Raw genomic sequence first — 44451 nt, forward strand, 5'->3', positions numbered from 1 at the left:
CCCTGCAATTCGGGACATTGATTCCCACCGTTGGCTTTGAGACGTTGGGTGTATCTCAGCCGCTAAATATTATCCAACGCATGTCCCGTATTCCCAATGAAGCAAGAAGCCGATTGTTGAAAACTGCTTCCGGTTTTGGGGGGGCTAATGCAGCGATGATCATAGAAAAAACAACAGCTGCGCGCACGGGGTAGCCGTTGTGTCTTCGTGTGAAAAGGGAAGTATCGACGGTTTATTTGAATGCGTTCATCCTGAGGTAGCTACAAGGCCTGTGTGGGTATATCCTATAATCAGAATAATGGGCGAAACAGATTATTGGACTTTCGGATAATGTTCTCCGTTCTAGGACAATGGTGGTATTTATATTTTAACTGAATAGAACAAGTATAAATCCAATCAATGCAGGGATCCCTTGTTTGAAAAATATACTTTTATCAGCTGTGATCGCCCCAAAAGCGGCAGCGACGATAATACAGCCAAGAAAAAATAACGCGATATTATGTTGCCATATATTCTCTGATATGAATAAGGACCAAATAAGACCCGCGGCGAGAAAACCGTTGTAGAGTCCCTGATTAGCTGCTAATCCTTTTGTTTCTTGAAATAAATGAGGAGGCAAAGACTTGAATGTTTTCTGTCCCTTAGTCTCCCACGCAAACATTTCAATCCATAAAATGTATAGATGTTCAATTGCTACGATAGCAATACTAATTTTTGCGATAATTCCGAGCGTTCCTTCCATTAGTACATTGATTATTACAACAAATTTAAAAAAACAATTTATAAACGCGATATCCTCAAATGAAAGCTTGTCTGTTGCACCGCTAAGCAAATTTTTCTATGTTTGAAGGAAGAATCACTGCGGCATGCTAGAAAAAATTAACATACAGAAAACCTGTATTATTGAAGGACATCAGATTGTGGTCGATGATAAACTGGTTTGGTCAGGCGCAGAGGTGCTGCCGTTCTCTGATTTTGCGAAAGAAGCTTTTCTTCAGTTGAAAATTGACTATCCGAAGTTCTATAAGATGGATGCGCTGAGCAAGTTGGCTTTTTTGGCTGCAGAATATATTTTACAAGGAGAAGATACTGATGAGCTTGCACTTGTCTTAGCAAACAAATCCGCTAGTTTAGATACCGATATAAAGCACCAGAAGAGCATACAAGATGCGGATCATTTTTATCCTCGACCAGCCACCTTTGTTTATACGCTCGCGAATATCTGTGCAGGCGAAATAGGGATCCGTCACGGCTTACAGACAGAAAATGCTTTTTTTGTGGCGGAGGAGTTTCCAAAGGAAACCATTTATAGCTATGTCGATTATCTCTTAAAGTCCGGTAAGGCTAAACGGGTCTTATGTGGTTGGGTGGAATACTTTCAAGAGGAGTATCGGGCATTATTGTACATTTTTTAGGCTTAAAACAAAGCATTTTCAGTAAGTTTGAATTTATTTTGTAGCGCAATGACAGCATTAAACGAAGAGCTAAAACGAAAAATTATTGACGTACTCAATCTAGAAGATATTACGCCGACGGATATAAAGGATGACGAGGCTTTATTTGACGAAGGGTTAGGATTAGACTCTATCGATGCATTGGAACTGATCGTATTGATGGACAAAGACTACGGCATCAAACTGACGGATCCGAAACTCGGTAAATCTATTTTTCAATCTATTGAAACGATGGTCGCCTATATCTCGGAAAATAGAACGAAGTAAATGAGCAGCGGGAGCATTGCGGTTACCGGTATAGGCCTTATTTCTTCGATTGGCAGTACAGTTGAAGAGAACCTGCAGGCTATCGTAGCAGGCAAGCACGGCCTTTCACGGGTAGTAAACTTCCCCACACGGTTAAGGGAACATATTTGGGTAGGCGAGATAAAGCGTAGTAACGACCAATTGTCGGACAATTTGGATTTACTGCGGCCTCATGCCTTTACGAGAACCGGCCTTTTAGGAGCTTTTGCTGCCCGTCAGGCTTTGAAATCAGCAAATATCAACGATGTTAACCAGCTGCGCACGGGATTCATATCTTCGACCAGTGTGGGTGGTATGGATTATACGGAGCGATATGGCTCGACCTATCTTACATCGTCCGAATGGCATCGTTATATCCCTTCGCATCCAGCGGGCGATTCCTCGCATAAAATAGCGAAATATCTGGGAATTAAAGGTTTTGTGACCACCGTAAGCACGGCCTGTTCTTCGGCTGCAAATGCCATCATGATGGGCGCCCGTCTGATTCACGCTGGTCGTCTGGATCGGGTGATCGTAGGTGGAGCGGATGCATTAAGCAAGTTTACCATTAATGGGTTTCACAGCCTGTTGATTTTATCGGATGAACCTTGCCAACCTTTTGACAAGCAGCGTAAGGGGCTGAACCTTGGAGAGGGCGCAGCGTACCTTGTATTAGAATCTCAAAAATCGGTAAAGCAGGGCAGTAAAAACGTATTGGCCTACCTAACGGGGTATGGTAACGCTAATGATGCGTTTCATCAAACAGCATCCTCCGACGACGGTGAAGGCGCTTTTTTGGCGATGAAGAAGGCATTAGCCGTTGCGCAGTTACGACCACAAGAAATTGATTACGTCAATGTGCATGGAACGGCTACACCGAACAACGATTTGTCGGAAGGGCGGGCCATGCAACGTATTTTTAAAAACGAGATTCCGTCTTTTAGCTCAACGAAGCCTTTTACAGGTCATACCTTGGCTGCGGCGGGTGCCATCGAAGCTGTGTATAGCATTTTGGCATTGCAACAGAATCTGGTATTTCCGAACCTTCATTTCAATACTCCGATGGAAGAATTCGATATGATACCGCAGACAACGATACAATACCGATCGGCGTCTCATGTGCTCTCTAACTCTTTTGGGTTTGGGGGTAATTGTTCATCTCTTATTTTTTCAAAAGCTTGAAGAGACGCGTATTCATAAACGGGATTGGCACAGTGACGACGCAGGGGGTGTGGCGACCGGATTTTTTTTCAGAAGCACGGGAAATCGACCAGGCTATTACCACTGCTGATCAACCGTCGTATAAAGGGTTGGCTTCGCCAGCGGCGATCCGTCGTATGTCGAGAGGAATGAAGATGGGTATGTATGCCGCGCAACAAGCGTTAGGGGAGACCGCTGTGACAGTACCGGATGCCATTATTACCGGAACTGGGCTGGGGTGCTCCGAAGATTCGGATAAATTCCTCCGTAGTATGTGGGAAAACGACGAACAATTTCTCACACCAACATCTTTTATCCAATCTACGCACAATACCGTCGCTGCCCAGATCGCGCTCCAGCTGTCCTGCAAAGGATACAACGTAACACACGTAAACGGAGCAAGTTCGTTTGAATCGGCTTTGTTGGATACGCTATTGTTGTTAACATCTGGAGAGCATAAAAATGTGTTGCTGGGAGGAATAGATGAGATCGCCGAACAAACCTATGCTTTTCTGCAAGCTGCAGGATATATCAAAGCGAGTGGTCTGCGGGAAACGGTTAAAAACAGCCTGTCCCCGGGGGTTAATTATGCAGAAGGGGCGCAGTTCTTTTCCATGGGCGTTGATCAAACAGAGACCTCGTATGGGGAAGTCGTGGATGTTGCTTTACAAAATGAGCTGGATATACCGGAGGCAGGATCCTTCTTACAGGATTTTCTGACAACAAACGATATCCAACCAACGGCTATCGATGCGGTAATCCTCGGTTACAATGGTGATGAAAACGATGACTTGTTTTACAATGCGTTGCAACAGGAGCTTCCCTTGACAACACCGCTATATTATAAACATCTCAGTGGACAGTTTGATAGCTGTTCGGCTTTTGGATTGGCCGCCGCTGCTTTCATATTAAAATATCAAACCATTCCACCCGTTCTGTATTGGAACGAAAAAAATCCAGCTAAAACAACGTGGAAAAATATCCTGATCTATAATCACTATCGGGGTAAAGATCATACCCTTGTTCTTGTCCGGACATGTTAAAGCATAAGATACTATACCCCTTGTTTCTGGTGGCGGGATTTATCACGATGCTCATCGGCATCTTTGGATATTCTTTTGCCTGGTTCCTGACCGTTTTACTGTTGTCGATCGGTTTGACTGCTTGGGGATCCTTTGATATCCGTCTAGGATATTTTACACCTACTTTTTTCCGGAAGAAATACACCGCAGAAGGACGGGTCGCGTTGACTTTCGATGATGGCCCTTCTCCCTATACGGTCGAAATACTCCAATTATTGAAAGCATATCAGTTTAAAGCGACCTTTTTCTGTATCGGAAAGGAGTTGTCGGTGTATCCGCATATTGCCAGGATGATTATCAACGAAGGGCATACCATCGGTAATCATACCTACAGTCATCCTAAAAATTTTGGTTTTTTAAAAGAAAGAGAAGTTGTTACAGAGTTGGAGCAATGTAATGTTATTATACAACAAATCGTAGGCAAAAAGCCACAATTTTTCCGTCCGCCGTTTGGGGTAACTAATCCATCCGTAGCCAAAGCCGTCCAATACACGGCACAGCAGGTCATCGGGTGGAACAATCGCTCGTTAGATACGGTGATAGGAGATGATGATAAAATCTATCGTCGGGTGCGCCAAAAGTTGAAAACTGGGGATATTATCCTTTTTCATGATACCTCACAACGTACGGTCGATACCCTAAAACGGTTGCTACCTTATTTAGAGAAAAAGGGATATATATCGGTTTCTGTAGATGATTTGTTAAATTTGCAGGCATATGAAGATTAAACTGCTTTATCTTTTAGTGTTTTTGATGCCTCTTTGTGGACAGGCACAAACGCGAGAAATGACGGCGAACGAACGGGCCAGCTTCCAACAATCGCTGCAACAGCTTTTAGAGGTCAAGACCGTATCGGCAGATTTCGTGCAATTCAAGCACCTTAGTTTTATGAAAAAGCCGGTGGAGTCGTCTGGAAAGCTGTATGTAAAACATCCCGATAAATTGAGCTGGGCATATACGGCACCTTTTCAGTATAAGATGGTGTTCAAAGACAATAAAATCTACATCGATGATCAGGGGAAGAAGCAGACGATTCATATCGGAAACAGCAAGAACTTTGAAAAAATAAGTACGTTGGTTTCTTCCAGCCTGCGGGGGGGTATATACGATGAGAAGGAATTTTCGGTTTCCTACCTCAAGCAGGGCAACGCTGACATGGTGCGTTTAACACCCAAATTAGCAGGCGCGAAAAAGTATATTAAAGAGATTGTACTGTTATTTTCGCCGAAAGATAAACACGTCGAGGAGGTGAGACTTGTCGAACCCTCCAACGACTATACACGTTTTGTGATAAAGAATAGAAAAGTAAATACAACGATTGATGAATCGATTTTTAACCTGTAGTTTTTTCCTGCTGTTGTTCTCTGTTTCTTGTGGCACATACCGCTATCCAAATGCCTCGGGAATCCGCGAATCCGTAACGCAGGAATTGAATAATTATTATATCGATACCGCGCAGACATTTGTGTATCGGGCGAAACTGCATGTCTTTAAAAAAGATATGAATGGGAACTTGATCGTCAAAACCTTGACACGGAACGAACATCGCGTAGCATTGGTGAGTGACTTTGGTCAAACCTTGTTTGATGTAAGTCTATCGCCGGATCGATATGAACTACATTACGCGATGCACGATTTAAATAAACGCACGGTAGTGAGGGAAATCGTCGATATCTTCCGTACGATGACAACACAACGCCATTCCACATCGGCCGTTATGTTTGCGAATCAACAACATTATTACCCCGTGTATGTGGTCGATAACTGCTATTATGTACTAAAAGAGCGTAGGGTAGAGCGGATCCAGCAGGCCAGGGGTACGAAAGAGCATTTAGCGATTATTTATCGCGAATGGAATCCAGAAGATATTCCCACAAGCATTGCGATAGAACATAAAAAGTTTCCCATAACAATAAATCTGACATTGGACCCAGATCAATCTACCTTATAGAACGAGTAATATGACCTTGTTGCCGGATTTTTATCATGTAGAGCATATACGATCTTTATCGAACAATGTATATGTAGCGGAGGTGCGTCTGAACCCGGCCCATCCGATATTTGACGGTCATTTCCCGGAGAATCCAGTTGCTCCCGGGGTGTGTATGATGCAGATCGTGAAGGAACTCACAGAAACGGTCGAGCAAAAAATACTTTTCTTAGTGCGTGCTTCCAATGTGAAATTCACCGCGTTAATCAATCCCGAAAAAAACGCTCTTTTGCAATTTGAATTTGAAATCTCCTACGATAAGGAGGGGCAAGTAAAAGTCAAGAATACCACGACCTTTGGAGAAACCATGGCACTCAAATTGACGCATACGTATAGGGTCCTATAGGAAAATGTAGAAATGGTTGAGCACGAAACGATAACGAGAGAAATGGAACGCCTGAGAATAGTCGTTGTTATACCGACGTATAATAATGAGAAGACGCTGAAACGTGTGGTGGATGGCGTGCTTCAATACACCTCTCATGTTATCGTAGTCAACGATGGATCTACGGATACGACATCCGCGATCTTAAGCCAATATCCACAGATAGAAGTTCTTACTTTCAAGCGTAATCAGGGAAAAGGTTTCGCAGTGCGAAAGGGAATAAAGCAGGCTAGAGACCGCCATTTTCAATACGCGATCACTATTGATTCCGACGGTCAGCACTATCCATCGGATATTCCAGTGTTTGTGAAGGCAATTGCGGAAGCAACCCGTCCGATATTGTTGATCGGTAGCCGTAATATGAGCCACGATTCCGTACCGCGCAAGAGCAGTTTTGGAAACAAATTCTCCAATTTTTGGTTTTGGTTTGAGACCGGCATTAAGCTGACCGATACGCAATCGGGGTTTCGGGCATATCCCTTAGCAGCGATATCCCAACGATTCTATACCCGCAAATTTGAATTCGAGATTGAAATCATCGTTCGGGCAGCTTGGCGAGGCGTTGACGTGCAGAATGTGCCCGTTCAAGTGCTATATGACCCCAATGAACGTGTTTCCCATTTTCGCCCCTTTAAAGACTTTACCCGTATCAGCATCTTGAACACCGTATTGGTCTTTTTAACGTTTTTTTATATCCTGCCGCGTAACTTTTTTCGGAGTTTCAAAAAAAAAAGATGGTCTGACTTTGTTAAAGAAAATATATTGGGCAGTACCGATTCCCCAATAAAGAAGGCACTGTCTATCGGTTTAGGCGTTTTTATGGGTATTGCGCCTTTTTGGGGGTTTCAGACAGCGATCACGATTACGTTAGCCGTTTTCCTGCGCTTAAATAAAGTACTCGCTTTCGTTTTTTCCAATATTAGCTTCGCTCCACTGATTCCATTGGTGATATACGCTTCATTAATAGTGGGGGGCCTCGTATATCCATCTTCTACGACTTTTCAGCTCGATGGTGTGTCCTTAGAAATTATTAAATCCCACCTTTGGCAATATATTATAGGCAGTTTTATACTTGCTAGTGCAATGGCAATGTTGATTGGTTCTTTTAGCTATTTTTTTATCAAACTATATCGGCATAAACCCGTTTCCGCTCACTAATGGAGAAGATTTTTTATCATATCTATCTTTGCACTCAGCGTAACCAGCTTCTCGCTGCTATTGTGGCATTACTGTTTCTGGCGAGCTGTGGGTTCTTAGCTTCCAAGCTTCGTTTTGAAGAAGATATTACCCAGATCATTCCGAAAAATGAACGAACAGATGAATTCTCTAGAGCACTAAAACAGATTCAGTTTGCCGATAAAATAACGGTTTTAATTGAAAGGGGCGAAACCGCTGAATCCAGTGTGTTGACGGCGGTTGCGGGTGCATTTGTAGACTCCATGGAAACAGATAGTTCCTATATCCGTGGGATCACGGGGAGAATTGAGCAGGAAGAGATGGAAGGTATCTATGATTTTGTGTATCAAAATCTACCGCTGTTTTTAGATGAAAGGGATTATCGCACGATAGCAGAACGATTACAACCGGATTCTATCGCAGAACGTGTATCGGAAAATTACCGTACATTGGTTTCGCCCGCGGGTCTTGTCATGCGAAACTTTATTCAGAAAGACCCGTTAGGATTGGCTTTGTTGGGGTTGCAAAAAATGCAACAGCATACGGTGGGCGAAAATTTTATGCTATACGATGGATTTATAGCGACTAAAGACACCAGCCAATTGCTGCTTTTTCTAGACCCGACATTCGAGGGAGCAGATACCGAACATAATACCGCTCTGGTAGAACATCTGGATCGTTTGCGGGACACATTACAGCAACGGTTTGAACAGAAAGCCGCCATTTCTTATTACGGAACAGCTTTTATTGCGGTGGCGAATGCCAAACAGATAAAGACGGACATTGCAACGACGGTGTTGATCTCCATGTCCGTATTGATGCTCCTGCTTATCCTATTCTATCGAAAAATATATATTCCGCTGCTTGTTTTTATACCCACTGTTTTCGCAGCCTTGTTTGGTATGGCCTGTCTTTATCTTTACAAACCTGTTATTTCAGCCATATCGCTCAGCGTAGCTGCCGTGCTGATTGGAATTACCATTGACTATGCCTTACATATCCTGACCCACTATAAAAAATCAGGTAATATCCGTACGCTTTACCGTGAACTGACGCGTCCACTATTGATGAGTGGGGCCACCAATGCCGTCGTATTTCTATGCCTGTTATTTGTACATTCAGAAGCATTGATAGATTTGGGCATCTTTGCGTCGATATGTATTTTTTCGTCGGCTGTTTTTACATTGCTCATCGTCCCCCACCTTTATCGTCCGAAACCAGAACTTCGGCATCATTCGGTACTGGACAAATTGGCTGCATTCCCTTTTGAGCGAAGTAAGGTGCTGATTGCCGTTTGTTTGGTGTTGATCGTGTTGAGTTGCTTCACGAGCGGATGGGTAGGTTATAATAATAACCTGGCTGATTTAAATTTCGTGCCGAAGACGTTGCAGCAGATGGAGCATAAATTGGATAAACTGACCAATACGTCGTCTAAATCTGTATACTTAGTTTCTACAGGAGAAACCTTTGAAGACGCGGCGCAAAAGACCGATCGTTTGATGTCGAATCTGAACGCGGCAAAAACCAAAACAGAAATTGTGGATTATAATGGTTTGATGATACCGCTGTCAACCACTTTACAGCAAGAGAAGATTAACAAATGGAATCAGTTTTGGGAAAGGCAGCATACGGATAATCTCATCTCGCGTTTACAAAAAGAAGGAGAAAGATATGGTTTTGAAGCGGAAACGCATGCCGATTTTTATGCGTTATTGAAGGAACGACCGAAAGCGTTAGGATGGCGTGATTTTCAATTGCAACGCGCGTTAGGGGTATCGGATTTTGTTGCCGAGCGGAATGGTTTTTTTACGATTTCTACCTTAGTGAAACTGAACGATGCAAAACGGGAACCGTTTCTTCGCGTTATGGAGAAAAATGCAGATGTTTTGGTTGTTGATCGCCAAAACATGAACGAAACCTTTCTAGGGCAATTGCGCGATGATTTCAACCGTTTGGTAAGCTATTCTTTCTTTGCGGTACTTTTTATACTTTGGGTGTTTTTTCGCCGTTTCGAGCTGGTTTTGTTAAGTGCGATTCCCATTGGCCTCACCGGATTGGTCACCGCAGGGCTCATGGGGTTGTTCGGGTTGGAATTTAATATATTTAGTGCGATCGTGTGTACGTTGGTTTTTGGACATGGCGTAGATTTCAGCATATTTATGACGGCCGCTTTGCAGAAACAATACAGTACAGGAAAAGATACACTGCAAACCTATCGCACATCGATCTTGTTGGCTGTACTAACAACGATACTGGCGATCGGCGCCTTGGTGTTTGCTAAACACCCCGCCCTGTTGTCCATTGCGTCCGTTTCCTTGATAGGGGTGTTCGCCGCCGTCATTATTACCTTCGTATTCTACCCCATCTTGTTTCATTTCTTTATTTCCAATCGGGCGAAACAGGGTAAGTCACCCTTTACGATAACGATTCTTTTGTTGTCGATAGTATTTTTTACGTATTACGGAGTCGGATGTTTGGTCATTTCTTTTTTTGGACGGGTGGTTCTGGCGATTCTACCACTGTCAAAGGAAAAGAAGGATATTCTTTTTAGAAAGGCGATGTCTGTATTCATGAAATCTGTACTATACCTTCATCCACAGACAAAACATAAAATCATCAATTTATCGAGAGAAACATTTGAAAAGCCAGCCGTGATTATTGCCAATCATAGTTCCTTTCTCGATACCCTATCGCTCGGTATGCTTGTTCCGAAGGGTATCTTTCTGGTCAACGACTGGGTCTGGAATTCTCCTGTCTTTGGGCGGGCGGTAAAAGCACTGGGATTTTATCCTGTGAGTCAGGGATTGGAAAACGGTGTAGCTGTACTTCGGGAGAAAGTGGCACAAGGTTATTCGTTGATCGTGTTTCCCGAAGGTACCCGTTCCTACGATAATGTCGTGAAGCGTTTTCATAAAGGCGCTTTTTATCTTGCGGAGCAATTGCAGCTGGACATCTTGCCTATCTATCTTCTGGGGAATGGTGATGTGTTACCCAAAGGCGATGTGCTTATTTTTGGAGGTGCCATGACACCGGTTATCGGAGAACGCATTCGTTTGGAGGACCCCGCTTTTGGTGAGGGGTATCTGGAGCGTACCAAGCGGGTGATGTGGCACTTTCGAAAAACGTATAGCCGATGTCGGCGAGAAGAGGAAGACATGCTGTATTTTCGAGCGAAAATACAGCTTGCCTATTATTATAAAGATGAAGATATCCTGGCGGATGTCAAGAAAAACCTAACGCAAGGTCTCCGCTATTACCACGAGCTGAATCTATACCTCGACGAGAAGGTTCACGTGGCACACCTTTCGGACACCTACGGCGAATTTGACTATCTTTTGTCTTTACAAAGTGGGAGCCGGAAGGTGGTGGGCATCATCAACAATGCCGAGAAGCGTGCGGTAGCAGAAAGTATTTACTGGAAAAAACAGCGCCAAGTACGCTTTGTTTCAGCGTTGGATGTTTCTTGTCCGATATTGGTTATCCATCCTTCCGTTGAATTCAGTTGCGTACCGCGTTCATTTTTGGAGGGCTTTCAAGAAATCTATATCTTTGAGAGAGCGCAGCCATTACTGACTTTAGGATGGAAGGAAGAGGAGTTGTCTGCTCCCCTAATTTGCTATACCAGATGACCGGAGGAACATATAAACAATACGACGTTGTTATTGTAGGCAGTGGGCTGGGTGGCTTGGTGTCAGCGGTTATACTGGCAAGGGAGGGGTTACGGGTCTGTGTATTGGAAAAAAACAATCAGTTTGGTGGAAATTTGCAAACGTTTTCCCGTGATAAGAAAGTGTTCGATACAGGCGTGCACTATGTCGGAGGCTTAGCGGAAGGGCAGAATTTACACCGTTATTTTTCCTATCTGGGAATTATGCCTCATCTTCGGTTGGAACGCATGCCTACGGTTTTCGACCAGATTTGTTTTGGCGATGAAGACGTCTGTTATCCTATCGCGCAGGGCTACGATGCTTTTGTGGATTGCTTATCTGCGTCTTTCCCGGCAGAGCGCTCGACATTGATACAATATGTTGCTGATTTGCAATATACTTGTAGCGCGTTCCCTTTATATGATGCGGAAGAGGGAGAGGGTTACGCATCGGAGGTTATAAATCTAAGTGTTAAGGCATATTTTACGAGACTGACGACGAATGAAAGGTTACGTGCCGTATTGGTAGGGAATAATTTTCTATATGCGGGCGAAGACGATAAAACCCCTTTCTACGTTCATGCACTTGCCGTAAATTCCTATATCCAAAGCGCATACAAATGTATTCTGGGCGGTAGTCAAATCAGTAAATTACTGATTCGTGAACTGCGGAAATTAAATGGAGAGGCGTATAAACGCGAAGAAGTTGTGAAACTGGAAATTGAGAATGGACGGATTTGCCGTGCAATAACACACAGCGGAAACCAAGTTCACGGGGATCTGTTTATTATGAATGTTGACCCGAAAAGAGCATTGCAACTGGTCGGAAAAGAACATTTTCGAAAAGCTTTTTATGATCGCATTCAAGCCTTGCCTGTTACGACGTCTTCGTTTAGTTTGCATGGTGTTTTGCAACCCGGGCAGGTTCGATATCAAGCGCATAACGTTTATTATCAGCAGAATACAGAAGCTGTTTGGTGTGCGACGACCTATAAAAAAGAAGATTGGGCAAATATGTTTATGTTGTCTATGACGGAAGATCCACAGCAGCCCGGTTATGCAGATACCTTTACCGTGCTAACCTATATGCATTTTGATGAGGTGGAGGCCTGGGCAGATACGATGAATACGATAGTTCAACCGGAGGACAGAGGATGGACATACGAGGCGTTTAAAGAAGATAAAACGGAACAGTTATTGAACAAAGTGAAGCGTCATTTTCCCGAATTGGTGGAGGCTGTCCATCGGACATATGTATCGACTCCTTTATCCTATCGGGATTATATTGGAATGTATCGGGGGAATTTGTACGGACATGCGAAGGATGCTAGTGATCCGTTGAAGACATTTATCGCGCCGAAAACGAAGATAGAAAATCTATATCTGACGGGGCATGGCGTATATATGCATGGTATTTTGGGTGTGACGGTGGGGGCAATAGCGACTTGTTCCGAAATATTGGGAAAATCGTATTTATTGAGGAAGATTCATAATGAAACAACAGATAATCATGGATAGGCAGTCGTCCCAGGAAATTAAGGCTTATCAGGAGGAACTCTTACGAAGGCAATTGATTTATCTGCAGGCGTACTCACCCTATTATAAACGATTGTTTGAGACCTATCATATTGACATCGATGCGATTCGTACCCTAACGGATTTGGAACGTATTCCGACGACGAGTAAAGACGATATTCAAGCGCATAATGAAGATTTCTTTTGTGTTGGGCGGGAAAAGATTGTCGATTATTGTTCTACCTCGGGAACCTTAGGTAAGCCTGTAACATTCGGGCTTACAGAAGAAGATTTGGAACGTCTAGCCTATAACGAGATGCGTTCGTTTCAAACGATTGGTGTACAGCCAGGTGACCTCGTGCAATTGATGACGACGATGGATAGACGATTTATGGCTGGTTTGGCCTATTTTCTTGGTTTGCGGAAGCTTGGCGCTGGTACCTTACGGGTTGGCTCCGGGATTCCACCATTACAATGGGATGTCATCTTGCAACATAAACCTCGATTTTTGATCGCTGTGCCTTCTTTTTTATTGAAGATGATCGAATATGCTGAACAGCACGGTATTGATTACCGTAACACCAGTATAGAAGCTGTTTTGTGTATAGGCGAGTCCTTGCGGAATGCTTCGCTCAACGATTCCTTACTGACCCAGCGTATACGGGAAAAGTGGCCGTTAAAATTGTATTCTACCTACGCCTCAACAGAAATGGGAGCTGCTTTTACAGAATGTGATGCTTTTCAAGGCGGACATGTGCATGAAGATCTGATTATTACCGAGGTGTTGGACGAGGAAGGACAGCCCGTGCCTGATGGCGAAAGTGGCGAACTTGTCATCACGACCTTGGGCGTACATGGCGTACCGTTATTACGATTTAAAACGGGTGACATTGTCCGTAAACATACTGCTCCTTGTAGTTGCGGACGCAATACCTATCGCATCGGCCCTGTTGAGGGGAGAAAGCAGCAGATGGTGAAGTACAAGGGCACGACGTTATATCCGCCAGCGATGCACGACCTGCTTGCAGGTTTTCCGGAAATCGAACACCACATCATAGAAATATCCCATAATGTTATCGGAACGGATGAAATTGTCATTTATGTTAGTTCAGAAGATACCTCGGAAAAATTGCTACAGCAAATAAAAGATCATTTTCGGGCAAAATTGCGCGTAGCGCCCCGTGTAGAAAAGCGATCATCAGAAGAGCTACAGCGGATTATCTTTAATCCGCTGAGCCGTAAACCGATTACGTTTATTGATAAGAGATAGTGTGTTCTTTTTTCCGTAAAAAGAACCAAAACCGAACAAAGTGAGCTCATGGACACTAAAATAAACACTTGTCCATAAACCTCGCCACTTCAGATATTTGAATGGAGAAGATAGTGCTAGGGATGATTTGTACATATCTCAAATATTTGGATGTGGCATAAAAGGTAAAGGAGGGGACAGTGCAATTCTGTACAGTTGAATACTTGGTCACAAACTTGATTTATACAGCGGTGCGACCTTTAAGGTTAAGGATGGGGTAGTGTAAATTTACCCACCCCGCCGGTAGTTGGACACGCTCGGAGGGGAAGGCATAGATGAACGCGATCAAGAATGTTTCAATATCCATAATCCTGTTTCAAATTAGGGTTAGCATCTGTGACAGATTGCGGTAGAGGCATCAATTCGCTATGGTTGGGCTGAAACAATTGTGCCACGTTGTTTATCCAAACATCTGTTAAAGCGACTATCCAGTTTACTCTGGTATATCCTGAAGGAGCCTGGCTTGGTGTTGGCTGATATAGCGAATGGCTCCAGAGAACTTCCGTAGATAATGGTTTATAGTACATATGCTGAGGTAGGTTTTCATAGGGCGCTTGTTTGTTTCTCATCTTGGTGAGTTCTTCCCTCGTTTGTGTGATTTTTGTCCCTAGGAGGTTCCATCGGATGAGGTCGTATTTACGAATACCTTCTCCGCCAAATTCGAAAGACCGCTCCTTTACGATAGCCTCAAAAAAGTTTTCTTTGGTGGTGGGGGTTATCCCTATTAAGTCCGCGTCGCCACCAAACCCTCTTGTCCTTACCTCCTCAAAGGCAGCTATGGCTTCGGTCGTGGGGCCGTTTTGGAGTTCGTTTTCTGCTTCGGCAAACATCAATAGAACATCAGAAAATCGGATCAGAGGCCAGTTCAACCCTGTGGCCTGTATGGCCGAACTTAATCTCGGACTAATCCAGTCCGAACGAAACTTACCACTGGTCATATTAAGTAACGGCTGGACGGTCTTAAAATATTCGGGACTATTATAATAAGGGGCCGTGGTGACGTCTCTTCGTATATCCAGCGAGTCAAAACTGTAGAAATAAGTGGGTATGACCCTTATCTGTCCGTTGCCCAACATGGACGTATTTCCCGGAACATAAAATCTTGGCCCATCGTAATAGCCGATATTACTATCCGTTTCGCGACCCATAGCCACTTCAAACAAGACTTCACCAAAAGGGTCAATTTTATAAGAATCTATACCGTCTTTAAACACCGCCTGAAAACTTGGGTTGAGTGTGTGCTGGTCGCGGTGCTCCATGATATCGAAACACTCATCCTTTGCGATCTGGTAGTACTTCAAATAATCTGGTCGACGTTCCATGATCCCAGAAACCCTTCGCAATGAATACCCTCCACGATAAAGCGCTAGTCTCGCCCTTAATGCTTTCACCGCACCTTTGGTAATCCTTTCGTCAGATGCGACTTCCGTTCGCCAGGGAACGAGATCGGACGCGCGTGCGAGATCGTTGATCAGTCTATCATATATCGTATCGCGGTCTGTCTTATCCATAAACAGCTCGGTTTGATCGATGGATGGTTCGAAAGGGGCGGGGATATCTCCCCAGTTTCTGACCAGTTCGAGGTAAAACTGTGCCCTTAAGGTAAGGGCTTCCCCATGCAGTCTTTGGAGCTGTATTTTTTCTTCCGCTGAACCGTTTTGGTAAAGATCCATTGCCGGGATGTTCTTTATACAGATATTGGCCCTTTCTACACCTGCATATAATTGTTCAAATGGCAAGCGCAGCTGGGCGTTGGTAGGATTCAGATTATATCTGGATAGATCCCTCGAACTGTTGTCGGGCGCGGTGGTATTCAAAACCCCTACCATCTCATCGTTGTCATAAGGATACATCATGCTGAGACGACTACCATAAGCTTGCAATCCGGCCAGCCTGTCGTATGCGCCTAATACCGCACTGGTGGCATTGGGTACGGTACTGAATACATAATTTTCATCGAAGGCCGAAGGGGGATCGAGGTTTAGATAGTTATTGCAGGATAAGGTGCTTAGCAGTAATAAACTTATTGCTGTCAAATGGGTTAAGGTGTTTCTTTTCATCATGTAGAGGCTTTATAATGATAGATTGAGTCCGAAAATGAATGTCTTGCTCCTGGGATAGGCGGCATAGTCGACACCTGGTGTGACCGGTACGGATCTTCTGGTATTGGCTTCGGGATCGTATCCGGAATAGTTGGTAAATACGGCGAGGTTATTTACCGTTGCGTAGACTCTCAGCCTATTTGCTTTAATCCGATTGGTGATAGCGGATGGGAGTGTATAACCTAACGTGATATTATTTATCCGTAAAAAGGAACCGTCTTCCATAGCCCAAGAGGTAGGGTACCACGCGCCTGTGCCGCTGATCGGCATCCACATGGACGCATCTTTATTGACCTCGGACAGTATTTCGGGGGCTACACCGATTATGTACTGTTGTCCGCTAATGGTCTCTACCTGCTGTATCTTATTGCCCTGCTGGTCGATGGTTTTCCAGCGACCGGCAACCATGTCCAACGAATTGGCATAAGCACTGTAGGCATTGGTGAATTCTATCTTGTTGGCATTGTAAACGTCGTTGCCGACCACAAAATTGACAAAAACACTCATGTCGAAATTCTTGTAGGCAAACTGCTGGTTTAGTCCACCTGTAAATTTGGGGTTCGCGTTTCCGATAATCGTTTTATCGTTTTCATCGATAACATGGTTCCCATCAAGATCTTTTAACCGCATCCATCCGGGTTGGGCTATGCCTATTACATCCGAAACATCGGTCACGCCTTCCTTGAGGGTATATCTTGACGTGGCAGCGTCGTAGTTAAAATCGTCCGTGGTATAAAACCCATCCGAAACAAATCCGTACATAGCGCCAACAGGTTGCCCTTCCTGTACGATGTAATCTGCGGGCTGTCCAGAAATTCCAAAGCCGGAGTTTGCAAAGTAATGATCTTGTCTGTTGGATATTTTTTCTATGGTGTTTCTGTTGAAAGCGATATTGAAATTGGTATTCCAGCTAAAGTTCTCGTTGTTTATCGGGGTGGCGGTAAGTTGGAATTCCAAGCCTTTGTTGGCCGTTTTGCCGATATTCTGTAGCTGTGTGGTGTAACCGGACGTGGATGGAATAGGAACGCGTATGAGTAGATCATGCACTTTATTTTGATAAGCATCTACCGTGAATTGAATGCGGTTGTCGAGCAAGGAAAGATCTAACCCGAGGTTTTTGGAAACTGTCGTCTCCCAAACGAGATTCTTATTAGCCAATTCTGGCGTGGCATAACCTGGTATAAGTTCTTCGTTCAAAGCGTATTTTGCACTGGCATTGTATATGTTCATGAATAAGTAATCGGGGATACGGTCGTTACCGGAAGAACCATAACTCGCCCGTATTTTCAAGTCAGAAATCACCGAAACGTCTTTGAGGAAATCTTCCTGCGAGATTCGCCATGCTACGGATCCGGAAGGGAAGTACCCCCATCGATTTCCCTCGGCAAATCTGGAAGAACCATCGGTTCGGAAGCTGAAGGTCGCCAGATACTTGTCTTTATAGCTGTAGCTCGTACGATTGAAGAAAGAAAGGGTTCTTGTTTCGGATTGGTAGGTTAGGGGGTACAATTCAGGTGTTGTGAGCATCGTCCCGAGATGGAGCTGTCCTAATGCTTTTTCCGCCGTAATTCCTTCGGGGAAGTTTTTTAATTGTATCTCGGAAGTATTGTACGCGATATTGTAAAACTCGTTGCCCAATAATACATTCAATTTGTGACCGTTGGTCATTTTCGGGGTGACAGTCAGTACGTTGGAGAAATTGAGGTTATTTCGATCAGCATCCAGTACGCCTGCCATTGGCAAGCGGGCGCCCAATACCCTCGACCGGGAGGTGATTCCGTCTTCAAAACTTTTGGTAGATTGCCTGTTATAGTTGACACCCAATGTGCTCCTAAACGAAATCATCCTATTGAAGCTGTAATTAAAATAGCCATTGAGATTAACGATCTGCATTTTCCTGTCTCTATACTGCGCATTGCTCAACGCTACCGGATTGATGATGCCGATGGCGTTGCCGGTATTGGTGTCTTCGTAGTAGGCTTCATCTATCTCGTCTTCTGCTAGACCGCCGATGTCAAAAGGCATATACTTAATCGTGTGCCGGAGCATATTGTAAGTGGTGGAGCCCGCATCCGAAGTACCTGCACCTAAAATACTTTGGTTGGTGTACCTTACGTTGAAGCCCACCCTTAATTTATCACTTACCCTGTTGTCGAATCTAAAGTTGACCAACTTTCTGTCGAAACCAGAGTTGAGCATAATCCCGTCTTCGTTATTACTGGTGACGCTGAGGTTGTATTGTGTCGCCTTGGTACCGCCCACTATACTCGCATTATGCGTCTGCATGAAGGCGTCATTGCCAAAGGTTCTTTCCTGCCAATCGATAAATGGTGTTTGGTGGTATTGCGTTATATCATCCCATGTGCCGTATCTGGTCTCGAAGGCCGTCTCTGTAGTCGTTAGTCCCCGGGACCGTTCGTACTGATAGAGCACAAAATCATAGGGATTCATCACATCCAACTTATTCGCGAGACTTTTCATGCCCAAGATATTGTTGTAATTCACTTGCGTTTTCATCTCTTTACCACCCTTGGTCGTAATGATGACCACACCGTTCGCACCTCTGGCTCCATAAATAGAGGTTGCCGAGGCATCCTTCAGCACATCTACAGAGGCAATATCCTGTGGAGACAAGCTGGACAATCCGTCCTCTACTTGAACACCATCTATAATATAGAGCGGATCGTTGCTCTGCGTGATGGACCCGCCACCCCGTACTTTGATCTGCACTTCTGCTCCAGGAGCTCCTTCTGAGGTAGTGACCTGTACGCCGGCAAGACGACCTGTAAGCGCTTCGGCTGCCGAGTTTACGGGAATGTCTTTTAGCTGTTTTTCGTTGACGGAGGATACGGAACCGGTGAGGTCTTTACGTTCTACCGTCGCGTAGCCAATGGCGACTACTTCTTCTAGTTGATACGAATCTTTCGTCAGAAGAAAATTAATTTCCGTTTGATTGTTTGCCGCTACTTCCTGGAGCAAAAAACCAATGTATTTGGCGGTGAGTACGACATTTGTTTTTTTTGGCGTTGTCACATTTAGGGTATAATTTCCATTCTTATCGGTCAACGTTCCTTCAGCGCTGCCTTTAATGCCTACGCTGGCACCAATCAGCGGTTCCTTCGTTTCCTCGTCGAGGACTTTTCCCCTGATGACGGTTTGGGCGTGGAGAATGCTGATGCTGCTTACGAAGGTTATAACTGTTAGTTTAAGCAGTTTTATCATAATGCAATATTTAGTGTTTATAGTGATCGTCGTCCTTTATTTACCTTATAAAGGGGACTGTAGTTCCTTGTTTGCTATCTCAAAAGGCAAGTTGTAGAAGTAATTTGCCTTCCGCGCAAAACAAGATTACAACTTTATGATGAGGAAATAATCTAAATGGGTTGGAAAATTAGCGGAAGCGTTCTCGTTAACGGTTTCGGTAACGTTATCGAAGTTTTTTGGAAATGTAGCACGGGTTTTACGCCTTTTTTTGGTGGTAGTTTCCGATCTTTAAGATGATTAATTGATAAAATAACCGAATATATACATTAAGTAATGATGAAAGCTAATAAAAATTTGTTTCTTGTGGTTTTTCTGATCGTCTGCTGTGCTTTTAAATGGCCGAAGGAAAATATCACCGTGTATTCTATAGGAGATTCCACCATGAGTAAAGCCAACACGGCCGATAATTACCCAGGTAGGGGATGGATGCAAATGATAGATCCTTTTTTTGACGAGTCCGTTAAGGTAGTGAACCAAGGCGCAAGTGGCCGCAGTTCTAAATCCTATCGCGACGAAGGTCACTGGAATAAAGTGATTACCCGGGTTAAAGCGGGGGATTATGTTTTTATACAATTTGGGCACAATGATGCCAAGGAGGATTCCCTTCGTCATACGGATCCACAAACGACATTTAAAGAAAATATCCAAAACTATGTGAACGAGGCGCGGGCAAAAAATGCAAACCCTATATTGTTCACCTCTATCGTCAGGAGAAAATTTGATAAAAAGGGGAAACTTGTGGATACCCATGGCGAATATGTTACCGTAGTAAGGAAGCTGGCCGCTGAAATGGACGTCCCGCTGATTGATCTTAACAAGATGACGGCTGAGGTGGTTGAAAATTTAGGCCCCGAAGAATCTAAAAAACTATACATCTACGTAGAACCAGGGGTAACGGCTAAATTACCTAACGGCAAGAAAGATGATACCCACCTTTGTGAGGCGGGGGCCATAAAAGTGGCTGAGTTGGCAATAAAGGGCCTGAGGGATATCAAGAGCCCTTTGGTTGAATATTTAAAAAATGACGGGGAAAAAGTTTCTCCAATTAAATGAAATGACTATGTCAAATATGATATTTACAAGAAGGAAATTTCTTTCTGCTGGGACATTAGCCCTTTCCGGAACAGCTTTGTCTTATGCAGGTCTTACTTCTTTTATCCCCAAGAAAAATGCGGTAATCCGGCTTGGAATTATTGGCACTGGTACACGTGGTACAGGCTTGGCTCGGTTAATTAAAAATTTACCAGGTTTAACCGTTACAGCTTATTGCGATATTTTAGCTGTTCATGCGGCTAAGATAGTAGAACATGTATCAGCGAAAGCAAAAAAATATAACGACTATAGGAAACTATTAGAAGATAAAGAGGTGGACGCTGTCATTATCGCTACGCCCTTGTATTTGCATTATACAATGGCTAAGGATGCTGTGGCTGCGGGAAAGCATGTGTATGTAGAAAAATCGATGACTTATGATATCCCACAAGCGTTAGATCTGGAGAAAATCGTAAATAATGCTAAACTTGTTTTTCAGGTGGGACATCAATACCGGTATTTTAGTTTGTATCATCGCGTGAAGCAAACCATAGATGAAGGTTGGTTAGGCGATGTGACCCATTTCGAGTGCCAGTATCACCGCAATTCTGACTGGAGATTTCCGGTGGTGGAAAAGGGAACGGAGCGTATTGTGAACTGGAGAATGTATAAAGAATATTCGGGAGGTTTAATGGCGGAATTATGCGGACACCAGCTGGATATTGTTAATTGGATGACAAATGCACACCCGGAAAGGGTGACGGGTATGGGCGGGATTAATTATTGGAAAGACGGAAGGGAAACATATGACCACGTTAGAGCAATTTTTGAGTATCCGGGTGGTGTGAAAGCTAATGTGTCCTCGATTTTGTCTAATGCTTATCATGGTTATGAGATCAGAATTTTAGGATCTAAAGCGACGTTGCAGATAGAAAGAGACGAAGCATTTATTTATGCAGAAGCCCGTAAAAAACAAACCGGTGTAGTAGATGGTGTTACCGGTGCTACTTTGTTAAATGCCACACAGGGTGAAGCCATGAAACTGGAATTTACCCATCAGGACGAAGAAAAAAGAGATCCCTCGTCTTATGCTTTATTAGATTTTGCCACCTGTATCAGAGAAAATAAAAAGCCTTTCGCTGACGTCCAAACTGGTAAATATGGCGCTATTGCTGTACATATGGCCAATATGGCAATGGATACCGGAAATATGCAACATTGGGAGAAAAAATATGGTGGGTAATCAAAAAAACTATAAATAAGAAAAGTCTAACGTAACAACTCCTGTATGTCCTCTGGTGATAGCGATTTAATGAAACTCTCTTCCGTCGTAATGAGTGTTGAAGAGAGAGCTCTTTTATGGCCTTGGAGTGCAAGTATTTTTTCCTCTACAGTGTCTTTACTAATGAACTTGTAAATAAATACATTTTTGGTTTGTCCGATACGATGTGAACGGTCAATTGCTTGCTGCTCGACTGCTGGATTCCACCAAGGATCTAAAATGAAGACGTAGTCGGCTTCGGTAAGGTTTAGCCCGACGCCTCCGGCTTTAATGGAGATTAAAAAGATTTGTATATTTTCCTTTTCTTTAAAGGTATTTACCGCATCCGCTCGGTTCTTGGTACTCCCGTCCAGATAAGCATATGTTATTTTTTCACGATCGAAATAATCTCGAAACACCTGCAGGTGTTTCACAAACTGGGAGAAAATAAGTACTTTGTGATGCTCAGCGATAATAGATTGTAACATTTCCACAACGGTATCAAATTTACCGGATGAAAAGCCTTCGTCTTCGTTTACCATGGCCGGATGATTGGCAACCTGCCGAAGTTTGGTAAGCCCCTGTAATAACATAATCTGGTTGCCCTTTTTGTTTTGCTGGAATTGATTATCCAACAAAGCATTTCGATACTCAGATTTTATACGCTCATAGAGCTTAGTTTGTTCCTCGGTCATTTCGCAGTAAACGGTCTGTTCGGTTTTTGGGGGGAGTTCCTTTGCTACTTGGTCTTTGGTCCGACGGAGTATGAATGGTTTAATGATGGCCTGTAGACGAGCCGCTTTTTCTTCGTCTTTCTTTCGTTCGATAGGTATCACAAATTCTTTCTGAAAATAAGTGTAAGAACCCAGTAAACCAGGATTTGCAAAATGCATTTGCGACCATATATCGCCAACGGAGTTTTCTATTGGAGTACCACTTAATGCCAATTTATACTTGCTTTTAAGGACTTTAATTGCCTTAAAGGATTTGGATGTTGGATTTTTGATGTGTTGGCTTTCGTCGAGAATAATGTAGTTAAAGAAAAACTTATTTAACATTTCCACATCGCTACGTACGACGCCATAGGTGCTAATCACTAAATCAAAGTGCGAAAAGCCGAACGTATCTTTTAGACGACTCGAACCCGTGTGTAGATGTATACGAAGTTGGGGCGCAAATTTCTCCGCTTCTTTCTGCCAGTTGTAGAGAAGTGATGTAGGCAGGATCAAAAGGGAGGTTTTGGCATAGTCACTTTCTTTTAAATACTCCTTTTGCTGCTGTAGCAAGGCGAGTGTCTGTACGGTTTTCCCCAAGCCCATATCATCCGCAAGACAACCACCGAACTTATACTCCTGAAGGAAGTGAAACCAATTGTAGCCTGCGTATTGATAAGGCCTAAGTTCACCCCTAAATCCTCTTGGCATTCGTGTTTCCGCAATACTGTTAAAATTGAGCAATTGTTCAAGTTTACGATGAAAGGAGAGTGCGGTATGCTCCGATATTTCGTATAATAACCCGATATGTGTTTTGTTTAGCTTTAAGCCGTGTTGGCTCGTTGTAAAAAGAAACAAATGTTCATACTGAGAGAACCATTCTTCGGGAATAATAGCGATTTCCCCATTGGGTAATGTAAATTCTTTGTTTTTATTTAAGATATGGTCACGTAACGCAATAAATGGAATTTCATAAGGACCAAAATGTGCGACCGCTTGTATATCGAACCAATCATTACCTTCTTCGACGGCCATTTCCAACGACGTCTTCCCGATAAGAATATTTCGGTCACTCTTTGCTTGGGTAATAATGAACCCCTTATCTAACAGTAAAGCTTGGTTGCTATTTAACCAATCAACGATGGATTGATGTCCGCCTTCCGTGATATAATTTGCAAACAGTAAGTCTTTTTTGCGAAGGCCCGATTCCTCCAGAAAAACACCCTGTTTTTTTTCCCAGGTTAGTGAGCGCCTTATCCGATGAAAAACATAGGAATCTGTTTCCTCATTGTATGCCAGTCGCACGGTGACCGGATGCTCGGTGCCGGCAGAGAACTCGTAAGGGCCATACATAAAAGACAATTGTAAAAAAGATTGACCAGAGGGAACGTAGAATAGCTTTAAGACAGGTGTTGCATTCTCCTTGTGGGTTTTAATGTCGAAGCCTTCTGCATAAACATGATGTTTTTCAATTAGACCACTTACAAAAGTTTCAAAATAACGTTTTTCTGTATTGCGGGCAACGCTGATGAAGCGTTTATTTAGAAACGGACTGAGCTTCTTTCCGTCTATTTCTTGATCAAAATAGTATAACGTATTTTCAACCAGCAACCAAGCCTCTTTATTGACAATGACTTGGGCTTCTTTATACATGAAGTCTAGCCGATTCCCCTTATATTTTAGGGTAGGAAAATAGCGGGTTTCGGATTCGTTGCGTCGAAAATGGAATAAAATAGATGTAGGTTCATCGGCAATATGTATTTCTTGGTCGGCTGGATAACCATCTTTACTCATTAAGAAAAGCGGTTTACCCCGCAATTTCTTTAATGCTTTTAGTATTTTCTGTTCAATTTTTGGACGTATCCTATCGTAAACTTTGTCATCGAACACTTTTCCGAAAAAATCAACAGGACGAATGGCTTTTTTGTTGAATGTCTTGATAATATGTGTTTGTTCAATCTCGTCTAGTAACTTGATAAGATCATGATCGGTCTCGTCTAAAGCCGGTGCAAAATCGCCAATGGTATTTGTAAAAATCCGTTTATAGCTCAATGAGTAAGCACCATTAGCGTTCAATCGAACAATATGGGGTTCGATTAAATAGCCCAAGTAGGGGTGTTGTCCCAATGAGTAGACTAACTTGAATGGTAATTTACTATTAACCTGTCGCATGAAATATTCCTAAAGTCTTCCAAAAAAGCCTCTAATATACCGCTATTCTTCTTTTTTTCCGTAAAAAAGAAGCAAAACCGAACAAAGTGAGTTCATGGATACCAAAATAAACATGAATCCATATAAACCTCGTCGCTGAAAATATTTGGCAGAAGGGATCGTGTAAAATTGGTGTTTCTGCAGTTGCCAAAGTTTTAATGCGTCTCATTGCCCCGTATTTAGCCCACATAGAGAATAGTTTGAGGCGACCTACTTGGTTAAGGAAGGGATGGTGCAATCAAGAAAAAGGGGGGACGAAACTTCCTTCAAATACAAGCTGGGCTGGACCTATCAGGCGTACGTCTGTAAATTTTTGTCCTGTTTTGTTAAAGCTAATATATAATTGTCCGCCAAGCACACGAATCGGGATTTTGTGTGCTCCCTCTAACTTATGATGTACAGCTACGACCATGGCTGCTGCTGTTGCGCCCGTACCACAAGCAAGCGTTTCATCTTCAACACCACGTTCAAATGTCCGTACAAAATACCCTTGTTCTTCTTTTTCGATAAAATTTACGTTGATCCCGTCCTCTCTATACGTCTCGTTGTTACGAATTAGTGATCCCATTTCGAAGACATTTTTGTTTTGGAGGTTACTGACCCAAGCTACGTAATGAGGGGAGCCGGTATTCAGTACATAGGCTTCTCCATCCCGTTGTATAACAGATACGTCGATCATTCCCAGATCGACCTGATGGTCGTGAATAGTGGCTTGATGTTCGCCATCGACTGCCAAAAAGACAGTATGGTCTTGGATTATCCCTAAATCGCGAGCGAAGGCGACGATACATCGGCCTCCATTTCCGCACATACTGGCTTCTCCACCATTGGCGTTGTAGTAAATCATTTCGAAATCAAAATTTTCATTATTTTGAAGGAGCATTAGACCGTCCGCACCAATTCCAAATTTTCTGTCGCACAAGACCTGTACTAAATTATCGTTTTTACGGTCAAAAAAGCCGGTTCTATTGTCGATTAACACAAAATCATTGCCGGCACCCTGGTATTTCGAAAATTTTATTTTACTATCCATTTGTTTGATTTTTTCGTCAAAAATTAATATTCTTGTTACAAAGTGATGTCCGATTGTTAAATCATGTTAAAAACTGATTTTGTGCTGTTTCATTAACATTTTTTAACTGTCAAAACTTCCCAAGCCATTTCGAATGGTACTACATTTGAACAAGCCTTAAAGCAAAAGTAAAAGAAAATATTTTTAATATAGATTATTACAGTAATTTACGAAACCGAGATGGAAATAACAAGACGATCGTTGTTTACATCGAGTTCTTATCGGCCTTTAAAAAAAATAAATAGATAAAAATGAAGAAAATAGGAATAAGTTTATTAATAGCTGCGGTTGGAGGTGCGGTGGCTATTGGAGGGTACAAACTCTTTGAAAATAAGCAAAATGAGCAGATGACCTTTGAAGAAAAGCAAAAGGTTTATTTTGCAAATAACCCAGGGAGCGAAATCATGTCATCGACAGGGAACCCTGATTTTACAGAAGCTGCAGCCGCTGTATCGCCCGGCGTGGTACATATCAAGGTAACGATGACAAGACGGGCTTCGCAGGGGCGCGGTGGAGGTTCTCCATTCGATATGTTTGAAGAGTTTTTCGGTATGCCTCAACGGCGACAGGCGCAGCCTCGCCAAGCAACCGCTTCCGGATCGGGGGTATTGATTTCTCCTGATGGCTATATCGTAACAAATAACCACGTCGTGGAAGATGCTGATAAAATTGAAGTAAAATTAACCGATCAGCGGACGTTCGAAGCGAAAGTTATCGGCCGGGATGCCGACTTTGATTTGGCATTGCTCAAGGTGACTGCATCGAACCTACCTTTCGTTAAATTTGGTGATTCCGATAATGTACGCATTGGTGAATGGGTATTAGCCGTGGGGTATCCGTTGAGTTTGCAGTCTACTGTAACGGCGGGTATTGTGAGCGCTAAGGGCCGCCAAATTGGTATTCTAGGGGAGCAGGGTCAGGGTTCACCGTATGGCCAACCGCAAGAACCTATCGTACGTACTGCGGTCGAATCGTTTATCCAGACAGATGCGGTGATTAACAAAGGTAATAGTGGTGGAGCATTGGTAAATACACGAGGTGAGCTGATTGGTATTAATGCCGCGATTGCGTCGCCGACCGGTGTCTATGCGGGTTACGGATTCGCTATTCCTGTTAATTTGGTGAAGAAAATTGTAAATGACTTTAAAGAATTTGGTACCGTACAACGTGGATATGTGGGGATAAACTTCCGTGAGGTCGACGATGCAATTAGGGAAGAGTTTAAAATTGATGACATTCATGGTTTATATGTGTTTGATGTAGTCAAAGAAGGTGCAGCGGCGGCGGCGGGTCTCCAGAAAGGTGATGTAATTACGAAAGTAGAAGGGCGTACGATTTATTCGTCTTCTGATTTACAGGAACGGGTTGCGCGGTTGAATCCAGGTGATAAACTCAAACTTACCTATAAACGTGACGGAAAAGAACGGGATATAACGGTTACTTTGAAAGCACAAGAAGCTAAGAAATCGAGTGCCGACGAAGAAGTTAGCGCTAGTGCCACAGAGATATTCAATAAACTGGGGGCAAGTTTTACCCCTGCAAGCGATGCACAAAAGAAAAAATTTGGTGTAAACTCGGGTGTTGTGATTAAGCAAGTGCACCGTGGTGGTATGTTTGAGTACTTCGGTGTGGAAACAGGATTGATAGTAACACATGTAAACGGAAAACCAGTGAACAATGTGGATGATGTAGAATCGGCATTGGGTAGTACTAAGCGGAATATTGTGCGTATTACCGGCGTTTCTGAAACTGGAACGACCGAATTCAACTTCCCGATCGAATTTTAATTAAATTGTAGGATGGAATATAAACGCGTCATTTGCTGTTATGCAGATGGCGCGTTTTTTCATCATAAATGTATCAACTTTGTGTATTAACTTTTCGTATTCAAAAGAATAGCGTTATTTTAGAAGCATGAAAATTTTAATGGTTTGTTTAGGTAATATTTGTCGGTCGCCACTGGCACACGGCGTCATGCAGCATTTGATAGAAGAGGAGGGCTTGGATTGGGAAATTGATTCTGCGGGTACTGGCGATTGGCACATAGGGCAGCAACCGGATAAGCGTTCTATAGCTGTGGCAAAGAAATACGGGGTCGATATAACCTATCAGCGGGCCCAGTGGTTCCAGTCGGATTTTTTTGAGCGTTACGATCATATTTATGTGATGGACAATAATAACTTTAAAGATGTTACAGCCTTAGCAAAGCGGGATGAAGACAGAGCCAAAGTGCGCATGTTCTTGCAGGAAGATATTGTGCCAGATCCCTATTATGATGAAAGTCAGTTTGAGCCAGTGTATCATATGATTGAAAAGCGCTGCCGTGAACTTATTCGCGAACTACGTAAATAATTCCCTATTTTTACCACGATATGAAAGCATCCGAGATTAATAAAAAATGGGGGGAGTTGCAACGCGCTATCGCAGACGACTTCGATATGGAACTTCCCGATATGAAGGTTTTGCTTTTTCTCATTGGCGTTCAAGAGCTTGGAAAAGGTCCGCAGCAGTTTTCTAAACGACAGAAAGAAGAACTTATGCATATAGCTACTTGCCGATTGTTTAGTGCTATGGGTTTTTATGAGCTCAAAGGCCTAGATGAGGAGGGGTGGCCGCATTGGGATTTAATAAAACCTATTCCCAACTACACGTTATTAGAACAGGAGATGATTTTCAAATCATTGATTATTGATTATTTTGAAGATACCTATACCTTATCGTAGCCCCGTATTTATGATTAAAAACTGGAAGAAAATAGGGCTGCTTGTATGCAGTACGCTTTTGTTTACGGTGGTTTTGGCGAAGACGCCAAAATACCATTATGTATCGTTAAAAACGGATAGGGGGGACTGCCTATTAAGGCTTTATAACGAGACGCCTAAACATCGGGACAACTTCGTCAAGTTAGTTAAGGAGGGATATTATGACGAGTTGATGTTTCATCGCGTTATCCAGAACTTTATGGTGCAGGGCGGCGATCCCAACTCGCGGTATGCGGCACAGAAACAAGCGCTGGGCGAAGGCGGACCAGCGTATAAGATTCCCGCGGAGATTCAAGAAGGCCTTATTCATAAAAAAGGATCCATCGGTGCCGCACGAGATAATAATCCGGCAAAGCAGTCTTCGGCCTCGCAGTTTTATCTGGTGCAAGGCCGTGTATTTACGCCCGCAGCGTTAGATTCTTTGGAAGAGTTTCGGTTGAATGGGAAAAAGTTGACTGCCCACCAAAGAGAAGTGTATACGACGATCGGGGGAACGCCGCATTTGGATGGAAATTATACGGTATTTGGAGAATTGCTAAATGGCATAGAGGCGATTGATAAGATTGCCGTTGTCGAGACGGATGAGCGGGATCGTCCTTTGGAAGATATACGGATGTCTATGAAGTTGTTGACGAGACGAGAAGCTTTGAATCTTGAACGGGAACTGGAAGGGCTTTCTCCTAAGACAGATTTTTTGACGAAAGTTCTAGATATTTTTTATTCGCGGTATTATTAAGGGGAAGAACGACGAAGTAGTGAACAAAACAATGAAAATCGTAACATATAACGTAAATGGCTTGCGGGCTGCGCTGAGAAAAGATTGGTTGGGTTGGATAAAAGCAATGGATGTAGATGTCGTATGTTTACAGGAAATCAAAGCTACCCAAGACCAGATTCCAGAAATTCTTTTATTGGAACAGATGGGGTATGAACATTACTGGTATCCAGCGCAAAAAAAAGGATATAGTGGTACCGCTATTTTTACCAGGATTACACCCAAGCATGTGGAATACGGTTGTGGACACGAAGATTATGATTTCGAAGGACGTATTATTCGGGCCGATTTCGATGATGTGTCTGTTATGAGTGTATATTTTCCTTCTGGAACTACCGGTGATATACGCCAATATTTCAAATATCGTTTCCTAGATGATTTTCAGTTATACAGTGATAAGATCATACAAGAACGATCAAACCTCGTGATTTCAGGAGATTACAATATATGTCATCGTGCGATCGATATTCATAATCCTAAATCTAATGCGAATAGCTCTGGCTTCTTGCCTGCGGAACGTGAATGGATGGAGAATTTTATCACCTCAGGGTACGTAGACTCTTTCCGTCACCTAAACCCCGAACCGCATCACTATACTTGGTGGAGCTACCGTGCCGGAGCCCGAGCTAGAAACCTCGGCTGGCGAATTGATTATAACATGGTATCAAAGCCTCTGGAGGATAGGATTGTGACGGCGAAGATTATCTCCTCCGCTATGCATTCTGACCACTGCCCGGTATTATTAGAACTTCGGTAAACCGTATTAGTTTTTTTCGGAAATACAAGCCACGAACTCGTGCTCATTTAATGGCTTGTCTAGGATACGGTCGAACATATATGTTTGATTTCTCTTTATCTCTTCTTCGAGATGCATACTGTCTGCCGTGAACGCAAATACTTTAATATCCTGTTTCTCGTTATTATTCCGAATTTCCCGAAGCACATCCCAACCATCAATCTCCGGCATAGAGATGTCTGTAATAACAGCATCGACGTGATTTTGCTGGATAAAAGTGAGTGCACGCTGTGCGTGCTCAAACGTATGTACATTTGGAAAATCTTTGAAATAATGCTTTAAATAAAGGATATTGATGCGATTGTCATCAATCAACACCAATTGTATGTCTTTCGGGAGGTCGTTCAAGGTATAGACCTTCGGGACGGTGTTCTCTAGACGCTTTTGTTTAATCGGTACTTTAAGGATAAAGGTAGAGCCTTTTCCTACCGTACTGTCTAACGTAATATCGCCTTGAAGTTGTTCTGATAATAATTTGGAAATATAGAGTCCAAGACCAAAGCCTTTGGTTTTGCTCTTGTTATCGGTCATGTAATATTGCCGAAAAATTTGAGACCGGTGTTCAGGTGCAATTCCTAGGCCTGTATCCTTCACTTCTACAAAAAGTGTGTCTTGGTTACTTACCCTTCTTATATAAGCTTTTAGGCTTACTTTACCTTCGGGCGTATATTTTATGGCGTTGCTAATCAAATTGGAGATAATTTGTCTGATTCGGAAAGAGCTGCTGTAAATTTCCAACTTGGGATTAAGATCAATTTGTTGTGTGAAGTGTAAACCTTTTTTTTGTGCTTGATAGGTGTGGAGGTTTATGATATCCAATAATAGCCGCGAAGGGGAAAAGTATTCGTTTTTCACCTCCAATGCACCTACCTCTAGCTTGCTAAGATTTAAAATGTCATTCACGGTACTATTGATAACGGATATTTCATGCGCAGCCGAATCCAAGTACTCCGGCTGAATGGTATCCTTGCCGCCGTTCTTTCGTAAAATATCAATAATGCCCATCAGTGAATTAATAGGTGAACGTACCTCGTGGCTTATATTAGCCAGCACGCTGGTTTTTTCTTCTGCAACTTTTGCAGCATAGTCTTTTTCTTCCTCTAATTTCTCTTCGTAAGTGGTGGCTTTGGATTGATAGTAAAGGATAAATAGAACCATGAGCAACATGACAGATAGGGAGATAATAAGTTGGTTTCCGAGCCTCTTCGTGTTTTCCTTGTATATACTTAAATCTCTTGCCTCCGCTTCTCGAACAGCTTTTCGCTCCAGCTCTCTAATATTATCTACACCGATTTTTAAATTGTTCAACAGAAGATAATTTGCTTGGATAAGTGCTCTTTCTTTTTTTCTTAAAGAAGTGAAATTTCGTCGTAAATTACCCAAGCTTGTATTATATATCGTCTCATTTCGTACCATGACGTTTTCGACGTTTCGCTGCAACACATCGAGTTGCTGTATATTGAACTGTTGGCTATTCGCAAAAACCGTATCATTTTTAGCATTAAAAATACGTTTGAGAAGATTTTGTTTTTCTCTTACCAACGTGTCAACTTTAGTAAGTGCAGTGTCATTTAATATTTTATTGATAGCCGAATCCGCAGATATATAGCGGGGTGCAGCCATGCGTTGAGGTTGTGACGATGCCAGTGTCGAAAGCGAGTCTTGTGCCATGAAAACCAAGTCGTCAACTGTCTTTTTAAGTGAGGCAAATTCCCCGGCCAATAAATTTCGGTTTTGAATGTCCGTATTACTTTGTTGTAATAAGTTGTTGGTGTTGGGAAGTGCGGAGAGTGAATCTATATAATATTTAATCGTGTCAAGCTTACCCCGATATTTCTCGTATATGCCTTGGTTGAAGTCTATTGTATACTGCCGAAAGAGGTTGTCTGCTTCCCCATAAACAGAGAATAAGTGATAGAATGCAGATGATTGTTGTAAACTTAAAGCGTATGCCGCATCTATACGGTCTTTTACTTTCTGATAGGCTATATATTGGTAGATAAAGACAATACTTATGTACACAAAAATGGCGATAATTGCACCGATGAGTACTTTTCGCAGTAAAAATGTTTTCTTACTTTTTAGCACAGTCACTTGATTTAGTTTGAAATTTAACCGTTAAATTTCTTGGAAACAGTCAGTTAATATGATTCAAAGATAAATAAAATGGTAAACAATAAATATTTATTCGTATTTAATTACTTATTGTATTGTTTACCATGGATGCATTTTAAAATGCGATTACCTTATTGGAAAGAGTTGTTTTATTCGTTAGTGAAAAATGATGAGCTGGTGTTTTTTTGTTGTGCACGAGCTATCGCCGGTCGGTTCTTATGTTTTCTTTTGCTGATTTTCTCTACATTAACCGGCTGAGGTACCTTTACATAATAACCTGTACCGTCGTAAGGCCGCTTACGCGGATGTTCCATGCAAAGTGTCGAGCAGCAACCGTCCATTTTCCAACCGCATTCATCACATTGTGTGAAATGCTCGTTACACTCGGGATTGGCGCAGTTGATCATTTTAGAAGTGGTTTTTCCACAATTTCTACAGGTGGAAACAACCGTTGGATTGACCTTATTGACATCCACTGTAACGCGGTTGTCGAATACGTAGCATTGACCTTCGAAATCTTTACCGTCGACTTCTTTGCCATATTTAATGATACCTCCGTGAAGTTGGTAAACATCTTTAAACCCTTCTTTTAGCAAAAGAGCAGAAGCTTTTTCACATTTAATTCCGCCCGTACAGTAGGTCAGTATTTTTTTATCTTTAAATTGCTCCAGTTCTTTTATTTTCTCTGGAAATTCTCGGAAGTTCTCTATGTCTAATGTTACTGCATTTTTGAAACGGCCCACAGCATGCTCGTAATTGGAACGTACGTCCAAAATCACGACATCTTCTCCGTCTTTCATTTCCATAAAATCTTTTGGTTCCAGATGTTTCCCCGTCTCTTTACTAGGATTGATGACGGACGGATTGCGTAAGCCAGAGTGGACGATTTCAGGTTTGTATCGGCAGTGCATCTTGATAAAAGATGGTTCGTCTACATCGTCAATCTTAAAATCCGTTTTGTTGAACCGCACGTCGGCGTGTACCGCATCCATATAGGCTTGACAAGCTTCTGATGTTCCGGAAACGGTACCATTCAAACCCTCATCGGCCACGATGATACGGCCTACTAAACCAAGAGATTTACAAAATTCGAGATGTTGTGCAGCAAATTGTTCTGCATTTTCAATCGGACTGTAACAATAGTACAGTAATGTTTGGTATTTTGCCATATTCATTGATACCGCTGCAAACGGCGTTTAATGTTTTAAAAAATGATTTTCGTGTGCAAAGTTACAGAAAATTGTCAGATAAAAATTGACGGAGGTCACTTTCACTGTACTAAGGCATTTTAAAGAACATTTTCTTTATGCAACCTTTTTTTAGAAAAAAGTTGCGCAAAAAAGCGTCGTTTCAGGTCTTTGAGGAGAATGGATGGTGCTAAGGATGGGGTTCTACCAACCTCAAAACCGAGCCTACGGCGAGCTCACCATAGGTAAATCTGGATGCGACAATTAAAGTTAAGGTGGGTTCATGCAATTGTATTATCCCTCCCTTAACACGCAAATGCCGCCTAACAAAATTTTGATAACTGCACGAATATCATTTCTGTACTATCCTATCCTATCAAAATTTTTCAGCGGCGACTTTTTTTGTGTACTTTTTTTGAGAGAAAAAAAGTACAAGCCCTGTCGCGGCTTCAGCGACATTAAAAATGTATAATTTTAATGTTCCTATTTCTTAATCAACGGTTTGAGCAGATACTCCAAACCGTTCAGCTTTATTTCATAAAGGGTTCCCAGTTGCATACCGAGTTTGCCTTTTGGGAAACCTTTTTGATGAAACCAGTTTAAATACGGTTCCGGTAGATTACATAGTAACCAACCTTGATATTTGCCGAAGGGCATTTTGGTATTTGCCAGTTCGATCAATATCTCTGGTTTCAGTAGGTTTTCATTCTCTTGTTTTGCCATGTTTCAATCGGTATAAGATAAGACGGGCGGCAATAACGCCATGATTAACCACGTTAGCGAAAGTACCATAATACTTTTTGAAAATCGCATAACGTTCTTTCAAACTCTGTCGGTGGCGTTTTTGGGTCATCCCGCCGACAAGATACTTAGCCACGTATTGATTGACATTAACTATTTTATTAGCCTTTTTCGCGGCTCGGATTACCCAATCAATATCAGCACTGAGCTGATACTGTAAATCATATGGCTCAGCAATACTTCGTTTTACATAAATCGCTTGATGGCAGATATTCATGCCGTAGCGAAAAGATTTCCAGTCAAAACGCTTTGGGATTCTATGCCGACGGTCGCCAAGAATGTTTCGCTCTTCGTCTATTAATTTTGTTTCTCCATAATATATATCTGCATTCTCTGCCGAAGAAAAGACTTTTTCCAACGTCATATCTTCGTACAGCTCGTCTCCCGAATTGAGAAACAGGACATAGTCGCCCGTGGCGGCGGCAAGTCCTTTGTTCATAGCATCATAGATACCGTTGTCTTTTTCCGAAAGGAGAATAGACACCTCTTCGCGGTATTGGTCTATTACATCAAGTGTGCCGTCGGTAGAGAGACCGTCTACAATAATATATTCTAATTCTGCATATGTCTGTTTCATAACCGATCGGATCGTGTACTCCAAACCGCTAACATCATTGTAGACTACAGTGATAATCGAGACTTTCGGTAAAAGCTTATTCATATGTTGCTTCATTTCCTCCCAAACTTTTTAATTAAGAATCGAACTAAGCGTTCGGCAAAATTTCCCTTTCGATGTGCATAAAAATGCTTGATAGCTTCATAGGCCTTTTTATGCTCACTGATATCATTAGGGAAATATTTTACTTTTTGAGTAGCCAGTTCCACACGATAGGCATCATCAATATCCGAATGGATACCCGTTCCATCCGTTCCGATATTCTGTATCATGGACTGTCGTGGGTAGAGTACCAAACCTTCTTGATTGAAGACGGAAAGATACCATCGGATAGCCCAGGAATTGATCTTTCCTGCTTTTAATTCCTTGACCTGCTCCCAGAAGTTTTCACTCCTTTCAATACTAAAACGTCTTATATCCTTGCGCTTGAAATGCTTTGTCAGGGCCTCAATGTCGGGGTTGAAATGATTCCATGCCCTTTTCCACGTCGCCCAGCCCCAGCTACCTGCTACCCGAAAGAAGAATGATTTGGGCAATCGTTTGGGGTGTTCCACGGGATACATATATCCGCTGATTTCCATAACGCGTTCATTTTGTTCATAACGAATAAGGGCGTCATTAAAATACATTAAGGCATAGAGAGAGGTCTCTAGGTCGTCTTCCAATACAATAGCCTTTCCGTGTTCATTGATAATTTTAGTGACACCATCAATCACGTTTTCGGCAATTCCCCAGTTTTTCTGGCGTTCGATAATGGTAATATGCTTAAAATCCCAAGGTTCGCGAATGATGGCGCGCACTTGATTGACATTTTCTACCGCATCCGCATTTTTCGCTGCGTCCGAGATAATGTATAACAGGGAATCCTTCGCCAGAAGATTTTTTTCCAGAGCCTCTAACGCCCTCCTCGTGTGCTTTGGACGGTTGTATACAAATAATATGATAGGAGCCAGTGTTTGCATGCATTACAAAGGAACAAAGAATGATTCAAAAACCGTGCTAATATTTATTTATATGGTGAAACTTACGCATAGGGCGGAGGAAGTTTTTTGAGGGTCACCAGCCAATCCGAAAAGAAAGCCTTTTATAGTTGCCACGTGTCGCACCCATTGTATAGTGAGTGAGTTTGTTTACATTTGTGTTTGATCTTTTAGAATATATGAGTCCGTTAAGCCCTATTGTCTTATTCGTATATAGTCGTCCGAGCCACACGCGCCGAACACTTCAGGCCTTGGAAAAAAACCGGCTTGCCACGGATAGCGAACTTTATATATTTTCTGATGGGGCAAAAAATGCAGGAGCTATTCCGGCGGTAGAAGAGGTTCGCAGGGTAATACGAGAGGCTTGGGGATTTAAAGACGTGCATGTCGTCGAAAGAACGCACAATTTAGGATTAGCTGCCAATGTAATTGATGGTGTCAGTAATGTGATAAAAAAACACAAGAAAGCAATCGTATTAGAAGATGATGTATTATTTTCAGAACACACATTGACTTATTTTAATGATGCTTTAACCTTGTATCAGAAGGAGGAAAAAATTATGCACATTAGTGGTTTTATTTACGAACTGAATCGAACAAACTTGCCTGATACTTTTTTTACCCGGTACGTAGCGAGCCAAGCATGGGCAACGTGGGAGGGGGCGTGGGATTGTTTTCAAGAGGATATCGAGACGATTATACAGCAGTTTGACGAGAAAAAAATAAGTGATTTCACCTTTGAGGGTACCATGAATTTCTGGAGGCAGATACAACAACAAAAGGTAGGAAAAGTTGATTCTTGGGCGGTTCGTTGGTATGCAAGTGTCTTTCTGCGCGGCGGGCTGGCTTTGTCGCCAAATCAATCTCTTATCGAAAACATCGGGCATGACGGTACGGGTGTGCATTCTGAAATAAGCGGTATGTTTGCTACTACAATCCGAAGAGAACCCATGGAGCGGTTCCCTGCCGAAGTCGTAGAGTCAGAAGAAGGATACCGGTCTCTGAAAAAATACTTCAAACATAGGAAAGGCGGGCTTATCGAACGCGGAACACGATTTATTAGAAACAAACTTTTTCATCGAATTTACAATAGAATAAGATGATTCCACTTGGTAAGAAAGTTAAAGATTCTTCAACCAATACCTGTTTTCAGTCTTTTTGTTCGCTCGTCTAGTCGTGACGACGGCTTTTGTTTTCTCCATTAGCTTAAGAGCAATTCCAAGATATGCTACAAAGGTATATCGATCCTTGTATATCGCCTGTAACGCTTTTTTTATCGATGCGAGCACGGCATATATGAAAGCCTTAGGAAAGCTATATTTGATATTAGCATATTCGGTCAAAAAATAGATAAATTCTCTCTTGAAAAAAGCCTTTCTACTATCATCTGATGTTCTATTTTGCCGATCGTGGTAAGCGATAGCTTCCCGGTTGACGGCTATTTTATAACCGTGATAATGCAAACGATGTACGTAGTCGCTATCTTCGCCATAATGATAGAACAGAGGAGAAAAACCGCCTACTTGTTTCAGTATAAATAGGGGTATAAGCCAAAAGGCAGCGTTTACGAAAGGGCTTGTAACTATGTTTTCATTTGCATCTACTTGTTTCATATAATCAGCGAAACCCTTATCGAGCGCCTGTCCGGTTCCATCATAATGCATTGGCGAAATGATGCCGATATCCTTAGGGTAAGGTTTTTCCGTTAAATACGCTAAGCAGTTTGATTGTACCCAAGCATCTTGGTTCACTAAAAAGACAAAGTCATAACCGTTATCAAGTGCATATGCGAATCCTAAATTATTTGCTTTGCCGAAGCCTAGGTTTACCCGACTTTCTAGGAGAATTATCTGGGGATAGTTTTGACGTATCAGTTCGACAGTATTATCTTGAGAGGCATTATCTATAATTATAATGTCGGTCGGGTAGGAAGAATGCAAAAGACTGGATAAACATTTGTCTAGCCAAGGTTCGAAGTTATAAGTAACGATAATACTTAAAACACTTTTCATATCCGGCTATCCTTCATCTCCAAATAAATCCTTTAATTCTCAGTGAGCGAAGGAATTTATTGATTACCGTTAAGACAGGCTTTTTAATTTTCCACTTTAGTTTATCGAAACTCGTTTGACCTGCAAGATAGTTTTCGATGGACTGCTTGCCGGTTTTCATATCTGTCGGTTTTTCCCTTTCCTTTTTTTCGATAACTAATACACTATCGTAATAATGTAGGGAATCAACAGACTGGGTAAATCCATTTACCTTCAGCGCTCGCTGCTCGGAGTGGAAGGCATTGATATAATCTATAAAATTTTTGCTGTATTCGATGAATGTGCCCTTTCGTTTGTATCCTCCTCCATAATCCACCTCATAGGAAGTATGTAAGTCTTCGCACAGATAAACACCGTTTTTCTTCACATGTCCGAACAATTCTTCAAAGGTAATAATCTGCTGAAGCATAGTGTGACCTCCATCATCGATGAGAATATCGATTGGTGGCACAGTTTGTTTTACTTCTCTGAGAAAACCTCTGTCCGCCTGGGAGCCAACGAGTATCTTTATGTTTTCTTCTTCCAGATTCTTACAATTAGGGTTGATATCAATGCCGTATATTTTAGCTTTGTCGCCGAAATAATTCTTCCACATCTGTAGACTGCCACCCTGATAAACGCCTATTTCGACAATCGTTATTTCTTTATTCCTGAAGCGGCTAAAGTGCCGGTCATAGACGTCAAAATAGTGAAGCCACTTATGAATAAGCTTGTCGTTATTGTCGTAGAAATATTTTTCTAAATCATTCATTGCATAAAATTTGATTTATCGATAGCCCCGATTTTATTTCAGTTACGATAATCGACTTGAAGTTATTAAAAATAATCGCTTTTGACAACTAAAAGAGAACAACGATTTTGCTGTTACGGATGTTGATTATGGCCGGTTATTTATTTTTTCCTCTCTATAAGCTTTTCTTTAAAAAAAGAGATCACTTCCGATAGGATATCCGATTTAGATATAAAAAGTAAAAAAAGGTAAATACCTAGCAAACCGGCTATCTTGGCTATAAATCGGAGATAAATATGATCGATGTGGCTAACCCACAAACTTGTTATATATAGGCTTAACATCGCTGTTGCAGCAAAAAGATAGACGTCTTTGAACAAAAAATAATATGAATATTGCAATCTTTGCCTACAGATAAAATACCAAGTATTCAACCAGATTATTTGGAGACCGGTGTATGCATAGAGCAGATAAATTATGCTATGGCTCTTCAGTAGGAAAAATAATGCGATTTGCAACAGGCCGAAACAAATGATATTCCACATATAGATTGTCGATCGGCCTTGACTTAGGTTGTAGTTGGCAAATACATTGCTTGCTACTGCAAATGCTCCTCCAAAGGCGATGACTCCAAGATAATCTGCTGCCGCGAGCCACTTTTCGCCGATAAGAATAATGATGAATTCGTTTGAGGCGAATGATAAACCAAACATCAACGGAAAAGTAACAAAAGAAATGAAGGATAATAATTTGCGGAACACGCGCGTTTGTCGACTTTCGTCTTTTTGTGATATTTGTGTCATCAACGGTTGTATCAAGCTGTTGTTGATACTCGAAATGAAGGTTTGCCCCATCAAGTTCCATTTGTTAGCCTGATTGAACTGCCCAACGGTGGCTGTCGGGAAAAATTTACCCAAGATACTGGTCAAGAAATTATTGTTTACGTTGATGACCACATTAGTAATTAAAAGCTTACTACTATACCCTAACATGGATTGAATAGGTTTAAAATTAAAGTTAAGGGTAGGGCGGAAGCTAGAAAAATAGAAAAATCCCGAACTTGCCACAATGCAATATGTTAAGTTCTGAATAACCAGTGACCAATATCCTAGCCCATATAAAGCCGTAGTGATGCCGCATATCCCACCTATGAATACAGCGGCGGTTGTGGAGAGTGCTCGTTCGCGCACGAGTAGATTTCGGTTCAGATAAGCACTATGAGCAATACCGAAGCTGCTGATAAAAAAGTTTAGAAACGAAACGCGTGCCACGGTTGCTAGGACAGGGATTTCATAAAAATCAGCAATGAATGGGGCAGCAAAAAAAAGTAGAAGATAAAGAGTTGCTCCAATAGTTATGCAGAGCCAATACACGGCGTTATAATCCGCGTGTTTGACGTCTTTTTTTATGGTCAAAGCGCTGACAAAACCAGATTCCATGAATGCGGCGGATACCGCGGAAAAGATAGTAAGGATACCAACAATCCCAACATCTTCCGGTATGAGAACACGCCCCAGAACGATCCCGAATAGTAAGGCGAGTACTTGTTGGACACCGTTTGCCATACCGCCCCATAAAAACCCCTTTATCGTTTTCTGTTTTAAAGGAATCTCGTTGTTGCTCATATTAGGCGTCCTGTTTTGTTCCATCGCCGTCTGCTCTGGTAATGGGTTTTCTTCTCATATTAGTACAAAAATAGTACTTATGGATGATAACGTGCTATCTCACCTCGATTTGATGAGCAAACTCTCTTAGTTTAGGGTGTTTGGGGTCGAGATCTGTAATCAGGTAAGTGACATCTCGTAACGGGGCAACACGCATTTTCTGATTAGAGTTTAACTTCTCTGCGATACTCAGGATAGCGAGGTTCTTAGAACATTTAATCATTGCACGTTTAATTTGGACAACTTCCCAATCTGAATCTGTGATACCCTCGTCCAGAGATAAGCTATTGGTCCCAAGTAAGCAGAGATCTACCCTTAAATCAGAGAGCTCATTGATTACTTGTGCACCCGAAACAATGTTTGTGTTTCTGGATAATTTTCCGCCAATAAGAATAACATCAATATTATCCTTCTCTGCTAATTCCAGTGCAACGAGCGGGCTAATTGTAAAGAACGTGCATTGAAGATCATTAGGAACCGATCGTGCTAGTTCGATCATGGTCGTTCCACCGCCTACTAACACCGTCATGCCGCTTTGTATCAGTTTGATCGCTTTGTGAGCGATTTCTTTCTTTGATTCTTTAGCATAGACGTTTCCTTCCTGAAAAGGAAACTGAAAGGATTTGGATAAAGCCCCTCCATATACTTTTAATACTTGGCCGTTCTCAGCTAGCTCGTTTAAATCGCGCCGTATGGTGTCTTCAGAAACGTTTAGCTGTACACTTAAGTCGGATGATAATACCTTGTTGTGTAGGTTAATCTGATGAATAATGTAGGCTTGTCTTTCTTCTTTTAGCATAATATGAAGTTTACCTTCTTTTTCCCCGCGAAAAAGAAGCAAAAAGCTCGTCGCTTCAGATGTTTGAGATAGTGATAGTACTAAAGATGAGTTTCTACATAACTCAAACATTTGGATGCGACAATTAAAGTTAAGGAAGGGATCATGCAATTGCATAGTCCCTTTTTTAACCTCTAATGCCACATATAAAATTTTGAAATATGTAAAAATATTATTGACGCACTATCCCTTTGTTCAAAATTTTAAAGTGGCGACTAAATTAAATTCTTTTTAAGAAGCAATTCAGCGATCTGCACCGCGTTCGTTGCTGCTCCTTTTCTAAGATTATCTGCGACAACCCAAAGATTTAAAGTTTTATCTTGTGATTCATCACGACGGATACGCCCTACCAAAACCTCATCTTTTCCATGTGCATCTTTCGGCATCGGATATTGGAGGTTTGCGGGGTCATCGACTACGATAACACCTTCTTGTTCCGTTAAGAGCCGACGAACTTCAGCCAGATCAAAATCATTTTCAAACTCTATATTCACCGATTCTGAATGCCCCCCCATAACCGGAATACGCACAGTGGTCGCTGTTACACGGATGGAATCGTCGCCCATGATTTTGTTCGTTTCCTGGATCATTTTCATCTCTTCCTTTGTGTAGCCATTGTCTTGAAAGACATCAATATGTGGGATAACGTTCAAATCGATTTGATAGGGGTAAGCTTTTTCACCATCTTTGCCTGCCCGCTCGTCCATCAGTTGATTAACCGCCTTTACACCTGTTCCGGTAACGGACTGATAGGTAGATACGACGACCCGTTTTATTTTATACTTCGCGTGTAGCGGTTGAAGTACAACCACCATTTGGGTGGTAGAGCAGTTGGGGTTTGCGATGATCTTATCCGCAGCTGATAATACTTGGCCGTTCACTTCTGGAACAACCAGTTTCTTCGTGGGGTCCATACGCCATGCCGATGAGTTATCTACTACGGTTATACCAGCTTCGGCATATTGTGGAGCATATTCTGTTGAAGTACCACCCCCTGCGGAAAATAGCGCTACGTCAGGTCGGAGTGCAATAGCTTCGGCTGGAGTAACGATTTTGTACTTCTTCCCCTTAAACTCGATTTCCTTACCCTTGCTCCGCTCCGATGCTACAGGAATCAACTCTGTTACCGGGAAATTACGTTCCGCTAAAACGGTCAAAATCTCTGACCCTACAAGGCCCGTTGCGCCTACTACTGCAACTTTCATAATTGAATTTGTTTTATTTGTGTATGATGTTGAAAATAAATTACAAAGAATCTAACACGCAAAAGTATGAAAATAAAAATAAATTTTCTAATTTATTGCACACGATACAATGTTTTTCCGTGAATATTTAAAGAATTGTAATTTTAGATATTTCTTTAGGATAAGCGCATATGGAACAATCGATTGCTGACCTATTTTGCTTAAAAAATGCGCTAACTTTGTCCCAATGAAAGAACGTATAGTAATGATCGGAGCGAATGGCCAAATCGGATCGGAGTTGGCATCGGCGCTTCGCTATAAATTCGGTGCAGAAAATGTGATCACTTCGGATATTCGGGAACCATCAGTTTTAAAAGATGATGAAATTTTTGAAATTGTCAATGTATTGGACAAGCCTGCATTGAAGAGTTTGCTTGAGAAGCATCAGCCTACGCAGATTTATCTGCTTGCGGCAATGCTTTCTGCGACAGGAGAGAAATATCCACAAAAAGCTTGGGATCTTAATATAAATGGTCTATTGAATGTATTGGATCTGGCATTGGAACTTGGTATTAAGAAGATTTTTTGGCCGAGCTCCATCGCTGTTTTTGGCCCCCACTCTCCAAAACAAAACACCGATCAATATTGTGTGATGGATCCTGTTACTATCTACGGCGTCAGTAAACTGGCGGGCGAAAGACTTTGTGAATATTACCATCATAAATATGATCTGGATATTCGCAGTGTTCGCTATCCAGGAATTATCTCTTGGAAGACTGCGCCCGGAGGAGGGACAACGGATTATGCTATAGATATTTATATTGAAGCGTTAAAGCATGGTAAATATACATGCTTTCTTTCTGCTGATACTGCTTTGCCTATGCTTTATATGGAGGATGCGGTAGGTGGAACGATCGAGTTGATGGATGCCCCCATCGAACAGATCTCCATTCGTTCCAGCTATAATCTCGAGGGATTATCTTTCACGCCTGCGGAGATTGCTAAAGAAATTAAAAAAATTCTTCCTAATTTTGAGATGTCTTATGTTGATTACGACCCACGTCAAGCAATCGCTGACACTTGGCCTGCAAGCATCAATGATAGTTACGCACGTACTGATTGGGGCTGGAAACCAAAGTTCGATTTGGAGTCGATAACAGAAGATATGATTGCGAACCTCAAAACAAACATATAGAAAATGGGCAGAGCCTTTGAATTTAGAAAAGAGAGAAAATTTAAACGGTGGGCTAAAATGGCCGTACAGTTTACACGCTTAGGAAAAGAAATAGCTATTGCGGTAAAAGAGGGCGGTCCACATCCAGAAAACAACTCCCGTTTGCGGACGGCTATTCAAAATGCGAAAGCAGTTAACATGCCGAAAGATCGTGTGGAAGCAGCGATTAAAAGAGCTTCTGAAAAGGACGCGAAAGGATATGAAGAATACGTTTACGAAGGGTACGGTCCGCATGGTGTACCGGTATTGATAGAAACGGCAACAGATAATACAAACCGTACCGTGGCCAATATTAGAAGTTATTTCACGAAATCAGGCGGCTCACTGGGAAAGACTGGATCGCTTGACTTTATCTTTCTACGGAAATCAATATTCCGTTTTGAAGCGTCGGAAGATCTTGATGTGGACGAATTGGAATTGGAACTTATTGATGGGGGACTGGAAGAGTTGTATGTAGAAGCTGATGAAGAAGGAAACGATATTGTCGTCGTTCAGACTTCTTTTGAGGATTTTGGAAATATGCAAAGCCTTCTAGAGGAGAAGGGACTTGAAGTGAAATCTGCTAAGCTGGAGCGTATTGCTTTGTCTCATAGTTCTTTAGATGAAGGCCAGGCTGCTGATGTGCTCAAATTAATTGACAAAATCGAGGAAGATGATGATGTACAGGCGGTTTATCACAATATGGAGTAGAGGTACGCTAATATGACATTTGAAGAATTTTTTGCCAAGAAGAAAATTGATTTATCTCAATTGCAGAGGGGAAATCGTCTGCTATATGATGAGTTTAGGCAACATTATGTTCAAATGGGGCAGAAAAGTTTTGATCATACGAAGAAGTTTTGGTTTAACAAATTGCGAAAGCAATACGCGTTGCTTGAAGAAGAAGAAACGACCGCCAAAGATCAAGCTGTTTCTGCCGAGATATTGGAGACCATGTCTCCGGATTCTGCTGGAATAGTAGCTGCTTCCAGCAAGCCAGCGGGTTTCAAGCCACGATTTAAGGCGGGTGCTACCAAGGCCG

39 protein-coding genes (1 of these 39 only partly in view) are annotated in these 44451 nt (G+C 42.2%); 24 read left to right on the forward strand and 15 right to left on the reverse strand.

What is annotated here, in order from left to right; genetic code table 11:
- A protein-coding gene (locus H8B17_RS01945) for a beta-ketoacyl-[acyl-carrier-protein] synthase family protein (protein ID WP_190307484.1) crosses the window boundary here: on the forward strand, positions 1-194 show its end. The gene continues 964 nt to the left of window position 1, outside the view; 194 of the gene's 1158 nt are visible here — the last part of the coding sequence; its start codon lies off the left edge, out of view; it ends in the stop codon at positions 192-194.
- Positions 195-367: 173 nt separating this feature from the next.
- Here H8B17_RS01945 and H8B17_RS01950 read toward each other — a convergent pair whose 3' ends face one another.
- Positions 368-742, reverse strand: a complete 375-nt coding sequence (locus H8B17_RS01950; protein WP_190307485.1) for a DUF1304 domain-containing protein — start codon at positions 740-742, stop codon at positions 368-370.
- 124 nt (positions 743-866) lie between these two features.
- Here H8B17_RS01950 and H8B17_RS01955 point away from each other — a divergent pair, with 124 nt between their 5' ends.
- From H8B17_RS01955 to H8B17_RS02010, 12 genes are read left to right on the forward strand one after another with little or no spacing between them, the layout of a single operon-like run.
- Positions 867-1415: a 3-oxoacyl-ACP synthase gene (locus H8B17_RS01955; RefSeq protein WP_190307486.1), complete on the forward strand. Its 549-nt coding sequence runs from the start codon at positions 867-869 to the stop codon at positions 1413-1415.
- A gap of 48 nt (positions 1416-1463) precedes the next feature.
- On the forward strand, positions 1464-1721 hold the full coding sequence (locus H8B17_RS01960) for a phosphopantetheine-binding protein (RefSeq protein ID WP_190307487.1): 258 nt from the start codon (positions 1464-1466) through the stop codon (positions 1719-1721).
- Positions 1722-2921 carry a beta-ketoacyl-[acyl-carrier-protein] synthase family protein gene (locus H8B17_RS01965; protein ID WP_190307488.1) on the forward strand — a complete coding sequence of 400 codons (1200 nt, stop codon included), beginning with the start codon at positions 1722-1724 and terminating at the stop codon, positions 2919-2921.
- On the forward strand, positions 2918-3982 hold the full coding sequence (locus tag H8B17_RS01970) for a beta-ketoacyl synthase chain length factor (RefSeq protein ID WP_190307489.1): 1065 nt from the start codon (positions 2918-2920) through the stop codon (positions 3980-3982). Before H8B17_RS01965 ends, H8B17_RS01970 begins: the two co-directional genes overlap by 4 nt.
- A complete protein-coding gene (locus tag H8B17_RS01975) occupies positions 3976-4749 on the forward strand; it encodes a polysaccharide deacetylase family protein (RefSeq protein ID WP_223816299.1) in 774 nt (257 codons plus the stop codon). The genes H8B17_RS01970 and H8B17_RS01975 overlap by 7 nt, the downstream gene beginning before the upstream one ends.
- Positions 4739-5365 (forward strand): outer membrane lipoprotein carrier protein LolA, encoded by a 627-nt coding sequence (locus tag H8B17_RS01980; protein ID WP_190307490.1) that lies wholly within the window; start codon positions 4739-4741, stop codon positions 5363-5365. Before H8B17_RS01975 ends, H8B17_RS01980 begins: the two co-directional genes overlap by 11 nt.
- Positions 5343-5972 (forward strand): hypothetical protein, encoded by a 630-nt coding sequence (locus H8B17_RS01985; RefSeq protein ID WP_190307491.1) that lies wholly within the window; start codon positions 5343-5345, stop codon positions 5970-5972. The genes H8B17_RS01980 and H8B17_RS01985 overlap by 23 nt, the downstream gene beginning before the upstream one ends.
- A gap of 10 nt (positions 5973-5982) precedes the next feature.
- Entirely contained in the window at positions 5983-6357 is a 375-nt protein-coding gene (locus tag H8B17_RS01990) for a hotdog family protein (RefSeq protein ID WP_190307492.1), read from the forward strand.
- Positions 6358-6369: 12 nt separating this feature from the next.
- Positions 6370-7554, forward strand: coding sequence for a DUF2062 domain-containing protein (locus tag H8B17_RS01995; RefSeq protein ID WP_223816300.1), 1185 nt, complete (start codon positions 6370-6372; stop codon positions 7552-7554).
- Positions 7554-11201, forward strand: a complete 3648-nt coding sequence (locus H8B17_RS02000; RefSeq protein ID WP_190307493.1) for a 1-acyl-sn-glycerol-3-phosphate acyltransferase — start codon at positions 7554-7556, stop codon at positions 11199-11201. The genes H8B17_RS01995 and H8B17_RS02000 overlap by 1 nt, the downstream gene beginning before the upstream one ends.
- Positions 11153-12736, forward strand: a complete 1584-nt coding sequence (locus tag H8B17_RS02005; RefSeq protein WP_223816301.1) for a phytoene desaturase family protein — start codon at positions 11153-11155, stop codon at positions 12734-12736. Before H8B17_RS02000 ends, H8B17_RS02005 begins: the two co-directional genes overlap by 49 nt.
- Complete coding sequence (locus H8B17_RS02010; protein WP_190307494.1) at positions 12711-14003, forward strand: phenylacetate--CoA ligase family protein; 1293 nt, start codon at positions 12711-12713, stop codon at positions 14001-14003. The genes H8B17_RS02005 and H8B17_RS02010 overlap by 26 nt, the downstream gene beginning before the upstream one ends.
- Positions 14004-14338: 335 nt before the next feature.
- Here the strand turns inward: H8B17_RS02010 and H8B17_RS02015 are convergent, their stop codons facing one another.
- Complete coding sequence (locus tag H8B17_RS02015) at positions 14339-16105, reverse strand: RagB/SusD family nutrient uptake outer membrane protein (protein ID WP_223816302.1); 1767 nt, start codon at positions 16103-16105, stop codon at positions 14339-14341.
- Between the two features lie 9 nt (positions 16106-16114).
- A complete protein-coding gene (locus H8B17_RS02020) occupies positions 16115-19366 on the reverse strand; it encodes a SusC/RagA family TonB-linked outer membrane protein (RefSeq protein WP_223816303.1) in 3252 nt (1083 codons plus the stop codon).
- 315 nt (positions 19367-19681) lie between these two features.
- Between H8B17_RS02020 and H8B17_RS02025 the strand changes: the two genes are divergently transcribed.
- Together H8B17_RS02025 and H8B17_RS02030 are read left to right on the forward strand one after the other, a co-directional pair.
- The gene (locus tag H8B17_RS02025) at positions 19682-20461 is read left to right on the forward strand and encodes a rhamnogalacturonan acetylesterase (protein ID WP_190307495.1); all 780 of its coding nucleotides are present in this window, start codon (positions 19682-19684) and stop codon (positions 20459-20461) included.
- Between the two features lie 7 nt (positions 20462-20468).
- Positions 20469-21683 (forward strand): Gfo/Idh/MocA family protein, encoded by a 1215-nt coding sequence (locus H8B17_RS02030; protein ID WP_190307496.1) that lies wholly within the window; start codon positions 20469-20471, stop codon positions 21681-21683.
- Positions 21684-21709: 26 nt separating this feature from the next.
- On the opposite strand, the gene H8B17_RS02035 is transcribed toward H8B17_RS02030, so the two are convergent.
- Together H8B17_RS02035 and dapF are read right to left on the reverse strand one after the other, a co-directional pair.
- Positions 21710-24586, reverse strand: coding sequence for a DEAD/DEAH box helicase (locus tag H8B17_RS02035; RefSeq protein WP_190307497.1), 2877 nt, complete (start codon positions 24584-24586; stop codon positions 21710-21712).
- 277 nt (positions 24587-24863) lie between these two features.
- A complete protein-coding gene (gene dapF, locus H8B17_RS02040) occupies positions 24864-25658 on the reverse strand; it encodes a diaminopimelate epimerase (protein ID WP_190307498.1) in 795 nt (264 codons plus the stop codon).
- Positions 25659-25948: 290 nt separating this feature from the next.
- On the opposite strand from dapF, the gene H8B17_RS02045 reads away from it, so the two are divergent.
- From H8B17_RS02045 to H8B17_RS02065, 5 genes are all read left to right on the forward strand, one after another.
- Positions 25949-27484, forward strand: coding sequence for a Do family serine endopeptidase (locus H8B17_RS02045; RefSeq protein ID WP_190307499.1), 1536 nt, complete (start codon positions 25949-25951; stop codon positions 27482-27484).
- 127 nt (positions 27485-27611) lie between these two features.
- Positions 27612-28049, forward strand: coding sequence for a low molecular weight protein-tyrosine-phosphatase (locus tag H8B17_RS02050; RefSeq protein WP_190307500.1), 438 nt, complete (start codon positions 27612-27614; stop codon positions 28047-28049).
- Positions 28050-28069: 20 nt separating this feature from the next.
- Positions 28070-28420, forward strand: a complete 351-nt coding sequence (locus H8B17_RS02055; RefSeq protein WP_190307501.1) for a hypothetical protein — start codon at positions 28070-28072, stop codon at positions 28418-28420.
- Positions 28421-28430: 10 nt separating this feature from the next.
- Positions 28431-29195 (forward strand): peptidylprolyl isomerase, encoded by a 765-nt coding sequence (locus H8B17_RS02060; RefSeq protein ID WP_190307502.1) that lies wholly within the window; start codon positions 28431-28433, stop codon positions 29193-29195.
- 31 nt (positions 29196-29226) lie between these two features.
- Positions 29227-29991, forward strand: a complete 765-nt coding sequence (locus H8B17_RS02065; protein ID WP_190307503.1) for an exodeoxyribonuclease III — start codon at positions 29227-29229, stop codon at positions 29989-29991.
- A gap of 6 nt (positions 29992-29997) precedes the next feature.
- Here H8B17_RS02065 and H8B17_RS02070 read toward each other — a convergent pair whose 3' ends face one another.
- The 5 genes from H8B17_RS02070 to H8B17_RS02090 form a co-directional block, all read right to left on the reverse strand.
- Positions 29998-32118: an ATP-binding response regulator gene (locus tag H8B17_RS02070; protein WP_190307504.1), complete on the reverse strand. Its 2121-nt coding sequence runs from the start codon at positions 32116-32118 to the stop codon at positions 29998-30000.
- Between the two features lie 176 nt (positions 32119-32294).
- Complete coding sequence (gene trhO, locus H8B17_RS02075) at positions 32295-33314, reverse strand: oxygen-dependent tRNA uridine(34) hydroxylase TrhO (protein WP_190307505.1); 1020 nt, start codon at positions 33312-33314, stop codon at positions 32295-32297.
- 501 nt (positions 33315-33815) lie between these two features.
- The gene (locus H8B17_RS02080) at positions 33816-34055 is read right to left on the reverse strand and encodes a DUF3820 family protein (RefSeq protein WP_190307506.1); all 240 of its coding nucleotides are present in this window, start codon (positions 34053-34055) and stop codon (positions 33816-33818) included.
- On the reverse strand, positions 34036-34794 hold the full coding sequence (locus H8B17_RS02085; protein WP_190307507.1) for a glycosyltransferase family 2 protein: 759 nt from the start codon (positions 34792-34794) through the stop codon (positions 34036-34038). The genes H8B17_RS02080 and H8B17_RS02085 overlap by 20 nt, the downstream gene beginning before the upstream one ends.
- Before the next feature lie 8 nt (positions 34795-34802).
- The gene (locus H8B17_RS02090) at positions 34803-35711 is read right to left on the reverse strand and encodes a glycosyltransferase family protein (RefSeq protein ID WP_190307508.1); all 909 of its coding nucleotides are present in this window, start codon (positions 35709-35711) and stop codon (positions 34803-34805) included.
- A gap of 197 nt (positions 35712-35908) precedes the next feature.
- Between H8B17_RS02090 and H8B17_RS02095 the strand changes: the two genes are divergently transcribed.
- Positions 35909-36832, forward strand: a complete 924-nt coding sequence (locus H8B17_RS02095; RefSeq protein WP_190307509.1) for a sugar transferase — start codon at positions 35909-35911, stop codon at positions 36830-36832.
- A gap of 18 nt (positions 36833-36850) precedes the next feature.
- On the opposite strand, the gene H8B17_RS02100 is transcribed toward H8B17_RS02095, so the two are convergent.
- The 5 genes from H8B17_RS02100 to H8B17_RS02120 form a co-directional block, all read right to left on the reverse strand.
- Positions 36851-37741 carry a glycosyltransferase family 2 protein gene (locus tag H8B17_RS02100; protein ID WP_190307510.1) on the reverse strand — a complete coding sequence of 297 codons (891 nt, stop codon included), beginning with the start codon at positions 37739-37741 and terminating at the stop codon, positions 36851-36853.
- A 13-nt stretch (positions 37742-37754) separates the two neighbouring features.
- The gene (locus tag H8B17_RS02105) at positions 37755-38531 is read right to left on the reverse strand and encodes a class I SAM-dependent methyltransferase (RefSeq protein ID WP_190307511.1); all 777 of its coding nucleotides are present in this window, start codon (positions 38529-38531) and stop codon (positions 37755-37757) included.
- A gap of 140 nt (positions 38532-38671) precedes the next feature.
- On the reverse strand, positions 38672-40159 hold the full coding sequence (locus tag H8B17_RS02110; protein ID WP_190307512.1) for a lipopolysaccharide biosynthesis protein: 1488 nt from the start codon (positions 40157-40159) through the stop codon (positions 38672-38674).
- A gap of 70 nt (positions 40160-40229) precedes the next feature.
- Entirely contained in the window at positions 40230-40973 is a 744-nt protein-coding gene (locus tag H8B17_RS02115; protein WP_190307513.1) for a DeoR/GlpR family DNA-binding transcription regulator, read from the reverse strand.
- Positions 40974-41227: 254 nt separating this feature from the next.
- Positions 41228-42217 (reverse strand): aspartate-semialdehyde dehydrogenase, encoded by a 990-nt coding sequence (locus tag H8B17_RS02120; RefSeq protein ID WP_190307514.1) that lies wholly within the window; start codon positions 42215-42217, stop codon positions 41228-41230.
- Between the two features lie 226 nt (positions 42218-42443).
- Here H8B17_RS02120 and H8B17_RS02125 point away from each other — a divergent pair, with 226 nt between their 5' ends.
- From H8B17_RS02125 to H8B17_RS02135, 3 genes are all read left to right on the forward strand, one after another.
- Positions 42444-43391 carry an NAD-dependent epimerase/dehydratase family protein gene (locus H8B17_RS02125; RefSeq protein ID WP_190307515.1) on the forward strand — a complete coding sequence of 316 codons (948 nt, stop codon included), beginning with the start codon at positions 42444-42446 and terminating at the stop codon, positions 43389-43391.
- 3 nt (positions 43392-43394) lie between these two features.
- Positions 43395-44120, forward strand: coding sequence for a YebC/PmpR family DNA-binding transcriptional regulator (locus H8B17_RS02130; protein ID WP_190307516.1), 726 nt, complete (start codon positions 43395-43397; stop codon positions 44118-44120).
- A gap of 12 nt (positions 44121-44132) precedes the next feature.
- A partial coding sequence (locus tag H8B17_RS02135; RefSeq protein ID WP_190307517.1) for a hypothetical protein occupies positions 44133-44451 on the forward strand: 319 nt, incomplete at its 3' end.

It is taken from the genome of Sphingobacterium arenae, assembly GCF_014692505.1.
In the GTDB taxonomy this organism is placed as follows: domain Bacteria; phylum Bacteroidota; class Bacteroidia; order Sphingobacteriales; family Sphingobacteriaceae; genus Sphingobacterium; species Sphingobacterium arenae.

Bases quoted from the DNA above. Each gene is read 5' to 3' on its own strand.
- H8B17_RS01950 (WP_190307485.1), bottom strand. From the start codon at position 742: ATGGAAGGAACGCTCGGAATTATCGCAAAAATTAGTATTGCTATCGTA.
- H8B17_RS01955 (WP_190307486.1), top strand. From the start codon at position 867: ATGCTAGAAAAAATTAACATACAGAAAACCTGTATTATTGAAGGACAT.
- H8B17_RS01960 (WP_190307487.1), top strand. From the start codon at position 1,464: ATGACAGCATTAAACGAAGAGCTAAAACGAAAAATTATTGACGTACTC.
- H8B17_RS01965 (WP_190307488.1), top strand. From the start codon at position 1,722: ATGAGCAGCGGGAGCATTGCGGTTACCGGTATAGGCCTTATTTCTTCG.
- H8B17_RS01975 (WP_223816299.1), top strand. From the start codon at position 3,976: ATGTTAAAGCATAAGATACTATACCCCTTGTTTCTGGTGGCGGGATTT.
- H8B17_RS01980 (WP_190307490.1), top strand. From the start codon at position 4,739: ATGAAGATTAAACTGCTTTATCTTTTAGTGTTTTTGATGCCTCTTTGT.
- H8B17_RS01985 (WP_190307491.1), top strand. From the start codon at position 5,343: ATGAATCGATTTTTAACCTGTAGTTTTTTCCTGCTGTTGTTCTCTGTT.
- H8B17_RS01990 (WP_190307492.1), top strand. From the start codon at position 5,983: ATGACCTTGTTGCCGGATTTTTATCATGTAGAGCATATACGATCTTTA.
- H8B17_RS01995 (WP_223816300.1), top strand. From the start codon at position 6,370: ATGGTTGAGCACGAAACGATAACGAGAGAAATGGAACGCCTGAGAATA.
- H8B17_RS02000 (WP_190307493.1), top strand. From the start codon at position 7,554: ATGGAGAAGATTTTTTATCATATCTATCTTTGCACTCAGCGTAACCAG.
- H8B17_RS02005 (WP_223816301.1), top strand. From the start codon at position 11,153: ATGGAAGGAAGAGGAGTTGTCTGCTCCCCTAATTTGCTATACCAGATG.
- H8B17_RS02010 (WP_190307494.1), top strand. From the start codon at position 12,711: ATGAAACAACAGATAATCATGGATAGGCAGTCGTCCCAGGAAATTAAG.
- H8B17_RS02015 (WP_223816302.1), bottom strand. From the start codon at position 16,105: ATGATGAAAAGAAACACCTTAACCCATTTGACAGCAATAAGTTTATTA.
- H8B17_RS02020 (WP_223816303.1), bottom strand. From the start codon at position 19,366: ATGATAAAACTGCTTAAACTAACAGTTATAACCTTCGTAAGCAGCATC.
- H8B17_RS02025 (WP_190307495.1), top strand. From the start codon at position 19,682: ATGATGAAAGCTAATAAAAATTTGTTTCTTGTGGTTTTTCTGATCGTC.
- H8B17_RS02030 (WP_190307496.1), top strand. From the start codon at position 20,469: ATGTCAAATATGATATTTACAAGAAGGAAATTTCTTTCTGCTGGGACA.
- H8B17_RS02035 (WP_190307497.1), bottom strand. From the start codon at position 24,586: ATGCGACAGGTTAATAGTAAATTACCATTCAAGTTAGTCTACTCATTG.
- dapF (WP_190307498.1), bottom strand. From the start codon at position 25,658: ATGGATAGTAAAATAAAATTTTCGAAATACCAGGGTGCCGGCAATGAT.
- H8B17_RS02045 (WP_190307499.1), top strand. From the start codon at position 25,949: ATGAAGAAAATAGGAATAAGTTTATTAATAGCTGCGGTTGGAGGTGCG.
- H8B17_RS02050 (WP_190307500.1), top strand. From the start codon at position 27,612: ATGAAAATTTTAATGGTTTGTTTAGGTAATATTTGTCGGTCGCCACTG.
- H8B17_RS02055 (WP_190307501.1), top strand. From the start codon at position 28,070: ATGAAAGCATCCGAGATTAATAAAAAATGGGGGGAGTTGCAACGCGCT.
- H8B17_RS02060 (WP_190307502.1), top strand. From the start codon at position 28,431: ATGATTAAAAACTGGAAGAAAATAGGGCTGCTTGTATGCAGTACGCTT.
- H8B17_RS02065 (WP_190307503.1), top strand. From the start codon at position 29,227: ATGAAAATCGTAACATATAACGTAAATGGCTTGCGGGCTGCGCTGAGA.
- trhO (WP_190307505.1), bottom strand. From the start codon at position 33,314: ATGGCAAAATACCAAACATTACTGTACTATTGTTACAGTCCGATTGAA.
- H8B17_RS02080 (WP_190307506.1), bottom strand. From the start codon at position 34,055: ATGGCAAAACAAGAGAATGAAAACCTACTGAAACCAGAGATATTGATC.
- H8B17_RS02085 (WP_190307507.1), bottom strand. From the start codon at position 34,794: ATGAATAAGCTTTTACCGAAAGTCTCGATTATCACTGTAGTCTACAAT.
- H8B17_RS02090 (WP_190307508.1), bottom strand. From the start codon at position 35,711: ATGCAAACACTGGCTCCTATCATATTATTTGTATACAACCGTCCAAAG.
- H8B17_RS02095 (WP_190307509.1), top strand. From the start codon at position 35,909: ATGAGTCCGTTAAGCCCTATTGTCTTATTCGTATATAGTCGTCCGAGC.
- H8B17_RS02100 (WP_190307510.1), bottom strand. From the start codon at position 37,741: ATGAAAAGTGTTTTAAGTATTATCGTTACTTATAACTTCGAACCTTGG.
- H8B17_RS02105 (WP_190307511.1), bottom strand. From the start codon at position 38,531: ATGAATGATTTAGAAAAATATTTCTACGACAATAACGACAAGCTTATT.
- H8B17_RS02110 (WP_190307512.1), bottom strand. From the start codon at position 40,159: ATGGAACAAAACAGGACGCCTAATATGAGCAACAACGAGATTCCTTTA.
- H8B17_RS02115 (WP_190307513.1), bottom strand. From the start codon at position 40,973: ATGCTAAAAGAAGAAAGACAAGCCTACATTATTCATCAGATTAACCTA.
- H8B17_RS02120 (WP_190307514.1), bottom strand. From the start codon at position 42,217: ATGAAAGTTGCAGTAGTAGGCGCAACGGGCCTTGTAGGGTCAGAGATT.
- H8B17_RS02125 (WP_190307515.1), top strand. From the start codon at position 42,444: ATGAAAGAACGTATAGTAATGATCGGAGCGAATGGCCAAATCGGATCG.
- H8B17_RS02130 (WP_190307516.1), top strand. From the start codon at position 43,395: ATGGGCAGAGCCTTTGAATTTAGAAAAGAGAGAAAATTTAAACGGTGG.